This is a genomic window from Rhizobacter sp. OV335 (genome assembly GCF_900142965.1).
Taxonomy (GTDB): Bacteria; Pseudomonadota; Gammaproteobacteria; order Burkholderiales; family Burkholderiaceae_C; genus Rhizobacter.
In genome coordinates, this window is record NZ_FRCQ01000038.1 from 1 (window position 1) to 53,739 (window position 53,739).

Below are 53,739 nucleotides of genomic sequence, written 5' to 3' on the forward strand. Positions count from 1 at the left end.
AGAACGAACCGTATGGTGTTGTATTCAAGCGCCTTTGCTTTGGTTACTTTCATTTGGCAAGGCAAATGAAAGTGACTCGCCCGCCGGGGCGAGACCCGGCTGCAGCCTCACGCAGTGACCAGACCCCTCATCCCCTGATGAACTTCACGACTTGAGCCCGAGTCCCGGGGTCATCATCGAACCCCCCATGCGTCGTGCTCGCGCTGACGGGCCCCGGCGACACCCACGTGGTGGTGTTCGGCAGTGTCGGCGCCACGTCGTCGAAGAACCGCTGCATCCCCAGGATCGGCGTGGTACTCCCCCCCTCGAACGACTCGCTGACGAGGTACAGCAGCGAGCGCCGGTACGGCCCGCAGGTGTGGTCCTGCTGCTCCGCCCGCTCGCTCAGGTGGAACTGCTGGTAGCGCTTGACGACGCCCGATTCCAGGTGCGGCCGCACGCAACGGTCGAAGGTGTCCACACGCACCGCCGGCGCCAGAAAACTCACCGATTCGAAGCGCATGCCCTCCTGCGCCAGCCGGTCGATCATCAGGCTCGCGACGATGCTGCCGGCCGAATGCCCGACGAAGTGCATGCGGATGCGCTTGTCGGCCACGCCGTGCTTGAAATGCCCGTACAGCAGCACCGCGCCGGCCTGCTCGTCGTCCGGCACGCCGGGCTTGTAGGCGCTCATCGCATCGGCGTTCTGCTTCATCTCGCCCCAGATGCGCGTGCCGGGGCGCGACAGCACGCGCTCCAGCCGCTCGTTCCACCAGGCGCCCATCGACGAACCGGCGGCCGTGCTGCGCGGCACGTCGCGGATCGCGTCGTCGATGCAGTTCAGCGCGCTGGTGAAGAAATCGGTCTCCCACATCAGGAAGATCGGGAAGATCTTCTGCTCGTACAGCATCGGGATCCACTGCGCCGCGATGTCGGCCGCCGCGGCTTCACCGACCAGCCCGCCGTGCGCGAAGATGCAGACGTCGACCACGTCGTCCTGCAGCCCCCATTGCTTGCGTGCCTGCGCGAGCTGCACGTCGACGATCGCGCGCACGTCGTCGGGCCGGGTGCGGAACACGCCGCTGTTGCTCAGCGCGCCGTTGTTGCCCATGTTGACGATGAACGGCGACAGCTCGCGGTTGCGCAACACCTCGCTCGCGGCGAGCGACACGCGGCCGGCCGCATCGGTGCGCAGGCTGATCGATTTCGAGATCGCGGTGTGGTCCTGCGTCACGACGCCGAGCTGCGCGACCCAGCAGTCCATCGCGTTGGCGATCCAGTCGTCATAACTCAGGATCGCGTAGCCGAACGAACCCCAGTCGGTGCCCCAGGAGTTCTGGATCAGGAAGCCGCGCTCGTTGTAGCCGACGATCGCGAACGCATGGCCCGAATGCCGCGCGTGGCCGCCCTTGACCGGGATCTCCCAGATCCCCTTGCGCGGCTCGGTGAACGAGGTCGGCCGCTTCTTCAGCGCCGTCAGCTCGATGCCGTCATCCCAGCCTGAATGGCAGCCGGCGCTCGCGTACAGGATGCCCACCTCGTTCAACGCGGCGTGCATGTCGGTGATCGCCTTGTGGTCAATGCGGTAGTAGGCACCGAGCGGGCGCTTGACGGCATCGAACCACCAGTCGTCGGCCAGGCTCTTGCTCGCCGCCGGCATCTCCAGCGCGGGGAACAGCGGCTCGCGGCAGGCGCCGTGCTTGAACCAGCCCTTCATCGCGCCGCGCAGGCTGGAGCCCTTGTCCTCGGACGAGCCCGGGTACTCGTCGTAGCGGCGCGCCATCGAGTACAGCATGTAGGGCGAGATAGCGGGCCTGCGCTCGCGGCCCGAGGCCAGCAGCAGGTGCTCCACCACCAGCGACAGCGCGAAGCCGGTGCAGGCCATCGTGTCGCCCTGGTACTTCACTGGCAGCCCATGCTTCGGGAACAGCGTCGGCGGTGGCGCGCTGCCGATGGCCGGGCGATAAGGCCGGTCGCGCACGTCGATCTCGTCGGGGCGCGCGACGCGCATGAAGCGCGAGTTCTTCGGCAACGGGTCGGCGGTGGGGCGCTTCGGCTTGGTTGCGGGCTTGGTGGCCATCAAAAACTCCCTCGGGCTACTTCTTGACCTCGTCGATCACCAGCAGCGTCGCGCCGTAGCTGCCATCGCACGGCGATTCGCCGGCCTCGCACACCGGCTTGCCGGCGAACGGGCTCTCGGCCGCGCTGCGGGCCGACCACAGCTGCTCGGCGAGCCCGAGGTCGATCTCGGGGATCTGGTCGCCGGCGTTCTTGACGCCGATGCCGGTCATGTCGCGCGGCCGGCGCGACACCATCGCGACGATATGGTCGGTGCCCGGCGGCCCGCCCGCGGTGATGTGCCAGCCGGCGCGCGGCAGCACGACCTCGCGGTTCAGCTCGATGCGGTTGTTCTTGTCGAGCTCGTTCGGGAACAGCAGGTAGAAGTGGGTCTTGTCGGTGCCGGCCAGGAACACGTACAGGTAGCCGGCCTCCGACGACTTGACGCGGAACTGCAGCCGGTCGCTGCCGATGCGCAACTGCGACTTGTCGGCCAGCGCGTTGACGCCGAGCACCGGGTCGGCGTGGCGCACGATGTCCTGCAGCGCGGTGACCAGGCCGAAGGGCACGGCAGGCGGCGGCGCAGGCGCCGCGACCGGTGCCGGCGAGGGTGCCGGTGCAGGTGTTGATGTGGCTGCCGATGCCGGCGTGGTCGCCACCACCGGCGCAGGCGCGGGTGCGCGCCCGGTGAACCACCAGCCCGCCCCCGCCAGCGCGACCAGCACCAGCCCGGCCAGCGCATACATGCCGGCCCGCGACGACGGCGTCGCCCGCGGATCCGGCATCAGCTCGGCCGGCCGCGTCGAGCGGCCCCCGGCGACGACCGTCGACGCACCCAGGTCCGGCGGCACCGGCAACCCGCCGCGCGTCGTGCTGCCCAGCAGCTGCGAGGTGTGTGCGTGGGTGCCATGCCCCAGCCCATGCCCGCCCGGCAGCAGCGCCCGCAGCGCCGCCATGTCCTGCGGCCGGTCGTCCGGCTTCACCGCCAGCCCCGCATCGATGGCCGCCAGGAACTGCGGCGAATACCGCCCCGCCCCGGCCTGCACCGCCGGCTGCAGGTCGTCGGTGACGAGCCGGCTGACCGACGCCAGCGGCGCGCGCCCGGTGATCGAGGCATACAGCACCGCGCACAGCGCGTACACGTCGGTCCACGGCCCCTGGCGCATCGCCTTCGATTCGGCGTACTGCTCCACCGGCGCGTAGCCGGCCTTCAGGATCACGGTCAGCGCCTGCGTCGCGTCGCCGATCACGCGGCGCGCCGCGCCGAAATCCAGCAGCACCGGCCGCATGCTCGCCGCGCCGCCGAACTGCGTGCTCTGCTGGTTCAGCAACAGGATGTTGTCGGGCGCGATGTCGCGGTGGTAGCAGCGCTGGTGGTGCATCAGCTCCAGCGCGTCGATCAGCGGGTGCGCCACGCTCAGCAGCAGCGCCTCGTCGGGCCGGCCGTGCTCGATCAGCCACTGCTTCAGCGTCGGGCCCTCGTAATACGGCATCACCATGTAGGCGGTGCCCTGCTGTTCCCAGAAGCGGTACACCTTGACGAGCGACGGGTGGTCGAACGCCGCCAGCAGCTGCGCCTCGTTGACGAAGCTGCGCAGCCCGAGCTCGAAGGTCTCGCGGTGGCGCGCCGAGCGCACCGACACCTCGCACTGCGGCCCGCGCGTCGCGAGCGTCGCCGGCATGTACTCCTTCAGCGCGACCACGCGGCCGAGCTGGGTGTCGCGCGCCAGGTAGACGATGCCGAAGCCGCCCTCGCCCACCAGCCCCTCGACCACGTACTCCTGCAGCCGGAAACCGTTCGGCAGCGAGTTGCCGCCATCGAGCGGGGCATCGGTCCTGACCACCGTGCGGTCGTCGTCCGGCGCCGAAGTCGATTCGCTCACCAGCGCCCCTCCAGCAGCTCCGAGAAGCAATCGGGCGGCGGCAGCCCCGGCGCGACCGACAGGCTGTCGTCGGGCGCCGACGCATGGTCCGGCCACCACAGGCTGTGGCCGGTGTAGCGGCGCATCGCCTCGGCCACCACCAGGCCATCGATCCATTGCGGCAGGCTGGCCGCGCCGGCATAGGTGTAGCGCAGCCGGCCCGGCATCGCGGTGGCAGCCGGCTCGACGCTGTGCCGCTCGGCCTGCCACGACGGCGCCCGCGCGAGCGCCGATTCGAAGTCTTCCACCGTCGCGCCGGCCCCCAGCGTGCCGAGTGCCGCGGCGCTCAGGTGCCGGTACCAACCGTCCAGCGCCTGGATGCCTTCGAGCGTCTCCGGCAGGTCGTGCGCGGTCTGCGCGACCACCAGCGGGAAGTAGCGGCCGACCTTGTCGACGCTCGGCATCAGCACGCCGGCCCACCACTCGCTGTCGATCACGCCCGGCGCCCACGCAAAGCGCCAGATCGGCCCGGTCAGGTACACGTCGAGGAACTGCGCACCGAGCCGCGTCTTGCTCGCATCCATGCCCTTCGACAGCCAGGCATCGCAGGCGTCGACGAAGGGCTGCGGCAGCCGGCGGCTCGCGAAATCGCCCAGCATCGCCAGCTTGCCGAACCAGCCCGGCGCCTGCGTGCCGACGCCGCTGATGAACTGGTCGATGCTGAAGTCGTGGCTCACAGCTTGCCCGGACATGAGAACTCTTGCAGCTCGGGCAGGCGGAACGGGTTTCGCACGCTGCTGGCGGTGACCAGGAACACCGCCTTGCGGTTGTCGATGTTGAAGGTCGCCTTGAAGCGCTCCGGCGCGCCGGCCGCCTCGATCTGCTGCTTGTCGAACAGCCGGAACAGCGCCCACGGGCCTTCCCGGGTGTCGCCCGACAGGCCGCTGGCCGACACCGGCGTCAGCGCCACCCGCACCTGCGTGCTGCCGCGCGGCCCCGGCCACTGGATCGAGGCCGGGATCTGCGGGCCGTGCGCGTACTTGACGAGCTGGCCGTCGACGTCGAGCGTGAACTGCGTGATCGACGAATCCATCTCCATCGGCTTGAAGTCGAGCCGCAGACCCGCCCCGGTGCCGCCGCCGCGGAAGAAGGTGTCGCGGATCACCGCCGCATGCTGGAACTGCAGCAGCGTCGAGCTGTCGGCGCCCATCGACGCGCCGTCGATCTTCTTGAAGCTCCACGGCCGCGTCGAGGTGTCGACGAAATTCACCAGGTTCTTCTGGAAGAACGCGTCGAACAGCCCGCCCGGCCCGAACACGCGGGTGAAGTCTTCCTGCGTCACGTCGCGGCTGCTGCCGCGCGCGAACGGGTAGCGCCCGCTGATGGCCTGGCGGCAGAACTCGCCGATCTCGGCATTGATCGAGTTGCCGATGTTGCTGCGCGTGATGTCGAGCGCCGCCTTGGTGCCGCTGACCGACAGCGTGTTCAGCAGCGAGCGGATCGGCTCCGGCAACCGCGCCGCCTCGGCCTTGACCTTGTTCGGCACGTCGGACGGCGGCGGCACGTTGCCGCCCTTCACCGCGGTGTCGGCGGCCGTCAACAGCGTGTAGACCTCGTTGATCAGCGCGATGGTCGACTCGATGGGCGCCGCCTTGCCGTCGGCCGCCAGCACCTGCTGGCGCAGCCCGATGAAGCGGTCGTCGACGATGCTCTCGATGCGCTGGCCCGGGCCGAGCGGCGTGGCCGGCGCCTGGTTGCCGAGCAGCCGCAGCAGCTCTTCGCGCGAGCGCTGGATCGCGTCGCGCGCCTTGGTCTCGACCTTCGACGCCACGTCCTTGCTGTCGCCGAGCGTGGTCTCGCGCGACATCGCCTTCAGCAGCGGCACCAGCGGGTTGTCGGGCGCCGACAGCACGCGCGACATCTGCACCGCCTGCGACAGGTTGGCCGTCGGCAGCATCTTCACGTCGGCGATGAACTCCTCCCACACCGTGACGTAGTCGGTCAGGTACAGGCGGCGCACCTCGTCGGCGAGCTGCTGCTGCACGTCGAGCGAGCGCAGCGCGTTCTGGCGGCCGCTGTCGTTGACGCCCAGCACCCAGCTCTCTTCATCGGCCAGCGTGCGCGCGACGCGCTCGACCTCGCGCTGGAAGCCCTTGTGGTAGCCGTCGTAGGTGAACAGCCCCGGCACGCCTTTGGTCAGCGGCTGGCCGCTCAGGCGGGTGAACACCAGGCCTGCACCGGCGCCGGCCGCCTTGGCCACCGTGAACTCCGGGATGTCGGCGCCGACGCCCTGGCGCTTCAGGCGCCGGTACACACGCTGGGTCAGCGGCGTCGCGATCAGGCGGGCGCGCGTCTGCGCGACCAGTTGCTTGTCTTCCGGCAGCGGCGACACCGCCTGGCCTTCGGCCAGCAGCGCGTCGAGGTGGGATTCGAGCTCGGCGCGCTGCTCGGTGGTCACCGAGCGCGGCAGGTTGGTCTCCCAGTCGGCCATCACGTAGAGCTTCAGCGCCGCGGGGTCGAAGCGCTCCGGGTCGTACAGCATCACGTAGGCCTTCAGCGCCTCGTACTGCAGCTCGGGGTTGTCGATGCCGGTCTTCAGTCGGTCCTCGATGCCGAGCGCGATGCGCGGCAGCACCGCGTCGGTCAGCATGCGGCGGTAGGCCTGCTGCGACGCGCCGTCGAGCTTGCGGCCCTGGTACAGCCCGAAGCCGTGGCTGAACGGCACCGAATCGCCGATGCCGGCCCGCGCCAGGTCGCGCGTGGCCTGCAGCGCCGGCAGCAGCACCAGCGTGTCGGGCGACGCGCGGTTCGGCGTCGACTGCACCAGCTTGCGCACCTCCTCGACGGTGGTGTCCACCTTCGCGATGTAGCGCTGGTTGTTGACGTAGCTGACGCCCCAGGCGAGCAGCACGCACACCGAGACGATGCCGAGCGCCGCATAGGCGGCGGTGATCATCCAGGCGCGGCTGCGCTCCCATTTCAGGTCGGTGCCGGCCAGTGCGGCTTCGCCGAACACCACCTCCTTCAGCAACCGCGACAGGAAGAAGCTCTTGCCGCTGGACTGCAGCGGCGGCAGCACCGTGCGCTCGAGCCGGTAGGTGCGCGCGATGCGGCCCAGCATGCGGTCGATCGGCGTGCCCTCTTGCGTGCCGCTGATGAAGTACACGCCGCGCAGCAGCGGGTGGGCCTCGAACTGCGACGGCGAGAAGACCTGGTCGATCCAGTCCTTCAGCAGCCCGCGCAGCGCCTCGAACTGCTGCGGGAAGCCGTAGATGCGGGCGCGGCGCTGCGGGTCGCGCTCGAGCTGCAGGCGGTCGATCAGGCCGTCGGTCAGGCGCTTCTCGAGCGCGTCGAACTCGGCCGGGAACACCGACAGGTCGGTGTGCTGCTGCTTGTCGAGCTTGAAGGTCATGCCCCACGGCGTCGCGCGGGTGTCCTTGTCGACCTCGCCCAGCGTCTCCATGAAGCCCGACAGCAGGTCGCACTTGGTGACCAGCAGGTAGATCGGGAAGCGCATGCCCAGGTGCTGGTGCAGCTCCTGCAGCCGCAGCCGCACGGTGGCGGCATGCTGTGCGCGCTCGCTGGCATTGGCGGTGAGCAGGTCGCTGACCGAGACGGTGATCAGCACGCCGTTCAGCGGCTGGCGCGGCCGGCTGCGCTTGAGCAGATCGAGGAAGCCCTCCCAGGCCTTGCTGTCGGTGTTCTTGTGGCTGTCCTGCGTGGTGTAGCGGCCGGCGGTGTCGATCAGCACCGCCTGGTCGGTGAACCACCAGTCGCAGTTGCGGGTGCCGCCGATGCCCTTCACCGAATGCTCGCCCATCGCGGCGGCCAAGGGGAAGTTCAAACCGGAGTTGACGAGCGCGGTCGTCTTGCCCGAGCCCGGCGCGCCGATGATCACGTACCACGGCAGCTCATACAGGTAGCGCTTGCCGAGCCGCGACGTGAGGCCGCTGAACGCGCCGGCCACGCCTGTCTTGCCGTTCTCGAACTTCGCGTTGCGCAGCGTCTGCAGCGCCTTCTGGAAGCGCTCGTTCAGCGTCTTCAGCTCGGCGTTGGCTGGGTCGTCGGTGGCAGCGCCGGCCACCGGCGTCAGCAGTTGGTCGACGACGCGCGCATTGGTCTTGCGCGCACGGAAGTACTGCCACAGCTTGCGCAGGATCACCAGGCCGACGATCAGGCCGATGAAGACCAGCCGCGCGGTCGAACTTTCAAGAGGTCTCCAGGTGCCGATCGCGATCAGCGGCCCGACGATCCAGATGACCAGGGACAGCGCGATCAGCCCGAGGATCAGCAGGAACCAGGGGTTGAGCAGGACACCGAGCAGCTTCTTCATGATCCGGTTCCGGGAGCCGAGGCCGCGGGCGTCGCGCCGCGCGGGATGAACAGGGTGATCTCGACACGCCGGTTCAGCGCGCGGTTGGCCGGCGTGTCGTTGGCGGCCACCGGCTCGCCATCGGCACGGCCTTCGGCCTTCACGCGGTCGCCGGTGACGCCGTAGCCCACCAGGATGTCGCGCACGGTCTTCGCACGCTCTTCGGACAGGTGCCAGTTCGACGGGAACTGCGCGGTGCGGATGCGCACGTTGTCGGTGTGGCCGGTCACCAGCACCGAGCCCGGCACCTGGGCCAGCGCCTCGGCGATGCGCTTCATCAGCGCCTCGCGATCGGTGGTGAGCGCCGCGCTGGCGGGCGGGAACAGCCCGTCGCCGCGGATGATCACGACGCTGCGGTCAACCTCGTCGCGCACCGTGACCAGCTCGGCCTTGATGTCGTTGACGAGGAATTGCGCGAGCCGCGGCTTCGGTGCCGGCAGCTTGACCGGCGGCGTCGGCGGGATCAGCCGCAGCTCTTGAATGCGGCCGTAGACCGGATCCGAATCGCCGCTCAGCCGCCACGACAGCCCGAGGTAGACCGACACGATGATCAGCATCACGACGGCGCTGGCCACCCACAGCGGCAGCCAGGTCAGCATCGAGCGGCGGGTCGCGGCCTCGCCGCGCCAGTTCTGCGCGAGCGGCTGTGCGTAGTCGCCGCGTTCCTTCTTGATGATCTGCGCGAGCCGCTCGCGCACCGCCTCGAGCTGCGCGCGGCCGCCGTCGACGACGCGGTAGCGGCCCTCGAAGCCCAGGCACAGCGCGGCGTAGATCAGCTCCAGCAGGTCGCGGTTGCCGGACGGGTTCTCGGCCAGCTTGGCCATCAGCTGGAACACCTTCTCGCCGCCGCCGGTCTCGTTGTGGAACATCGCGAGCAGGCTGTGGCGGCCCCACTGGCCGGAGGCGCCCCACGGCATCGTCGCGGCCACCTCGTCGAGCAGCGTGCACAGGATGTAGCGCGCGGCCAGCACGCGCTCGGGCGTGATGCCGCGGGCGCGCGCCTGCGCCTCGAATTCGCGCAGGCCCTGCGCGATCGATTCGCGCAGCGCGGCCGGGTCGGCGAGCTGGGTCGACGCGCGGATCTGCGGCACCAGCGCGAGCAGCGGGTTCGCCAGCGCGACCAGCGGGTTCAGGCCGCTGTCGCTCGGGCCGATGTCGGCGGCCACGTCGGCACCGGCCGCCTGCTGCGGCGCGTGCTGCGGGCGCGACGGCATCGCGGTCGTGCGCCCGCCCGGCGTCGGCATGATGAAGGTGCGGCCGGTGTCGACTTCGGCAAACGGATCGTCGGGGGAAGAGGGGCTCATCGCGCTCACCACGTTCTTTCAGGACTCTGCAGACGCTTCGGTGCGCCGGTCAGCGCACCAGGGGGCACAGCGACGGACGCACGGATTCTTCGGGCGCCACGCCGGTGTCCTTGTCGGCATCGGCCTTGACCACCTCGAAGAAGCACGTGTTGGTCGCGCGCAGCCCCGTGTTGGCGAAGTAGCTCTGCCCGGCCACCGGAACGAAGCTCACCGCGGGCTGGCACGAGTAGCTGGCGTTGCCGTTGTCGATGTACACCCGCGAGCCGAGGCTGATGCGGTTGCCGGTCGGCACCTCGGCGGTTCGCACCCCGCCCGAGTCCCGGGTCCAGACCTGGTAGACCTTGCCGTCCAGGCAGAGTGCCGGCTCGCCGAAACCCATCCACTGCACCTTCGCGACGACCACCCCCGGCTGCGGCTTGTAGACCGGAAGCGCACAGCCGGACAGCAGCGAGGCAGCGCACGCGAGTGCGCAGGTCCATGTCCTGATCAGCGGCTTCATGAAGCGGCCTTGGGTGTCTTGGGGTGGACGAGGCTGTCCAGGTCGTCGAGCACCTGCTGCGTCGACTTCGATCCGTAACGCGGTTCGTCGAGCATCAGCAGCAGCGTGGCCGCATAGGGCTTGCCGCCGATCAGGCCGGTGTTGGGCCCGTCGGCGGGCCGATCGCGGGCCGCATCGACCAGACGCTCGTAGATGACGAAGTGCGGCTTGTGCTGCGCCCGCGCCAGTTCCGCGCAGCGGTACAGCCCGAACCGGCTGATCACGTCGGCCGTCACGTAGGCGTTGCCCGAGAAGTACACCCATTGCATCTTGCCCGGGGCCGACTTCTCGAAATAGCCACCGGTGTAGCCCTGCGAGCCGTAGCCCGTCGCGCAACCCGCCAACCCCAGGCACCAAGCGGCCGCCATCGCGGCCACGACTCCCCTCCTCATCGACACCAAGATCGCTCCTCCTGCTCCGGTTTGAATCGCTCTTCGACATGCCGTCCCCGATCAGCTGCGGATCGCCCAGAGTTCGAGCTCCAGGCCGGGGAAATCACCCGCGATGTGCATCGCGACGTGGCCGTTGACGGTGATCGCCTTCCACAGCTCGCCGCTGCGGTCGAGTTCGAAATAGAAATACCCCGCATGGAAGGGCAGCTGGCGCGGCGCCACCGGCAGCGAGCGCAGCCCGATGCCGGGCAGCTGCAGGTTCACCAGGTCGCGGATCTTGTCGACCGGGCCGATCTTGGTCTGCGCCGGGAAGCGCTGGCGCAGCTGCTCGCCCGGCACCTGCGCATTGACCGCCAGCACGAAGCTGCCGGTGCGCACCAGTTCGAGGTCGTTGACGACCGCGGTGCGCACGCCGTGCGTGCGGTCGACCAGCTCGATCTGCAGCGCGTTCTGCTCGAGCACCGCGGTCAGCATGCGGCGCAGCTCGGCGAACACCGGCGCGAAGCAGGCGTTCAGGTCGTCGTGGCGGTACGGCGGGAACTCGGGCGGGCGGCGCGTGCTGCTGGCCAGCGTGGCCAGGTCGCCGGCCAGGCGCAGGCAGTCGCGGTGCAGCTCTTTCGGGTGCGCGTTCGGCACCGCGGTGTGCTGGCTGAAGATCGGCTCGTTGCGGTTCAGCGTCTGCAGCATCAGGAAATCGGCCAGCTCGGAGACGCCGTGGCCCAGCTGCCCCATGCGGCCGGCCAGCGCCTGCGCGCGTTGCAGGATCAGCCCGTGCAGCAGCGACGCGCTGGCCGACAGCTGGGCGGTGGCCTCGATCGCCACCTGCGGCGGGATGTAGCTGCGCTCCAGCGTGACCTGGCCGTCGCTGCGGCGCTCGGCGACGAACGCGATGCCGAGCAGCGCATAGGCCTCGGTGGCCTCTTTCGCGCGCACGAAGCGCATGCGCAGCCGGCCGGTCTGGATGGTGGCCGGCTCGTCGCTCGCGTCGGTGTTGTCGCGCACGTTCTCTTCGGCAGCCTCGAAGCGGCACAGCTCGTCGGTGCCGCTGAAATCGACCTCGTTCAGGCCCTGGCGCTGCAGCGGCAGCGCGAGGTAGATCAGTTCGCCCTTGACGTCGGACGGCACCTCGATCGGCGGCGGCAGCGGGTCGAGCAGCGGCATCGAGAACGGCGTGCCGTCAGGCAGCAGGCCGGCGGCGCGCGTCAGGCCGAGCTTGCCGAGCGAGAGCAGCCCCTCGTCGATCTCGAGCTCGGAGAAGCCCCAGGCGAACGGCGTCACGCAGCGGGTGCGTGCGTCGACCAGGCGCTCGATGTAGCGGGTTTCCTGCTGGAAATGGTGGGGCTGCAGGAACATCCCCGAAGACCAGACGACCTTGGCGCGCCAGCTCATGGAGGGATCCGTCCGGTCAGGGCTGGGTGCGGGTGGCCTGCACCGCGATGTCGTCCAGGCTGACGGCGACGACGTTGGTGCGGTTCGCGGCGACCGGGATCACGGCGCGCCAGCGGGCGCGTTCGAGTTCGCGGAACGCGACCATCACGCCGATGAACTTGGTCTCCGGCGACAGTTTCTTCTCGAGCGGGCGCTTTTCGCCGGGGCGCAGCACGAACTCTTCGCGCGACACCAGGTCGGGACCGAGCACCTGTTGCTCGCGCTCGAACAGCGAGACGAAATCGGCCGACTCGAACTGCGCGTTGGCCTTCAGTTCGAAGACGCGCACGACGACCGGGGAGGCGCGCTTGCGGGCATCGGGGTTGGTCTGGGCACCGGCGGTGACCTCGCCCTTGAGCGTGGCGGGACCGGCGAACGGGTTGTACTTCTCGACGGTGGTGCAACCTGCGACGAGGCCGAAGACGGCCAGCGCGGCGGTGATGAACAGATGGCGCATGGGGACGGCGGGTCTGGTGAGGGGTGGGGACGCCGGTCCGCAACGCGGCATCCGGCCCCGTTCACGGTCTGGCGTCCGCAGGATAGCGGTCGCTCTCACCAGTCAGTCGTGACTTAGGTAATGAGCGCGGGGCCGGGCGCGGCAAGCCGGTTGACGAAGGTCAGTTGGACGGCGCCCGGGCGGCGCCTAGGCTCGCGCCATGCAACGCTTCGAACCTTTGCCGACCCTGCGCCTGTCGGCCGCGCTGGCCGTGCTGGCGCTGGCCGCCTGTGCCTCGCAGGCGCCGCCGGGTGGCTCGGGGCCGTCCGCCGCCGCGGCGGGCGGTGCAGCAGCGGCCGGCGGCCCCGCGCCGCTGGCCAATGCGAGCGTCGCGCCGGGCGTCGCGACACCGAAATCGGGGGTGGCGCGGGTCGCGGCACCGAGCGAGGTGCGCACCCGCAACGCCGTCTTCAAGCTCGCCAACTTCGACGAGCTGCCGGGCTGGCAGCAGGACGACCTGCGCGCCGGCTGGGGTGCGTTCCGCAATTCGTGCGAGGTGCTGCAGAAGCGCGACGAATGGCGCGAGATCTGCGACGCGTCACGGCGCGTGCCGGCCGGCGACACCGCAGCCGGAACGACGGCAATACGCGGCTTCTTCGAGAGCCGCTTCTCGCTGCTGCGCATCCTGAACACCGACGCGAGCCGCGAGGGCGACATCACCGGCTACTTCGAGCCGCTGCTCGAAGGCCAGCGCCAGCGCAGCGCCGTCTACAACGTGCCGGTGCTGGGCGTGCCGCGCGACCTGTACACGATCGACTGGTCGCGGGTGCCGAAGGCGCAGCGCCGCGGCGTGATCGCGGTGCGGCCGGACGGCAACCAGCTGGTGGTGCTGCCGGCGCCGCAGGCCGGCAGCTACGCGATGGACCTGCGCCGCTTCGAGCTGGACGACCGTGACCGCCGGCTGCGGGCGCGGCTGGCCGGCAGCGGGTCCGGCGCGCGCGCCGAGCCTTACTACACCCGTGCCGAGCTGGAGGCGCTGAACCTGCCGCAGGACATCGGCGCGCCGGTGATCGCGTGGGTCAACGACGGTCTGGCGCTGTATGCGATGCAGGTGCAGGGCTCGGGGCGCATCCGCCTGCCCGACGGCAGCATCCTGCGGGTGCAGTACGCCGAGCAGAACGGGCATCCGTTCAAGCCGCTGCGGGTCGCGGCGGTGAAGAGCACGAAGCTCGTCACGCGCGGGACCGGTGCGGTGGCGGAGCAGCCGCAGGAGTTCGTGCTGGAGGACGACGCGGCGGCTGGTGCGGTTTCGGATGAAGCGCCGGTCGTCACGCGCGGCGGCAAGGCGGTGCCGGCAGCGCCGCCGCGCGGTGGCGCAACGGACAGCCTGGTCGACCAGTTGCTGGGCGGTGCCAAGCCGGCCGCGAGCGCGTCGGCCAAGCCGCCGGCGCGGGTCGCGCAAGGCCGTCTGGTCTCCGATCCCAGCTACGTGTTCTTCAAGCCGGTGGCTGACCGGCCGGCCAGCGAAGGGCCGCAAGGCGCGCTGGGCGTGCCGCTGACGGCAGGTCGATCGGTGGCGGTCGACCCGCGGGTGACGCCGCTCGGCTACCCGGTGTTCCTCAGCGCGCCGGCGCCGTCGGGCTCGGCGATCCAGGTGCAGCGCCTGGTGTTCGCGCAGGACACCGGCGGCGCGATCCGCGGCGCGGTGCGTGCCGACTACTTTTGGGGCTTCGGCTCGGAGGCCGGGCAGAACGCCCGCAGCACGAAGCACCGCGGGCAGATGTGGGTGCTGCTGCCGACGGCCGAGGCGAAGCGGCTGTCGAGCAGCCGGATCGTCACGCGTGGCGGGGCGATCGCATCGGACGCCGAGCCGGGACAGTGCCTGGTGGCGGATGGGGATTTCTGCTCGGAGGCGGACTGAGGCGCAGCAAAGGCGCGGGTGGGACACATGCCCGTTCGCCCTGAGCCTGTCGAAGGGGCCGCTCGCAGTCACCAGGGCTTCGACAAGCTCAGCCCGAACGGGGCCTCAACCGTTCGCCCTGAGCAGGGACCGAGCTTGTCGATGGCCCGTCCGTCGAAGGGTTGTGCCCGAAGCGCGCATGGCCTTCGACAGGCTCAGGGCGAACGGTGTTTCTTTGCAACTGCCGAGCCCCATCCCCTCACCCGCCGCGACGCGCAGAAGCAGCCACACCGCGAGACGGCATCCACTCCAGCAGCGCCGCCACCAGATCCTGCGGATCGATCGGCTTGCTGACATGCGCGTTCATGCCCGCAGCGAAGCACTCCTGCCGATCCTCGTCCATCGCCGCCGCCGTCATCGCGATGATCGGCAACTCGGCGCCCTGCGGCAGCTGGCGGATCACGCGCGTCGCCTGCGGGCCGTCCATCTCCGGCATCTGCATGTCCATCAACACCAGGTCGAAGGGCGCCTTGCGCACCCACTCCACCGCCTCCAGGCCGTCGTTCGCGACCGTCACCTCCAGCTCGCCAAGCGCCAGGAACGCAAGCGCCACCTGCTGGTTCACGATGTTGTCCTCGACCAGCAGCACGCGCGCGCCGCGCAGCGGCTTCAGCTGCTCGGCATAGCCGGCGGTGCGCGACACCGCCGGCGTGCTCGGCGCCTGGTCGCCGCGCTGCAGGCGTACCACCGTGTCGAACAGCCGCGACGGCGTGACCGGCTTGCTCAGCACGCCCGTCAGCGGCAGCCCGCCCAGCGCCTCGCTGACCCGCTCCAGCGTGTGCGGCGTCGCCATCGCGACGATCGCCAGCTCCGGTGCGCCGCGCTCGGCCATCAGGCGCCGCGCCTGGTGCACGAAATCGAGATCCGCCGACCGCCAGTCCAGCAACAGCAGCTCGTACGGCGATTGCCCCTCGGCACGCTTGAGCTTGTGCAGCGCGTCGGCAGCGAACGCCGCGCTGCCCACCTGGAAGCGCCAGCTCTGCAGCACCTGCTGCAACACCACGCGCGCGGTCGGCTGGTTGTCCAGCACCAGCGTGCGCATGCCGCGGATCGCATGCAGGTCGATGCGCTCCGCAGCTTCGCGCGCCAGGCCGAAGCGCGCGTTGAAGCTGAACAGGCTGCCCTCGCCCGGCGTGCTGCGGACCTCGATCATGCCGCCCATCAGCTCGACCAGCCGCTTGCAGATCGCGAGACCCAGCCCGGTGCCGCCGTAGCGGCGCGCGGTGCTGCGCTCGGCCTGGCTGAACACCTGGAACAGCTGCCCCGCCTGCTCGGGCGTCAGGCCGATGCCGGTGTCGCGCACGCCGAAGCGCAGCTCCACCCCCGTGTCGTCGCGCGACAGCAGCGCCGCGCTGACGACGATCTCGCCGCGCGACGTGAACTTGATCGCATTGCCGACCAGGTTGTTCAACACCTGCGTCAGCCGCAGCGAATCGCCCAGCAGGCGCTGCGGGATCGCCTCGTCGATCTCGAACACCAGCTCCAGCCCGGCCTCCTCGATCTTGACGGCGAACAGGTTGCCGACGTTCTCGATCGTCTCCTCAGGGCTGAACTCCTCGCTCTCCAGCACCACCCGGCCGGCCTCGGCCTTCGAGTAGTCGAGGATGTCGTTGAGCAATGAGAGCAGCGCCTTCGACGAGGTCTGCACCTTGGCGAGGTGGCCGCGCTGCTGCTCGTCGAGCCGGCCGTCGAGCACCAGCTGGGTCAGGCCGATGATGGCGTTCATCGGCGTGCGGATCTCGTGGCTCATGCTCGCGAGGAACAAACTTTTTGCCGCATCGGCCGCCTGCGCCTGGTCGCGCGCCTGAGCCAGCTCGCGGCCGCGCCGGCGCTCGTCGGCATGCGCCTGCGCGAGGCGCACGTACATCATCCCGTTCTCGAGCAGCAGCTCATACAGCACCACGCTGCAGGTCAGCAGCCCGTACAGCCGGCCGGCATAGAAGCCGAGGTCGTAGCGGCCGCCGTTCAGCATCGCCGACAACGCGGTGTCGAACAGCCAGGCGCACAGCGCGACCATCAGCCAGCGGTCGAGCACCGACTGGCGGCGCTGCTTCCACAACAGGCCCAGCGTCAGCACCGTGACGACGCAGATGACCCCGACCATGCCGCGCAACAGCGGCGTCGATTGCGAGCCCTGCATCACCGCCGGCAGCAGCGGTGCGCCGACGGTCGCCAGCGCGATCAACGCCAACGCCAGCGCGACGGTGAACAGCGGCACAGCGAACGGCCCCTGCCGTTCGACGCGCGGCGTTTGCGACCCGCGCGCAGGCCACGCATAGGCCAGCACGAACAGCGGAAAGCCGAGGTGCCAGAACAGGTAGATCCACGCGGTGCTGTGCGGCCCCGCGCCCAGCAGGCCCTCCGGCGTGAACAGCCCCGGAAAGCTCATCGCATGGCCGACCACCAGCAGGGCCGCGAACAGGTAGCCGCTCGCCAGCACCGCCAGCGGCCGTGCGCGCAGCACGCGCGACTGGCCGAACAGCAGCACGGCCGTGATCAGGTCGTTGACGACGACTGCTGTCTCGTAGAGCGCGATGAAGCTGGGGAATGGCGCCAGCTTGACCTTTGCAAACGGTGCCAAGGCCATGAACAGCAACGCGGACACCGCGATGATGGCCGTGGCGCGCCGGCGTTGCGCCGGGCTCGCCGCCTGGTCCGGCAGGAACGCCGGGCCGTCGTCGTCGTCGGATACGGCCGCTGAATCGTGCCCGATGACCGGCACGGCGGCGTCATGAGTTCTCCCCACGCCACCTCCCTGATCGGCCGGCATGCCGGCCTGTGCGTGTGTTTGCTTGAGCGCCTCACCGTTATGCCCGGAAGTCGCGGACCGCGCAACAAATGAAACCCGAAGCGAAGCGCCGCTGAAGCACGCCGGCCGCAAACTCGTGGCCGTGATCACAGAACGAGCGAGGCCCCCATGAGCGACTCCCTGTTCCTGCCGCGTGAACTCTTCACGGCGACGTCGGTGCCGGTGCCGGTGACATCGACGCGCCAGGCGCCACCGACCGATTCGGTGCTCGACGACCTGCGCCGCATCACGACGCCGGTCGCCACCTTCGGCAGCGGGCAAAAGAACCGCCGGCGGAAACCGCGCGACCCGAACGCGCCGAAGGTCGATCTGTGGCTGGACCTGGCCGCCTGATCCCGGCCTGGTTCAGGCCTGCAGCGCCGCGCGCAGATAGACGCGCAGCATCTCCTTCAGCTCCACGAGCGCGGCGCGCGTGCCCGGCGCCGCCTCGGTGTTCAGCGTGACCGCCGCCTTCATCACCTGCTGAACCGCCACCGCCACCGCGGCGAGCCGGGCCTTCGTGAGCCCGGGCGCGTGCGGCGCGAGGATCTCGGCCAGTTGCACGCGCATCGCCTGGCGCACCGCCTGCACCTGCGCGGCCGGCGCACCCGGCGAATCGACCAGCCGCGCGAACGACGGGTGGGCCGCGCGGAACTCGATCAGCGCGACCACCAGCCGCGCGCTCAGTTCATCGACATCCCAGCCCGCACTGGCCCCGGCCATCGCCGCGAGCCGCTCCTGCAACTCGCCCGCCTGCAGCGCGATCACGCCCTGCGCCACGCCGGGCTTGGTCGGGAAGAACTGGTAGAGCGAGCCGATCGACGACTCGGCGCGCGCGGCGATCTCGGTCATCGTCGCCGCGTCGTAGCCCTTCTCGGCGAACACCTGGGCGGCGGCACCGAGCAGCACCTCGACACGCTGGTGCCCGCGCTGGCGGCGCACACGCTCGACGGGCGCGGCTTCGCCCTCGTCGGGCAGGCTGGACTTTTGTGAGGATTTCCTCATAGAATTAGTTTTGCGAGGAAACCCTCACATATCAGGCCCTGAAGGATCCCATGCTATCTCTTGACTCCAAACCTCTCGACCCCGCCCGCACCGCACTCGTGCTGATCGACCTGCAGCAAGGCATCGTCGGCTTCGGCCGTGCGCCGCACGACAGTGCCACGGTGCTCGCGAACGCCGCGGCGCTGGCCGAGCGCTTCCACGCATCGAACGCGCTGGTGGTGCGCGTGAAGGTCGGCTGGAACGCCGACTTCCCCGACCTGCTGACGCAGCGCACCGACCAGCCGGCGCCGCTGCCGCCCGGCGAGCTGCCGGTGCACTGGTGGGACGACCCCGAAGCGCTGCCGAGCGCGCCCGGCGATTTGCAGATCGTCAAGCGCCAGTGGAATGCCTTCCACGGCACCGAGCTCGACCTGCAGCTGCGCCGGCGCGGCATCACGACGCTGGTGCTGGGTGGCATCGTCACGCACATCGGCGTCGAAGGCACGGCGCGTGCGGCCTGGGAGCTCGGCTACCAGCTGGTGATCGCCGAGGACGCCTGCAGCGCGCCGCTCGCCGAGCCGCACCTCGCGTCGATGCAGTACGTGATGCCGCGGCTCGGCCATGTGCGCCGCACGGCGCAGCTGTTGGAGACACCGACCGACACGGTCTGACATTCGACGCGCCGTCATACTGTCGGCCATGTCCGCTTCCCGTGTCGTCTGGCGCGCCCTGCTCGCGCTGCTGCTGGTGTTCAGCCAGCAGCAGGCGGTGCTGCACGTGCTGGGGCATGCGCTGGACCACCAGCGGCAATCGCTGGCGGCGACCTCGTCCCACGCGAGTTCGGCCCAAGCGACTGACATCGACGCGCTGTGCGCGCAGTGCCTGGCCTTCGCCCAGCTCGACCACCCGGCCACGCCGCAGGTGGCGACACCCACCGGCTCGTCGGCCCGCTTCGAACTGGCTGCGGCCGCACCGGTCACCGCGCGGGATGCGCGCTTCGAGCCGGCCTACCTGAGCCGCGCCCCTCCCCTTTCGACGCTGTCCTGACCCGAACCCCCGCTCACCCTGAGCCCGAGAGGTCCTCGAAGGGACCCGGCAGTTGCAAAGAAACCCGTTCACCCTGAGCTTGTCGAAGGGTGGGACTGAGCTTGTCGAAGGCCTTGCGCGCTTCGGGCACAACCCTTCGACGGACGGGCCTTCGACAGGCTCAGTCCCTGCTCAGGGCGAACGGGACTCGTCGCCATTCGCCCCCACCGGATACACGCGTCATGAAGATTCATTCCCTGCTGCCAGCCTGCATTGCGCTGGCTTCCACCTTTGCCGTCGTTCACGCCCAGGCCCACGAGCCCGGCGCCCATGTGCACGGCGTCGCTGAATTGCGCATCGTCATCGACGGCCCGCAACTGCAGATCAGCCTAGAGAGCCCGCTCGACAACCTGCTCGGCTTCGAACACGTGCCGCGCACCGACGTGCAACGCACGACAGTGCGCCAGATGGCGCGCACGCTGCGCGACACCGCCAGCGTGTTCACGCCAACCGCCGCGGCGCATTGCCACGTGACGACGGTGCGGCTCGCGTCATCGGCCGCGCTCGGCGAATCCATCGAGACAACGCCGGCCGATGGCGACGGCCACGCCGACCTCGATGCCGACTTCAGCTGGACCTGCGACGCCCCGCAGGCGCTGACCGGCGTCGACATCGACCTGATGCGCCACTTCCCCGGCCTGCGCCGGCTCAAGGTGCAGGTCGCCGCGCCGTCGGGCCAGCGCGCACTCGACCTGCTGCCGGGACGCCGGAGCGTCGCATGGTGAGCGCCGCGCCGATCCTGCAGGTGCAGCACCTGCGCTTCCGCTGGAAGCCCTCGCTGCCGCCCTGCCTCGACATCGATGACTTCAGCGTGCTGCTCGGCGAACGCGTCTTCCTGCACGGCCCGAGCGGCAGCGGCAAGAGCACGCTGCTCGGCCTGCTCGGCGGCGTGCTGGTACCGGACAGCGGCCGTGTGACCGCGCTCGGCCAGGTCGTGTCGGCACTGCCCGGCGCGGCGCGCGACCGCTTCCGCGTCGACCACGTCGGCTTCGTGTTCCAGCAATTCAACCTGGTGCCCTACCTGAGCGTGCTCGACAACGTGCTGCTGCCGTGCCGCTTCTCGGCGCTGCGCGCGCAGCGGGCGCTGTCAGCCTCCGATGGCGACCTGGCCCACGAGGCACGCCGGCTGCTGGAAGCACTCGACCTGCCGCGCGCGCTGCTCGCGCGGCCGGCCACGCAGCTCTCGGTCGGCCAGCAGCAGCGCGTGGCCGCGGCGCGCGCGCTGCTCGGGCGGCCCGAGATCGTGATCGCCGACGAGCCGACTTCGGCGCTCGACGCGGCCACGCAGCAGCGCTTCATCGAGCTGCTGCTGCGCGAGTGCGCGGCCGCGCAGGCGACGCTGCTGTTCGTCAGCCATGACAGGAGGCTGGCCGCGCACTTCACGCGCGAGGTGGCTCTGGCCGAGCTGAACCGCGCCGCGACGCTGCAGCAGGAGGCCGCATGAAGGCCTTGCTGAAGATCGCGTTCGCAAGCGCGTGGAACCGCCGCGCAACGCTCGGCCTGGCCATCGCCGCGATCGCGCTGTCGGTGACGATGCTGCTGGGCGTCGAGCGCAGCCGGCTCGCGGCGCGCGCGGCGTTCGCGCAATCGGTGTCCGGCACCGACCTGGTGGTGGGCGCCCGCACGAGCCCGGTGCAACTGATGCTGTACGCGGTGTTCCGGCTCGGCGAGGCGACCAACAACATCCGCTGGAGCAGCGCCGAGGCCTTGGCGAAACGGCCCGGTGTCGCGTGGACGATCCCGTTGTCGCTCGGTGATTCGCACCGGGGCTTCGCGGTGCTGGGCACAAGCACCGGCTACTTCGAGCACTTCCGCTACGGCTACCGCCGCCCTCTGGTGGTGGCCGAGGGCCGCGCGTTCAGCGGCACGGTCGATGGCGTGTTCGAAGCGGTGGTCGGTGCCGAGGTCGCACGCTCGCTGCAGTACGCGATCGGCCAGCGCATCACGCTGAGCCACGGCAGCGGCGGAGAAGGATTGACCGAGCATGCCGACAAGCCGTTCACCATCGTCGGCATCCTCGCGCCGACCGGCACGCCGGTGGACCGCACGGTGCACATCAGCCTGCAGGCGATCGAGGCGATCCACCTCGACTGGCAGGGTGGCGCGCCGATCCCGGGCCTGGTGATCGCGCCCGATGTGGTGCGCAAGTTCGACCTGACACCGAAGACGATCACCGCGGTGCTGGTCGGGCTGGACCAGCGCGGCGCGGTGTTCCGGGCGCAGCGCGAGATCAACGAGTTCGACGGCGAACCGCTGCTCGCGGTGCTGCCCGGCGTCGCGCTCGACCAGTTGTGGCAGGTGGTCGGCATCGTCGAGCGCACGCTGCTCGCGGTGTCGGCACTGGTGCTGGTGGTCGGGCTGGCCGGGCTCGTGGCGGTGGTGCTCGCGAGCCTGAACGAGCGGCGGCGCGAGCTGGCGATCCTGCGCTCGGTGGGCGCGGGGCCGCGTCACATCGCGGCGCTGCTGGTGGCCGAGAGCGTCGGCGCGACCGTGCTCGGCACCGCGGCCGCGCTCGCGCTGCTGGCCGGCCTGTCGCTGCTGGCCGGGCCGTGGCTGCAGGGGCAGTTCGGCAGCGCGCCGGCGCCCGGCGTGTCGGGCGTGGGCGAATGGAAGCTGATCGGCCTGGTGCTCGCCGCCGGCCTGGTGGCGGGGGTGCTGCCGGCGTGGCGGGCCTGCCGTCTGTCGTTGTCGGACGGCTTGACGCCGCGCCTGTGATGAAAGGAATCCTGATGAAGACGATCTGGAGTGGCGTGCTCGCGGCCTTGCTGGCCTTGTGCGGCGCCTGCAGCGATGCGGCCGACGGCCCGAAGGTGCCCGACAGCCCGAAGACCGATGCGGCCGACTACCGCATCGGCGACAAGCTGGCCCCCGCGGTCGCGGCACGCGCCGCGAGCGCCGCGGTGGCCGGTGGCTACAAGCTGACGACCTGGGAGGACCTGACGCCGAAGGACTGGGACCCGATGAAGGACGTGCAGGCGCTGAGCTTCCGGATGTTCGGCGACGGCGACCCGCGCGCGCAGGCGGCGCTCGACCGGCTGAAGCGCGCCTGGAACAACGCGCCGACCAATGCCGCGATGGACCAGCAGCGCGTGCGCATCGCCGGCTTCGTGGTGCCGCTGGAAGGCGAGAGTGACCAGCTGCGCGAGTTCCTGCTGGTGCCCTACTTCGGTGCCTGCATCCACGTGCCGCCGCCGCCGGCCAACCAGACCATCCACGTGAAGCTCGCGAAACCGCTGGCCGGCGTGCGCACGATGGACGCGCTGTGGGTCAGCGGCACGATCCACGCGGCCTTCAGCGACACGGCGCTCGGGACCTCGGGCTACCGGATGGAGGGGGATGTGACCGAGGCATATCGACGCAGTCGGTGAGTTGTGGGTGAGGGGCCATCGGCCGGCGCCGCAGCTGGTCCCTGCTTTCCGGCAGTTGGTCGCAAGCCGCTGGGCGTGCGAGGGGCGGACTCCTAGAGTCCACTCCATCGCAGCCCCCTTGCTGCCCACCACGCCACACCAGGAGCCCACCATGACCAGCCGCCTCTCCGCCGTCGCCTTTGCCTTCGCCCTGTTCGCCACCGCCTCGCTCGGCTTCGCCGCGCAAGCCCACACCGCGGCCCGCGCCAAGGCCGGCGCCGAAGCCCGCCTGCCGGTGGTCCAGATGCCGGCCGTGACGGTGATCGGCAAGCGCGTGCCGGCCGTCGACGCCTGAGTCGAGCCCCACTGCACCCATTCTTCCCCGCCTGACGCCATCTCCCATGTGATCTCCGGCTTCAGGCGTTTTTCTTCTGAAGCCTGCATCGGCAAAGCCTCTGCAATGCACGACACCACTTTTTAAACGTTATTTATCCAGCCATTGCGAAATTCCTCAAATATGGCCAGGTGAACTGGATCATTCCGAAGCTCCACTTCAGGATCTAGCACCCCCACCCCAAAGGCATACAAAATATCGTACTTTTCCTCGAACTCGAGATTGCTATTTGCAATTTCGCGCGCCACATCCAGCACCTGCAGATGGTTCCGACTCAGAGCCGAATTCATGCGGCCTTTTAAATTTTCAAATTCATTCAAAACCCTGACACCACTCACGACTGGACCCACCTCAGACCCGTGATTCGACGTGGGAACCAAATTTGTCACAGTAGATTTCAATTTATCGAATTCTGTGGCGACCAATTGATTCGCCGCCTTGGCCCCAGCCACATAAAATCTCCTCATCCCCTCAAGAACAGATAATTTCTCGTTGACCTCCATGTCGCTTGCGACAACATTCCTTGCTATGCCAATCACCGTCATTGGATCAGAGCCGTCGACAGCCTCACTCATTTTTCTCAATGCACTCGAGCCCTCAGAGCTGAGGATGGGGATATTATCATCTGACAGCTCGTCATTTAACCACTCGTCATTTGACCACTCGCTTTCAGATTTTCCACAGAATCGCGCCAGCAAGTTCCTCATGTCATCGCGCTGCACCCCCGTAGAATGCTCCTTGACAACCCACAATAACTCACTGATACCGTGAAACTGCGACGTGGAAAGTCTTTCCAACAATGGCTGATCCGCGCTCAACTGCATCGCGTCACATACGTCGCAGAAAATATCTTTCCTGTCAGAGGAATTTTTCTTGTACACATCCCACAGCGAGTGCAGCCAATTCACGACCAGATCAACAGCTTCGGGACTTGACGAGATGCTTCTCATGTCAGCCCCCAACTCCAACAAAGCTTGCAAATCGCCGCAATCTATTGATGCGTTGAATTTCTCTTCCACCATAGCAACGTCGATGCGGATATCCACAATACGGGTCGATGAAGAGTGTATTGCGCGTAAATTCTGGCCAAGTCCATTCATGGGATTCCAGTCCTTGCTTAGGTTTGCATGAGAACTGTTAGTAACTTCTGACGCGAGAACGTCTCGGCGTTCTGACGTACCGGGCATGACGTTTCATGGCAAACATCGGTGACAGCTGGGTCAACGCCGCGCCCCCTGCACCTGATTCGGCCCCGCGATAGGATCCACGCCTTCTCCCGTACCCACACCGCGATGGACAGCCTCGACCTGCAAGTCCTCACCCAGGCCCGCCAGTGGCGCGCCGACGGCCACGCCGTCTGGCTCGTCACCGTGCTCGAGACCTGGGGCTCGGCGCCGCGCCCGCCCGGCGCGCTGCTCGCGATGCGCGACGACGGGCTGGTCGTCGGCTCGGTCTCCGGCGGCTGCGTCGAAGACGACCTGATCGAGCGCGTGCGCACCGGCGAGCGCGTCGCCCGGCCGCAACTCATCACCTATGGCGTCACGAAGGAAGAAGCGGCCCGCTTCGGCCTGCCCTGCGGCGGCAACCTGCGGCTGGTGCAGGAGCCGCTGCAGGACACCGCCTGGGTCGACGAGATCCTGACGCGCACGCAGCGGCATGAGCTCGTCGCCCGCCTGCTCGACCTCGACACCGGTGCCGTGCAGATCGAGGCCGCTTCCCGCGGTGACGGCTTCGCGTTCGACGGCCGCCGGCTGCGCGCGCTGTTCGGCCCGCGCTGGCGGCTGCTGGTGATCGGCGCCGGGCAACTCTCGCGCGTGCTGGCGCAGATGGCGCTGGCGCTCGATTTCGAAGTCACCTGCTGCGACCCGCGCGAGGAATACCACCTCACCTGGGACGTGCCCGGCACGCAGTTCAGCAAGGCGATGCCCGACGACCTCGCGCTCGAGATGCAGCTCGACCCGCACAGCGCCGTGGTGGCCGTCACGCACGACCCCAAGCTTGACGACATGGTGCTGCTCGAAGCGCTCAAATCGCCCGCGTTCTACGTCGGCGCGCTCGGTTCGCGCAGCAACACCGCGAAACGCCGCGAGCGGCTCGCGATGTTCGACCTGTCGCCCGCCGAGATCGACCGCCTGCATGGCCCGATCGGGCTGAACCTGGGCGGCAATTCGCCGGCCGAGATCGCGGTGTCGATCCTGGCCGAGATCATCGCGGTGCGGCATGGCGTGGGCGTGACCCAGAAGAAGCCGGTAGCCGCCAGCGCCACGCTGCCCGCCTGACCGGAGCGCTGCCGCCTTGATCCCCTGGCTGCGCGACGCCCGCACCCCGCTGCCCGACACGCGCCTGGCCCTGCCTGCCGGCTCGGACGCCCCGGGCCTGCTCGCGGCGGGCGGCGAGCTGACGCCCGAGCGGCTCACCGAGGCCTACAGCCACGGCATCTTCCCGTGGTACAGCGAAGGCCAGCCGGTGCTGTGGTGGTCGCCCGATCCGCGCATGGTGCTGCCGGTCGACGAGTTCAAGCTGTCGCGCTCGCTGCGCCAGACGCTTCGCCGCTTCGCGCGCGACCCGGCCTGCGAGCTGCGCATCGACAGCGACTTCGCCGCGGTGATCGGCGCCTGCGCCGGCACGCCGCGCGAGGGCCAGGACGGCACCTGGATCCTGCCGGAGATGGTGCAGGCCTACCGCCGCTGGCATGCGCTCGGCACGGTGCACAGCGTCGAGACCTGGATCCACGGGCGGCTCGTCGGCGGCCTGTACGGCGTGTGCCTCGGGCGCATGTTCTTCGGCGAATCGATGTTCTCGCACGTCACCGACGCGTCGAAGATCGCGGTGGCAGGGCTGGTCGCGTTCTGCCGGGCCCACGGCATCACGCTGATCGACTGCCAGCAGCGCACCGGGCACCTCGCATCGCTCGGGGCGCGCGAGATTCCGCGCGAACAATTCGAAACCGGTTTGCCCCCCAGACTCAGGGAGCCCCCGGTGCGCGAATGGTCCTATGATCGTTCGATGTGGGCGCTGCTGGATCCTGGCGCCCCCGTGCAGGACCGTCCGTGACCCATCCGAAAGAGCTACCGCTCGCCTCGCTGCAGTTCTATGCCACCGCGCCGTACCCGTGCAGCTACCTGGGCGGACGGATGGCGCGTTCGCAGGTCGCGACCCCCAGCCACCTGATCCACGCCGATGCCTACTCCGGCCTGGTGGCCAACGGCTTCCGGCGCAGCGGCATGTTCACCTACCGGCCGTTCTGCGACGGCTGCCGCGCCTGCGTGCCGCTGCGGGTGCCGGTGGCCGGCTTCGAGCCGACGCGCAGCCAGCGCCGCGCGTGGAAGCAGCACCAGGGGCTGCAGGCCCGCGTGCTGCGGCTGTGCTTCGTGCCGGAGCACTACCAGCTCTACCTGCGCTACCAGGCCGGCCGCCACAGCGGCGGCGGCATGGACAACGACAGCATCGACCAGTACACCCAGTTCCTGCTGCAAAGCCGCGTCAACTCGCGCCTGGTCGAGTTCCGCGAGCCGTCGGAAGACGGGCTGGGCGCGCTGAAGATGGTGTCGATCCTCGACATCCTGAACGACGGGCTGTCGGCGGTGTACACCTTCTACGAGCCCGAGCCGCGCACCAGCTACGGCATCTACAACGTGATGTGGCAGATCGAGCAGACGAGGCTCTTGAAGCTGCGCCACGTCTACCTCGGCTACTGGATCGGCGAGAGCGACAAGATGGCCTACAAGGCCGACTTCCGGCCGCACGAGGTGCTGGTCGACGGCGAGTGGCGCGACGCGCCCCGCGAGTGACGCTCAGGCGCCCAGGCGGCTGAGCACCTCGTCGGCCAGCGCGAGGCTGGCCGTCAGCCCCGGCGATTCGATCCCGAACAGGTTCACCAGCCCCGGCACGCCATGCTCGGCCGGGCCGTCGATGCGGAAATCAGCGGCCGGCTCGCCCGGGCCGACGAGCTTCGGCCGCACGCCGCTGTAGGCCGGCTGCAGCGCGCCGTCGGGCAGCGCCGGCCAGTAGCGGCGCACTTCGGCGTAGAAGGCGTCGGCGCGCGAGGGGTCCACCGTGTAGTCGATCGGGTCTTGCGTGTCGTCAGCCAGCCAGTGCACGTCCGGGCCGAAACGCGCTTGCCCGCCCAGGTCCAGCGTCAGGTGCACGCCCAGGCCGGCGCGCTGCGGCAACGGGTAGATCAGGCGCGAGAACGGCGCGCGGCCGGCCAGCGAGAAATAGTTGCCCTTGCAGAAGCGGCCCGTCGGTCGGGCGGATGACGGCAGGCCGGCGGTCGACTGCGCGAGTGCAGGTGCCCACAGCCCTGTGGCGTTGACGACGATGCGGGCCGCCAACGCCATCGGCTGATCGCCACCGACCTCGATGACGTGCTCGCCTGGAAATGCGCGCACCGCCTGCGCCGGCGAGGCCAGCGCCACCATGCCGCCGTGCCGCTCCAGGTCGCCCTGCAGCGCCAGCATCAGCCCGTGGCTGTCGATGAGGCCGGTCGACGGCGACCACAGCGCCGCCAGGCAGGTGAGCGCCGGCTCCATCGCCCGCGCCTGCGCCGCATCGAGCAGCACGAGGTCGTCGACGCCGTTCGCCGCGGCCTGCGCCTGCAAGGCCTGCAGCCCGGGCAGTTGCTCCGCGTCGGTCGCCACCAGCAGCTTGCCGCAGCGGCGGTGCGCCACGCCGTGCGATTCGCAGAACGCGTAGAGCTGACGCTTGCCGTTGACGCACAACCGCGCCTTCAGCGAGCCCGCCGGGTAGTAGAGCCCCGCGTGGATCACCTCGCTGTTGCGCGAGCTGATGCCGGTGCCGATGGCGATCTCGCGTTCGAGCACCAGCGTCTCGAGCCCCCGCATCGCGAGCGCACGCGCCACCGCCAGCCCGACGACCCCGGCCCCCACCACGACTGCTTCGACACGGTCCATGCGGCATTGTCGCCAGACCGTGGCAATGCCGCGGTGAAGCTCAGTGCGGACCGCGCGCCGGCGTCACGTCCACCAGGTGGCGCAGCTGCCGCTGCAAACGGATCTCGCCCGGCCGCTGCAGTTCGTCGCACAGGTCTTCCAGCTGCGACTTCAGCCGGCCGAAGGCCTGCGGCGCCATCAGGCACTGCAGCCCGTGCGGGCACTCCAGGCCGTCGGTGAGGCAGTCGGCCTTGTCGGCGCAGCCCAGCCGCTCGTCGGCGATGAAGCGGCGGATCAGTGCCATCGCGCCGTCGACATCGCTGGCCAGCACCGCGTGCCGCAGTTGCAGGGCCATCTCGAGCCCACTGAAAACAGCGGAGTCGTCCGTGCTTGCGACGGTCGTTGCCATTGATGCACTCATGCGCGCTCCAGGTCGGAAACACGCTGAGTGGCAGGTCGGGGCGTTCCAGTTCCCTGGCCCGCCCCCCGAAGGATCAGACGTAGCGGTTCAGCAGGTTCTCCATCGCCTCCTGGCGGCCGGACTTCGGCTGCACGTCGGTGTTGCGGTCCAGCACGCGCTGGGCCACCGCGTCCAGCGTCAGCTCGCCCTTGATCACCTGCTGGCCGAACGCACCGCGCCAGCCGGCGTAGCGCTGCTGCACCGCCGATTCGAGCCGGCCTTCCTGGATCATCCGCTCGGCTGCCAGCAGCGCGCGGGCGCACAGGTCCATCGCACCGACGTGGCCGTGGAACAGGTCTTCGGCATCGATCGACTGGCGCCGCACCTTGGCGTCGAAGTTCAGGCCGCCGCTGGTGAAGCCGCCGGCGCGCTGGATGTGGAACATCGCGAGCGCCATCTCCGGCAGGTTGTTCGGGAACTGGTCGGTGTCCCAGCCGCACTGCATGTCGCCGCGGTTCATGTCGACCGAACCGAAGATGCCGAGCGCCGCCGCGGTGGCGATCTCGTGCTCGAAGCTGTGGCCCGACAGCGTGGCGTGGTTGGCCTCGATGTTGACCTTCACGTCGTTCTCGAGGCCATAGGTCTTCAGGAAGCCGTAGACGGTGGCGACGTCGAAGTCGTACTGGTGCTTGGTCGGCTCGCGCGGCTTCGGCTCGATCAGGATCGGGCCCTTCAGCCCGATCTTGTGCTTGTGGTCGACCGCCATCGCGAGCAGCCGGCCCATCTGCTGCAGCTCCGATTTCAGGTCGGTGTTCAGCAAGGTCTCGTAGCCCTCGCGGCCGCCCCACATCACGTAGTTGGCACCGCCCAGCCGCACGGTGGCGTCCATCGCCTCCTTGACCTGCAGCGCCGCCATCGCGAACACCTCGGGGTCGGGGTTGGTCGCCGCGCCCGACATGAAGCGCCGGTGCGAGAACAGGTTGGCCGTGCCCCACAGCAGCTTCACGCCGGTGGCCTGCTGCTTCTCGCCGAGCAGGTCGACGGTGCGGCGCAGCCATTCGACGCTTTCACGCGGCGTGCTGCCTTCGGCGACCACGTCGCGGTCGTGGAAGCAGTAGTACGGGATGCCGAGCTTGCTGAAGAAATCGAACGCGACGTCGGCCTTCACGCGCGCCTGCTCGAGCGGATCGGCGATCTGGTGCCACGGGCGTTGGAAGCTGTCGCCACCGAACGGATCGCGGCCGTCCCACACGAAGCTGTGCCAGTAGCAGGCAGCGAAGCGCAGCTGCTCTTCCATCCGCTTGCCGAGCACGACGCGGTCCTTGTCGTACCAATGGAAGGCGAGCGGGTTGTCGCTCTCCGGGCCTTCGTACTTGATCGGCGCGATGCCTTTGAAGAATTCGGTCATGGCTATGTCTCCTGGTGAGGGTCAGGCTGCGGCAAAGGCGGCACGCAGCGTCGGGTACAGCGTCTTGAAACGGTCGTGGCGGGCCAGCAGCGCATCGCGGCGCGCGGCGGGCTCGGGCAGGTATTCGGTGTTCAGCTCGGGCGCGAGGCACACGTCGGCTTCGCTGCCGCCGGTGGCCAGCCACGCGAGGCGTGCAGCGCCCAGCGCGCCGCCGGCCTCGCCGCCGTGCACGGTGCGCACCGGCACGCCGTACAGCGTGGCGAACAGCTGCGCCCACAGCGGGCTGCGCGAGCCGCCGCCGACGATCGTCAGCGGGCCCACTTCGGTGCCGGCCGCCTGCAGCGCATGCAGCCCGTCGAGCATGCCGAAGGCCACGCCTTCGAGCACCGACCAGCCGAGGTGCGCCGGCGTCGTGTCGTGCGACAGGCCAAAGAACACGCCGCGCGCCTTCGCGTCGTTGTGCGGCGTGCGCTCGCCGCCGAGGTAGGGCAGGAACAGCGGCGCGGCGGCCTGGCCGGCCGCGTCGAGCGCGCCGACATCCTTCAGCAGCGCGCCCTCATCGGCCGCGCCGACCAGCTGGGTGACCCAGCTCAGGCAGCTGGCGGCCGACAGCATCACGCTCATCTGGTGCCAGCGGTTCGGCACCGCATGGCAGAACGCATGCACGGCGGAGGCCGGGTTCGCGCGGAAGCGATCGGTCACGACGAACAGCACGCCGCTGGTGCCGAGCGAGATGAAGCCCTCGCCCGGCCGCACCGCGCCTATGCCGACCGCGCTGGCCGCGTTGTCGCCGCCCCCGCCGGCCACCGGAATGCCGCGCGGCAGGCCCCAGGCATCGGCGAGCGTGTCGCGCAACTGCCCCGACACCGCACTGCCCTCGACGAGCCGCGGCATGCGCTGCTCGCTCAGGTTGCTGACCGCCAGCAGCTCGCGCGACCAACGGCGCTGCGCCACGTCGAGCCACAGCGTGCCGGCCGCGTCCGACATCTCGCTGACCTTCTCGCCGGTGAGCTTCAGGCGCAGCCAGTCCTTGGGCAGCAGCACGCAGCGCGTGCGCTCGAACAGCGTGGGTTCATGGCGCTGCACCCACAGCAGCTTGGGCGACGTGAAGCCGGGCATCGCGAGGTTGCCGGCGATCTCGGGCAGCGCCGGCAGGCGGCGCTGCAGCTCCAGGCATTCGGCCGCGGAGCGCACGTCGTTCCACAGGATGGCCGGGCGCAGCACTTCGTCGTCGGCATCGAGCAGCGTCGCGCCGTGCATCTGGCCCGACAGGCCGATGCCGCGCACCCGCGCGAACTCGGCCGGCGCCTGCGCGCGCAGCGCGGCCACCGCGGTTTCGGTGGCGGCCCACCAGTGCGCCGGGTCCTGCTCGGACCAACCCGGCTGCGGACGCGACACCGTGAGCCGCGCACCGGCGGTGGCGATGATGCGGTGGTCGTCCTGCAGCAGCAGGACCTTGACTTCCGAGGTGCCGAGGTCGATTCCGAGGTACATGGCAAGCGGCGGCGCAAAGCCGTGAGGAGCAACGCCCGCCACTTTAGTTCATCGGACAAACAAAATACACCACTCGCTTTCCCGAAGGCGGATCGGGGCGGGTCGGTGGCGACAATGCGCCGCATGACACTCACCGGCGACCAGCACCTTGTCAAACGCATCAACCGCATGGCGCTGGTGCGCCTGCTGCGCGAGGAGCCCGGGCTGTCGCGGGCCGATCTGTCCACGCACAGCGGGCTGACCAAGTCGACCATCAGCATCCTCGCGAAGGAGTTGATCGACGAGGGCTGGCTGCTGGAAGAAGAAGCCCAGCACACCGGCAGCCTGGGGCGGCGGCCGAAGCCGCTGCGGCTGAACAGCCAGCGGCTGGCGCTGATCGGTGCCGAGCTCGGCATCGACGCGATCCAGACCGCCGCCGTCACGATCAATGGCGAGGTGATCGAGTCGCAGCGCACGCCGCTGCGCTCGCTCGAGCCGCAGCAGGCCTGCCATCAGCTGATAGCGCAGGTGCTGTCGCTCGCGGCCGAGGTCAAGGAGCGCCACTACCGGCTGATGGGCATCGGCGTCGGGCTGCCCGGCGCGGTGGACGAGCGGGCCGGCGTGCTGAAGTTCGCGCCCAACATCGGCTGGCGCGACGTGGAGCTGGGCAAGCGGCTGTCGGGCGAGGCGGCGGCCGCGGGCCTGGACGTGCCGATCTACTACCAGAACGAGGCCGACCTGGCGGCGATCGGCGAGTTCGAATTCGGCGAGGGGCCGGCCGACGATCCGCTGATCTTCCTGAGCTGCGGCATCGGCGTTGGCGCGGGGATCGTGCTGAACGACCGGCTGTTCAGCGGCGCGAGCGGGCTGGCCGGCGAGATCGGGCACACCATCCTGCAGATGGGCGGGCCGATGTGTTCCTGCGGGCGGCGCGGCTGCGCCGAGGCCTTGATCGGGGCGCGGCACATCGCGACGCCCGAGGATGCGGCGCGCGCCGGGGCCTACCTCGGCGTGCTGATCCAGAACGTGTGGATGACCTTCAACCCGACGGTGATCGTGCTCGGCGGCGAGACGGTCGAACGCGGTGCCGAGTTCCTCGACCCGGCGCTGTCGGCGGTGCAGCAGTTCGCGGCGGAAGCGGGGATCGCGCCGCCGCAGATCCGCATCGCGCGGTATGGGTCACTGGCGACGGCCGTGGGCGGCGCCGCGTATGTCTTGCACTGCATGCTCAGGCCGATCTACGGCTGAGCGCAGACGCTCAAGCGTGCAGCTTGTCCCAATAGGACGCTGCCTTGCCGACCCAGCTGCAGTAGTGCGGGTCGTTCAGCGCATAGAACGGAATCCCGCGCGAGACGAATTTCTCGACCTCGTTGCCCAGCGAACGGTCGCCGGCCGGCAGCCGCTCGACCTCGACCTCCAGCGCGTGCAGTGCGATCGCGCGCTGCATCGGGTTCGGTGCCATCAGGTGGCGGCGCAGGGTCTGCGAGTCGACGACAGAGGTTTCGAGGTCCATTCAAGGCTCCAACAACATTCGGAAGAGGTTCGTGCAAGTTCGGCCGTTTTGCAGCCGGCTTGAGGAACCCCATGTGCTCAAGTGCGCAGAAGTCTTCCATGCGCGCCTGTTACGTGACCGTGTTGCGGGTAACAGCGTGTTGAAGTGCGCGCGGGTGCGACGCAGTTCACGCTCGGGCATCCCCCACATTGGGGATGGGCGCGCTGTCACGCGTTCGATGTATCGTCGCGCCCTCGCAGTAACCAACGGCTTTTCCGAAGTGACCACCATCCGCCTTCGCCATGCCGCCCTCGCCGGCCTGATCTCCCTCCTCGCCTTCGCCACCACGAACGCGTTCGCGCAGGTGCGCGGCATCGGCGCTTCGTTCCCGTCGAAGGTCTACGAGCGCTGGGCCAAGACGTATGAGCAGCAGAACGCCGGTGCCGCCGTGAGCTACAAGGCGACCGGCTCGGGCGACGGCGTCAAGCAGATCAGCGCGCACGCGGTCGACTTCGGCGGCAGCGACACGCCCTTGCCTGCCGACGAGCTGACCAAGCGCAAGCTGGTGCAGGTGCCGATGCTGATCGGCGGCATCGTGCCGGTGGTGAAGCTGCCGGGCATCGGCGCGAACCGGCTGCAGTTGTCCGGCGAGCTGCTGGCCGACATCATGGCCGCGCGCATCGCGAAGTGGAACGATGCGCGCATCGCGGCGCAGAACCCGGGCATTGCGTTGCCGGCGCTGCGCATCCAGCGCATCGTGCGCGCGGACCGCTCGGGCACCACCGAGGGCTTCACGCGCTACCTGTCGGAGGTGTCACCCGCCTTCAAGACCGAGATCGGCGCGAGCCAGGCGCCGAAGTGGCCGGGCCAGGTCACCACGGCCGAGGGCAACGACGGCATGGTGAAGGCGCTCGACGGTGCCGAGGGTGGCATCGCCTACGTCAGCTACGACCGCGTCGTGAAGGACGAGCTCGCGGCGGTGCGGCTGGTCAACGGCTCGGGCGTCGCGGTGGCCGCGTCGGAAGCGGGCTTTCGCGCGGCGATCCTCGACAGCGATGTCTCGCGCAGCGGCAACGACCTCGCGTCGCTGATGAACCGGCCGGCCAGCGGCGCGTGGCCGATCACGCAGACCAGCTTCGTGCTGTTCGACGCCGAACCGGCCGATGCCGACCGCGCCGCGCAAGGCATGCGCTTCCTCTACTGGTGCCTGATGCATGGCGACGACCTGACACGCGGCACCGGCTTCGCGCCGCTGCCGGTGAACCTGCAGGCCCGGTTGACGGCGCGCTTCGCCGGTGTTCGAGCGAAGGATGGCCGTGCGCCGCAGTACATGAATTTCTAGTCGCGTCGCGTCGCGTTGCGTTGCGCGTCGCGCGGGGGGTGAGGGGATGGGCTGGCGGCTCATGCCGGGGCGGTCGGCCCGGGGGCCGACTCCACGAAGAAGCTCGGCTTTGGGGATGCATCGGCAAACTCCCTCCACTCACTTCGTTCGTTGTGGTCAAACAGTGCCGATGAGTAAGTCCACGAAGCGCGCTGGCGCACACCACCCCCAAAGCCGATCTTCTCCGTCGCCCCAGAAATCGCCCCCAGCCCATCCCCTCACCCCCCGCGCGAAACACCAGCGCTCTTGTTGGGGGGAAAAGATTGAAGTGACCGACGAACGGGCGGGCGCTCGCATGCTTGTCGATCACTTCAGTCTTTTCCCCCAAACACAGGGGGGCGGTGCCCAAAGGCGCGTGGGGGGAGGCCGTGGAGCGCCAATCAGGGCGGGTCGCCGGAGCTGGCTGATTTCATGGCCCGCGTGCGCAGCACGCTTCGTGAACTGACTGTCGCCGACTGTTTGACCACAACGAACGAAGTGAGTGGCGGGAGTTTCGGCGACGGGCCATGAAATCAGACAGCGGAGGGAAGTCCTCGCCCCCGCCAGGGGCGAGGACCGACCCGACCGGCGCGCCACGGCCTCCCCCCACGCGCCTTTGCGACGCAGAGCTCAGTACACCTCCGGCACGATCATCTCGTCAGGCACCGGCTGCCGGAAGTAATCGTCGTGCCGCACCCGCTGCGGCAACTCGATCGGCGCATGCGCCACCTCGCCATACGGCAGTTGCCCCAGCAGATGCGCGATGCAATTGAGCCGCGCCTTCTTCTTGTCGACCGCCTGCACCACCCACCACGGCGCCTCGGGAATGTGCGTGCGCTCCAGCATGATCTCCTTGGCCTTGGTGTAGTCCTCCCAGCGGCGGCGCGACTCCAGGTCCATCGGGCTCAGCTTCCACTGCTTCAGCGGATCATGGATGCGGCCCAGGAAGCGCAGGTGCTGCTCCTCGTCGGTGATCGAGAACCAGTACTTCAGCAGCACGATGCCCGAACGCACCAGCATCTTCTCGAACTCGGGCACGGTGCGGAAGAACTCCTCGTACTCGTCGTCGCTGCAGAAGCCCATCACCCGCTCGACGCCGGCGCGGTTGTACCAGCTGCGGTCGAACAGCACGATCTCGCCGGCCGCCGGCAGGTGCGTCGCATAGCGCTGGAAATACCACTGCGTGCGCTCGCGGTCGTTCGGGGCCGGCAGCGCCGCGACGCGGCACACCCGCGGGTTCAGCCGCTGCGTGATGCGCTTGATCACGCCACCCTTGCCGGCCGCATCGCGCCCCTCGAACAGGATCACCACCTTCTGGCGCGTGCCGACCACCCAATCCTGCAGCTTCACCAGCTCGCCCTGCAGCCGGAACAGCTCGCGGAAGTAGCTGCGGCGCGCTTCACGATCGGACGGCGTGCCGTCGGGGTCGCGGTCCTCGATCTCCAGCTCGAGCTCCTCGTCGTAGCTGTCCATCAGGTCGCGGTGGATGCGCTGCATCCACTCGTCTTGCTCGGGGTTCACGCTCATGGTGTGTACGGTGCAACACCCACATGACGGGGGCGTGACAGAAAACCGTCACGCGGCTGTCACGGTGCAGTCGGACGATCCCGCCATGAACACCACCACCGCCGGATCTCTGCCGCCGTCGCCATCACGCCCCTCGCTGGACCGCAAGCCCGGCCCGCTGACGGCGATCCTGTTCATCGGCCTGCTCGCCGCCGGCCTGCTGTTCACCGGCTACAGCCTGGTCGGCGACATCAGCGAGGCCGGCGCGATCGTCACCACCTGGCTGCCCTTCCTGCTGCTGGGCGTGGCGCTGCTGATCGCGCTCGGCTTCGAGTTCGTCAACGGCTTCCACGACACCGCGAACGCGGTCGCGACCGTCATCTACACCCACTCGATGCCGCCGAACATCGCGGTGATCTGGTCCGGCTTCTTCAACTTCCTCGGCGTGCTGGTGTCCAGCGGCGCCGTCGCCTTCGGCATCATCTCGCTGCTGCCGGTCGAGCTGATCCTGCAGGTCGGCTCGGGCGCCGGCTTCGCGATGGTGTTCGCGCTGCTGATCGCCGCGATCGTCTGGAACCTCGGCACCTGGTGGCTCGGCCTGCCGGCCTCGTCGTCGCACACGCTGATCGGCTCGATCATCGGCGTGGGCATCGCCAACGCGCTGATGCACGGCCGCGACGGCACCAGCGGCGTCGACTGGGCACAGGCCACCAAGGTCGGCTACTCGCTGCTGTTGTCGCCGCTGGTGGGCTTCGGCTGCGCGGCGCTGCTGCTGCTCGCGCTGCGCGCCTTCGTGAAGAACCGCGCGCTCTACGAAGAGCCAAAAGGCAACAAGCCGCCGCCGTGGTGGATCCGCAGCCTGCTGGTGCTGACCTGCACCGGCGTGTCGTTCGCGCACGGCTCGAACGACGGCCAGAAGGGCATGGGGCTGATCATGCTGATCCTGGTCGGCACGGTGCCGATGGCCTATGCGCTGAACCGCGCGATGCCGGTCGACCAGGTCACCCAGTTCGTCGCGATGGCGCAGGCCACGCAAAGCTCGCTGGTGCGAGGCCATGCGGTTGCCACGCCGGCCGATCCGCGCAAGGTGCTGTCCGACTACGTGCGCACCAAGGCGCTGACGCCTGAGGTCGTACCGGCCCTCGCCGAGATGGCCGGCAGCATCGGCCGCCAAGTCAAGCAGCACGGCTCGCTGGCGCGCGTGCCTGCCGAGGTGGTCGCGAATGTGCGTAACGATATGTACATCGCATCGGAGGCGATCCGCTTCCTCGACAAGGCCGACGGCACCGGTTTCGACGCCGATGCGCGCGCCAACCTGAAGGCCTTCAAGAAGCAGATCGACGACGCGACCAAGTTCATCCCGTTGTGGGTCAAGGTGGCGGTCGCGATCGCGCTCGGCCTGGGCACGATGGTCGGCTGGAAGCGCATCGTGGTCACCGTCGGCGAGAAGATCGGCAAGACCCATCTCACCTATGCGCAAGGGGCGTCGGCCGAGCTGGTGGCGATGCTCACGATCGGCGCGGCCGACGTGTACGGCCTGCCGGTCTCGACCACGCACGTGCTGTCGTCGGGCGTGGCCGGCACGATGGCGGCCAACCGCTCGGGCCTGCAGATGTCGACCATCCGCAACCTGCTGATGGCCTGGGTGCTGACGCTGCCGGCGGCGATCCTGCTGTCCGGCTCGCTGTACTGGCTGTTCACGCATCTCTTCTGACACGCGTTCCGACACGCACACACCCCTTCGGGCGACCCGGCGAAGGGCGGATTCGCCCAAACGGGTGGTTTGCCTCGCGCACGCTCAGCGCATACGATGCGCGCTTGCTTGAGCGTCGATGAGGCATCCCCTGCGATGAATTCTGTTCTGCACCCTGGCGCTGAATCCACCGTGCCTGCCGTGTCCACCCACCCGAAGATCCTGATCGTCGACGATCACGCGCTGCTGCGCGTGGGCATCGTCACCAGCCTGTCGGCCATCGAAGGCACGCCGCTCGAGCTGCTCGAGGCGAGCACGCTGCACGACGCGATCGAGACCTACCGCGCCCACCCCGACACCACGCTGGTGCTGCTCGACCTGAACATGCCCGACTGCAAGGGGCTGCAGGGCCTGAAGCAATTCCTCGAGGTCTATCCGCAGGCGCGCGTCGCGGTCATCAGCGGCACGCAGGATGAGTTCGTGATCGGCCAGGTGCGCGCGCTCGGCGCGGTCGGCTACGTCACCAAGGGCCAGGCGCCCGGCTCGATGTGCGACATCGTGCTCTCGCTGCTGTCGGCCACCCCCGGCCCGGCCAACGGCCATGCCGGCCACCACGGCAACAGCGGCCGCTTCCCGCGTTTCCCGACCTCGTCCAGCTACGACCGCGTCGCCGAACTCGGCCCGCGCCACCTCGAGATCCTCGAGCTGGTGCTGTCCGGCTGCTCCAACCAGGAGATCAGCACCGCCACCGGCCTGTCGCTCGGCACCATCAAGAACTACGTGTCGACGATCCTGCTCGCGCTCGACGTCAAGTCGCGCTCGCACCTGATCAGCCTGTTCCGTTGAACGCGCGGCCGCCCGTGGTGTTCCGCATCGCGCCGTCGGCGACGCACGACGCGCATGACGAAGGCCAGGAACGCCGCCGCGAGCGCACCGGCGCCTCGCAGTTGGAGCGACTGTTCCGCCATGCCTATCGATCGATCGCGGTGTCGTTCGGCGTCGCGCTGCTCGGCTGGGGCGTCTTCGCGCTGCTGACCGACGACGCCCGCGTGCTGTGGTGGTCGGCCGCGATGCACAGCGTGCAGGGGCTGCAGCTGCTGCTGGCCTGGCGCTTCCGCCGCCAGGGCCGCGCGGCACTCGCCGAGCCGCAGCAGTGGCTGCGGCGCTACCTGGCCGTGCTGGCGCTGTCGGCGGCGGTGTGGGGCGCGTCGGCCTGGTGGCTGCTGCCGAGCACCAACTGGACGGCCACCTCATGGCTGATCGGCGTGCTGCTGGCGGTGGCCGCCGCCGGCGCGCACCTCGCGACACCGTACCGGCCGGCCATCTACTGCTGGCTGCCGCCGGTGCTGGTGCCGCTGATCGCCGTGCTGCTGCGCGAGGGCCTGCCGCTGTCGCTGACCCTCGGCTCGCTGGTGGCGGTGACGGGCCTCGCGATCGGCGTGTTCGCGCTGTCGCGCCACCGGCTGCTGATGCGCGAGCTGCAGACCAAGCTCGACAACGACGCGCTGGTGCGCGCGCTGCGCCAGCAGGTGTTCCTGGTGGAGCGGGCCAATCGCGAGAAGAGCCGCTTCCTCGCGTCGGCCAGCCACGACCTGCGGCAACCGATGCATGCGCTCGGCCTGTTCGCCGCGACGCTGCAGAAGCAGCTCGGCAGCTCGCCGCTGCAGCCGATGGTGACGAACATGATCCGCTCGATCGACGCGCTGGAGCAGAGCTTCACGTCGATGCTCGACATCTCGAAGCTCGATGCCGGCGTGATCGAGCCGAACCTGCAGTCGTTCCCGATCCGCGACCTGTTCCGGGTGCTGCACATGCACTGCAGCGGACAGGCCGAGGAACTGGGGCTGTCGCTGCGCTTCAAGCCGGGCGGCAAGATCGTCACCAGCGACCCGCATTTGCTGGAGCGCGTGCTGAGCAACCTGATCCACAACGCGATCCGCTACACCAACGAGGGCGGGCTGGTGGTGGTGGCGCGCAACCGGCGGCACCACGTGAGCATCGAGGTGTGGGACACCGGCATCGGCATGGCCGAAGACGAGCTGCCGAAGGTCTTCGACGAGTTCTACCAGGTGGGCAACCCGGGGCGCGACCGCACGCGCGGGCTGGGCATGGGCCTCGCGATCGTCAAGCGGCTGGTGGTGCTGATGGGGCACCGGCTGGAGGTGGCCTCGACGCCGGGGCGCGGCACGGTGTTCCGCATCCTGATCAAGCAGACCGAGCTGGTCGAGATGGACAACATGGTGATCGCCGCCGACACGGTGCCGGCCGAGGTCGATGCGAACCGCACGGTGCTGCTGATCGACGACGAGGAGATCATCCGCGACGGCATGCGCGAGCTGCTGCAGACCTGGGGCTACCACGTGCTGACGGCCGGCACCATCCTCGAGGCCTGCACCGAGGTGCGACGCCATGCCGGCGTGATCGACGTGGTGGTGTCCGACCTGCGGCTCGCGAACGACGAAGACGGCATCGCGGCAATCGAACGCGTGCGCGAGTTCTACGGCGCCCCACTGCCGGCGCTGCTGATCACCGGCGACACCTCGCCGGAGCAGGTGAAGCGGGTGCACGACAGCGGGCACCAGGTGCTGTTCAAGCCGGTGCGGACGCGGGAGTTGTATGCGGTGTTGAGGGCGGTGCCTTAGGCGGGCGGCGCGACCTCGGGATGGCGCTCTGGTCTCACCAACCCAGGATGTCATTCAACTCATCGCTGATTTGCGCCGCAGGTGACGCAGCGGCTCCCCCAATGTCGTACGGCTGTCCATCCGGCCAGAGCAACTGCCCCTGCAGTTTGCCAGCCAGGCACGAATCGACGAACAAGATGGCGTTCTGAATCGCGTTGAGTGGATCGATCCCATGAACCTCTGTAGGCAGCAACAACAGCCCTTCGACCGCCACCGGGCACGCCGCTTCAAGGTTTTGCTCGGTCCAGTAGGGGCGGCCCAGCTTGATCTCCGCCCGCGTCGTCTCGCCCGCAGAGGTGTCGAACAGCAGCAAGGAGCGCTGCGCGATCAGGTCAGTCATCGCGCTCTTTTTCATCGCCGTCGCTTGATGTCGTCGAGCGAGCCAGATTCTCAGTTGACCGCCTTGCGTTCTTCCTCGCCTGAATGGCCCGTGACTCCTGCAGCAGGATCGATCCGTTGGGATCGAAGGGCGAACCATCCAGCGCCTTCAACTTGCCGCCGCCTATCGACTCCAGGTTCACCAGGAAAGACTGCAGAAACTCGCGACCGGCGAGCAATGCCTCCATCTCATCGGCACCGGTGATCTCGGTCGTCAGATCGGGGTCGTCGCAGGTCAGGACCAGGCACCCCGCTTCGCCTTTTGCCTCTTCGGCTTTCGCATCGGCATACGGTGCGCTGATGGCCACATGGATCGGCATTTCATAGCCATCCGGCCCGACGAATATCAAGTCGCGGGACGCCAGGGAAACAAATCGAGCGGCTGATGTCATGGTTGGTAGAAATACGCCTCACCACCGGGCCACTGCACTGCCATCGTTTCGGGCAGAGCCTCCAACTCGGACTCCGCAAACTTCATCGCACACTGCATCGCGCTCAAGGAATCGGAACCATGGATGTCGATCGCGTCGGACATCAACCCGCGAATCAGCACCGAGCACGCGGCCTCTTCATCGGATCCCGTCGGACGTGGAAAACCAATTTCGATGCGGATGTCCTTTGGGCGAGCAGCCGATGCGGCGTCAACCAACCACAGGTCCCGTTTGATGATCGTCGCGAACATCCTGTCGGCCACAGCCTGGATGCAGTCGACACAGACAGGCTTCCTCTGCGCAGGGTAAACGCGCTGCGGCAAGAATCGGCGATCAAGCAGCCGCTCGCAGAGCGCGCAATGCCCTGCTTCTTCGGGAGACAGCTCCGATCCTGTCTTCGCACAACGGAAGGGAACGATGGTCATGGCGGGCTCATCAGTCGTCGTAGCCTTCGGGCTTGGCCGCCGGATTCTTCGCGTACAGCGGATTGAGAACATCCAACACGAGCATTCCCATCACTCGTCCGATCGCGCTTCTATAGGCAGTGAATTCAGCCTCAGGGCAGCGATCCATCGCCAAGCGGACCGATTCGTCCAAGCGATCAACGATGTCGTTCAGTTCATTGCTGAGTTGCTTGGCGATCGAAGTTTTCATGCACATCATCCTTGCCCCGAGTTGGAGTGCTCGCGAGCGCCGAGTCTCTCGAAGGCACACCGCTTCAACTTTCCAGGTCTGGAAACTGCCGATAGAGCTGCGCATTGACATGCATTTCGATCGACCCAATGGCCAGCCCGACGCCCTTCTTCACCTGCTCGAACTCGTGGGCAGGAATCTCGCCCTTGACGATGTCCAGAATCGAAGTCAATTCCTCGACCGCGGCGAGTGCTTTCTCCTTGATCCTGGCTGCTAGATCTCTGTTCATCGTCTCTCCTTCAATCGGGTAGCAAACCGGAATGCCCACTGTCAAACATACAACGGCGAAAGCAACGGCGATAGTCTGATGACTGGAGATCTCTCGGGCAAGTGTCCAGCAGATGCTTGCAATTCTCAAAGCATGCGGCGGCATCCCTTTCGTACTTGTCGCGTGGCGAATCACCATCGTCAGGTTGTGTCGGCCAACTAGGTCCGATCTTCGGCTGTATTCCCCACCAAATCGCACCGAGACGCGGACCGAGCGACGCACCGAAAAAGAAGCGTCCATCGGGATCGATGTGAATCAGCGGGTTGCCATCACCGTACGTGTACGTCGACAGACTCCCCCCCGCCAACCCGATCGGATCACTCTGCGTGTAGTCCCCGCCCTCCCTTCGGTAGTAGCGGTTCCAGTTGTAGAACAGCCCCGACTCCTCATCCGCATACTGTCCCGGGAAGCGCAGGTTGAAGGTGAAGTCGCCCAGCCCTGCCGGGTTGGTCAGCGGCGCGGTGGTGCCGAAGGGCTCGGCCATCCAGCTCCAGCGCTGGCGGCCTTCGCGGTCGACCACCACGCGCGGCGTGTTCAGGTGATCGGCGTGGATGAAGTAGGCGAGCGGTGCGCCCGTCGAGTCCGCGGGGTCCGGCACGAACACCGCGACCGGCACGTTGTCCAGCCAGACGTATTCGCGGACGGCCCGGCCTTGCCGGTCGTACTCGCCGAGCAACTGCCCCTGCAGGTCGTACACGAAGATCACCGTGCTCTGCGGCCCCGCGCTCGTGAACTTGCGGATGCGCCGCCGCTCGGTGTCGTAGCTGTAGCGCGCCGTCACCCCGCCTCGCGCGAGCACCGCCAGTTGGCCCGGCAGGTCGTAGCTCGCGGTGTAGCCCGCGCTGTCGCTGGTCGTGTTGCCCGCGTTGTCATACCCGAAGCTGCGCGCCGGGTTGGTCATCGCGGTGAGCCGGTTGCTGGTCGCCTCGGTCACGTAGGTGCTGGGTACCCCGCTCAGGCTCAGCTCGGTGCGATTGCCGTTCGGATCGTGGGCGATCGCCCAGCTGGTCGTCGCGGTGACCACGTTCGTGAGCCGGCTGTTCGCGTCGTGGCCGAAGTTCTGGTCGAGCGCCGGACGCGGCGTGCCATCCAGCGCCAGGTGCGTGAACGAAACGATCCGGTCCGCCTCGTCGTAGCGGATGTCGCGGAAGACATCACCTATCCGCAGCCGCACGATGCGGCCGTCCAGGTCGGTCACACGCTCGTGCGCCTGCGCACCGCCTGCCATCCCCCACTGCCAGCCTTCGACCGGGCCGAAAGGCTGGTACTTCACCTGGTCGAGCAGCGGCATCTCGGCGCTGCCCGCGCCCCTGGCCAGCGCGATCGACGCGATCCGCGAGCCGTTCCAGCGGATCACGAGCCGGCGGCCCGACGGGTAGGTGATGCCGGTCAGCCGCCCGAGCGTGTACTCGTAACCGACCACGGTCGTGACCGCTGCACTGTTGGCGCCGCTCGTCGGACTCACGCGCTGCGTGCCCGCGACGAGCTCGCCCCATGCGTTGTAGGCGTACTGCGTCGACCCGCCGGGAAAGATCGTCGAGGTCAGGCGCCCGATGCCAAAGCTGAAGCCCGGCCCGGTCTCGCCGTGGTTCCAGACCAGCAATGCGGAAGCCTGTCCTTCCTGGACGTACTGGATGGCGTTCAGCCTGCCCGCCTGGTCGTACGCGATTCGCGAGTTCACGCCCCGGCTGTCGATGCGCGTCGACACGCGCCCCGCCTCGTCGACGGCCAGATCGGTGATGCCGGTGTCGGGGCTGATCACCTGCATGCCGCCGCCCGCCTTCTCCGGATAGCGCGTGACCAGCCGGCGCGGGTCGGTCACCTGCGTGAGGCGGTCGCGGCCGTCATGTTCCAGCTCGGTGAGCCCACCCGCAGGATCGACATGCGCCTTGATGCGGTTGAGCGGGTCATAGGCCAGCCGCGTCTCCAGGTTCAGCGTGCCGGCACCCCGGACCACCTTCGTGACCTGTCCCTCGGCATCGTATTCATGGCGCGTCACCGACCTGGGCGAGACCGGCGGAGGCGGCAGCGTCTGCGCCTCGGCCGCCAGGCCCAGCATCGCACCGACCGCGGCGAGGTACTGCACCGGCCGCCTCATGGCGCCGTCTCCCGGCCCTCGCTCTGCTGCACCCGCCCGAGCGCGTCGACGATGCGCTCCAGCGTGCGCCGCAACGTCCCGCCCGGGTCCTGCACCTTCTCGCGGACCTTGATGCTGGCCATGTCCAGCAGGTAATCGATGCGGTGGCCCTGCTCGTCGTAGACCGCGACCTTGCGATGCGCATCGTCGTAGTCCCAGCCGACCCAGCTGCCATCGGGCAAGGTCAGCCGCTTCAGCTGGCCCGCGGCATCGTAGGTGTAGCGCGTGATGCGTCCCGCCACGTCGCGCGACAGCAATCGCTGCCGCAGGTCGTAGGTCTGCAGCGTGGGGACCCCGTTCGGATCGACGCTCTCCAGCAACTGGCCCAGGCGGTTGTAGCGCAGGTAGCGCGTGACGCGCCCGTCGCTGGTGGTCTCGCTCTGCAGGTCACCCACCATGTGATCGGCGGTCTTGTCCTCGTAGTAGGTCCACGTGGTCGTGGTGTGGTCCGGCGCCGTGGCGGTGAGCTTCTGCCCGCGCGCGTTGTAGGTCCAGCTCCAGACCTTGGCGCCGGGTGGGTCGCCTGCCATGGCGTTTACCGTCACGGCGAGCGAAGCGATGACGGCGAGCCGCCTGATGATGTCCAGCATGAGTCCCCCTGATCTGTGTTGCGCTTGACGCGCCGCAGTCTTCCGAGGGGATGTGCAGGAAATGTGGAGATCACCCTGGTGGTGGTGTGTTCGCTATGCGAGCGCGTGGTCGTGCGGCCAGCGGGATTGAAGGCGGCGCCTTGATCAGGAACGATCTCAACGCTGCAGCACGGGCTCCGGTCCGCTTTGATGGATCTGCGTCGCCACCGCGGTGATCAAGGACTCGGCGTCCTCACAAAGGCTGCCCACGTTCTTGAGCTTCTCCCACTCCTCCATCATGGCCTCCAAGGCATCGCTCAGCCCGGTCGATGGTTCAGGCGCTTCACCGAGCGACTCCAGCACCACGTAGGCAAGCTCCGATGCCCTTCTGCGATCCTGACCATGCAGCAGCATGCAATTGACGAGGATGGAAACCACCGAGATCTTGAGATCCTCAACACACAGGTAGCCCTTCAATGTCGACGGGTCGGCAACATCGCTCGCGAACTCCTTGAGTTGGCTTGAGAAGTCGGTGGCTCGGCCGTCGTCGACCGCCTGCAGAAAAATGTCTGCATTGCGGACCAGTGCAAGCACCGCCACCTTGCGCGACGACACGGACGACCAGTCCGGTGCACCGCGCCTCCCGGCGGCGGCCAGCACGTGACCCGTGAGGTCCGACCAAAGGCGCGACAACGCCTCCGTGCGCTTCTCCTTCGAACCCAGTTTGGCGATCTTGCCGGCTTGGCGGCCGAGGCTCTCCACGAGTTTCAACACGTCTTGCTGCGAGGCCACCGGCGCGGGGTAGGTGATGCGCTCGGGCGTCGGGGCAATGCTGACCCGCTTGCTGGCAGGAAGGCCCTCCTCGTGGCGGGAAGGCAGTGCGCGCTTGACACCGGTGTAGGCCCTCAGCTTCTCGGCGTTGACCCGCGGACCAATCGGGAGTCGATCCTTCTGGCGGTTGCCGGGTTGCCTGTGCAGTGCGCCGCTTCGCCCCGTCGCGCCGGTCGTGTACGTCATGAAATTCCAATCCTTCGTGTAGTGATCGCCCTCTGTAACAACGGGATTCGGAAAGTTCATCCGCCCCCCTAGAAACCTCGGCGACTCACCTTGGTCACTTTGTCGCCGCCCCCCCGCCTCCTAGCATCCGCCGGCGATTGCGCTCACGCGCGGCCCGCGGCATGCGCGGTGCCGGCATGCATCGAAAGGCATACCTTGTGTTGACTTCTTCAGTTCGTGCTGGCTGCGTGGCGATGGCCTGCTCCCTGCTCCTGGCCACCGGCGCCCACGCCCAGTCGGCCGCCACCGCCGACGGCCTCGCCCCGGCCAACACCCAGGCCCGCGACGCCCTCGCCCGCCAGCGCGACGCCGAAAGCCTCTTCTCGGTCAGCGCCGAAGGCAAGGCGCTCTATGAACGCGATGTCGTCAAGCTCGACGGCTACGGCTACTGCGGCCGCTCGATCGCGCTCGCCGAGCAAGGCGAGTTCCGCCAGAGCATCCGCGCCGCCAGCAAGGCGCTGCACCTCGGCCAGGCCGACGACAACGACGACCTGAAGTCGCTCGCGCAACGCGACCTCGCGATCGCCTACAACTACGCCGGCCTGCTCGACGAGGCCGAGCGCTTCGCCAATGGCTCGCTCGCGCTGACGCCGAAAAACCCGCAGCAGGCCCACGCGCCGTCGCTGAAGGTGCTCGGCGACATCGCGGTGCGCCGCGCCCGCTACGGCGACGCCGCCGGCTACTACGGCCGCAGCATCGCGCTCGCGAGCGACCGCTTCCGCCCGCTGGTGCAGGTCTCGCTCGCCAACGCCTTCACCGCCGCCGGCCGCGCGCCCGAGGCGCTGAAGCAACTCGACCAGGTCCCCGTGCGCGAGGCCGACAAGCTCGGCCCGTTCTACAAGCGCAGCCGCGCCAACGCGCTGCTCGGCAGCGCGCAGCCGAACGAGGCACTGGCTCTTTTCAAGCAGGTTCTCGCTGACCCCGGCACCGGCGATGCCGCCTACCACCGGCTGTGGGCCTCCGAAGGCATCGCCCGCGTCGAAGCCGCCCGCGGCGACAAGGCCGCGGCGCTGGCCGCCTACCTCGACACCGTGCAGCAGGCCGAGCGCCTGCGCAGCAAGTTCACCAGCGACGAATTCAAGACGGGCCTGTTCGGCGACATCCAGCAGGTCTTCAACGCCGCGCTGAACCTGAGCCTGGATGCGCACAACTACGAGGCGGCGTGGACGCTCTCCGAGGCCTCGCGCTCGCGCCAGCTGCTCGATTCGATCCGCGACCGCGCGAGCGACACGCTGGCCCAGGAGCGCGTGTCGCTGGCCGAGCTGCAGCGCTCGCTCGGCGCCGGCGACGCGGTGCTGCAGTTCCACGTGCTCGACGACCGCAGCATCGTCTGGCTGGTCGCCCGCAGCGGGCTGTCGGCCGCGGTGATCCCGCAGGGCCAGGCCTCGCTCGCGAAACAGGTCGAAGGTTTCCGCAGCAGCGTCATCGAACGCCGCCGCGACACCACCTCGCTGGCGCAGCAGCTCTACAAGTCGCTGCTGTCGGGCGTCGACCTCGGTGACACCCGCCGCCTGTTCGTCGTGCCGCACGGTCCGCTGCACTACCTGCCGTTCCAGGCGCTGCACGACGGCCGCGGTTTCCTGATCGAGCGCAGCGCGCTGGCGGTGTGGCCATCGGCGGCCGTCGGCTCGAAGCTGCTGGCGCGCGGCAATGCGCAGGCTTCGTCGCTGCTCGGCTTCGGCAACCCGTCCACCGACCGCGACGTGCCGCCGCTGCCCGGCGCCGAGCGCGAGGTGCAGAAGGTGGCCCGGCAGTTCGGCCGCAGCGAGGTCTTCGTGCAGCAAGAAGCCACCAAGCAGCGCTTCAAGGAAGGCGCCGCGTCGGCGAGCGTCGTGCACATCGCCGCGCACGCCGAGCTCGACGAGGTCGACCCGCTGTTCTCGCGCGTGCTGCTGGCGTCCACGCCGAACGAGCCCGGGTTGCTGGAGGCACGCGACATCTACAACCTGAAGCTCGACGGCGTGCGCCTGATGACGCTGTCGGCCTGCGAGAGCGGACTCGGCAAGGTGTCGCGCGGCGACGAGATCGTCGGCTTCACGCATTCGATCCTGTCGGCCGGCGCGAACAGCATCGTCGCGTCGCTGTGGCCGGTGGCCGATGAGTCGACCGACCTGCTGATGACCCGCCTGTACCGCGAACTGGCCGGCGGCCGCGACCTGATGGGCGCGATGCAGCAGGCCGAGTTGGAGGTGCAGAAAAACCGCCGCTTCGCGCACCCGTTCTTCTGGGCGCCCTTCAACGTGATCGGCAACGGCCGCCTTCAGGTGTTCAACGCGGTGGCCGCGCGATGAGAACGAGCATGACCCCCCTCACCCTTCGCACGCTGCCGATGGCCCTGGCCCTGGCATTCCCGCTGGTGTCGCACGGCCAAACCGAAGCCCCCGCGCTGCGCAATGCGCCGCAGGCCGCCGAGGCCGCCTCGGCACCGCGCGCCGCCACCGCGAAGCCGGTCGTCAAGTTCACGATCAGCTCGGTGCGCTTCACGCCCACCAAGGCGGTGCCCGAATCCGAGCTGCAGCAGGTCGTCAAGCCCTGGCTGAACCGCGAGATCGCCGCCACCGACCTGGCGGTGGTCGCGGTCGCGCTGCGCCGCTTCTACGAGGAACGCGGCTACGGCCTGGTCGGCGTCGGCTTCCCGTCGCAGGACCTCGCGCAGGGCGTGCTGCAGATCGCGATCGTCGAGCCGCGCATCGTCCGCGTGACGGTCGAAAGCCCCGACAAGCCGCCGATCGCGCCGCAGAAGATCAGCGCCGTGCTGGCGCGCAACGGCATCGCGAAGGACGAGCCGCTCGACGTGCTGGCCCTCGACCGCGCGATGTACACGCTGAACGACTGGCCCGGCGTCGCCGCCAAGTCGACGCTGCTGCCCACCGGCGACGAAGGCCAGTACGCGATCGCGGTGCAGACCGAGGCGCGGCGCGGCTGGGATGCGAGCGTCGATGCCGACAACTACGGCTCCGAAACGACCGGCCGCTACCGCGCCGGCGCGCTGCTGCGCTGGAACAACCCGACCGGCTCGGGCGACAACCTCGACCTGCGCGCCTCGGTCTCCAGCGGCAAGGGCACGCTGGTCGGCCGGCTCGGCTACGAGATCCCGCTCGGCTCGAGCGCCTGGCGGCTGGGTGCCGGCATCTCGCGCGTCGAGTACGAGCTGGGCCAGGATTTCGCCGGGGCCGGCGCGGTCGGCTCGGCCAACGTCGCCGACGTGTCGCTGTCGTACCCCTTCATCCGCACGCGCGACCGCAACCTGGTCGGCCGCTTCGCAGTGACGAGCAAGAAGCTGGTCGACGAGTTCGGCGACACCACCGAGAAGAAGGTGCGCGGCGGCGAGTTCGGCCTGTCGTTCGAGAACCGCGACGCCTTCGCCGGTGGCGGCTTCACCGGCGGCAACCTCGCGCTGCAATTCGGCAAGCTCGACATCGAGAGCGAGTTCTATCGCAACTACGACGCCGGCCTCGGCGACCGCGCGACGCAGGGCAGCTTCCGCAAGCTCGGCGTGCAGGTGAACCGGCTGCAGGCGGTCGTGCCGCGCGTGTCGCTGTTCGTCGGGCTGGTCGGCCAGTTCGCGAGCAAGAACCTCGACAACGCCGAGAAGATGACGCTCGGCGGCGCGCGCGGCGTGCGCGCCTACCCGTCGGCCGAAGGCTCGTCGGACGAGGCCGCGGTGCTGAACACCGAGCTGCGCCTGTGGATCGACGCGCAGTGGACCGGCTTCCTGTTCTACGACACCGGCCACGGCAAGCGCTTCAAGCGACCCGCCGACGACGGCGTGTCGAACACGCTGAACCTGCACGGCGCGGGCCTGGGCGTGCAGTACACCAACGCCGAGCTCTTCACGCTGAAGGCCGCCGTCGCGCGGCGCGGCGACGAGCCCGTCACCTCCGAAGCCGACGACAAGCGCACCCGCTTCCTGGTCGAGCTGCAGCACGCATTCTGAGGACCATCGCCATGGCAACCCGCAATCGCTCTCTTGCACCGTCCCGTCAATTCCAGCCGCGCCTGCTGCCGATCGCGCTGGCGGCGGCCATGGCGCTCGGCGGCCAAGCCTTGGCCGCGCCGCCCGTCACGCAGCTGCCGGTCGTCAAGCCCGGCGGCGCGCAGATCAACGCCACCGTCGGCACCGCCACCGGTGGCGCGAACCCGACGCTCGCCGTCACGCAGAACGCCAGCGCCACCAACCGCGCGCTGGTCGAGTGGGAGAGCTTCAGCGTCGGCAGCAGCGCGAAGGTCAACTTCACGCAGCCGAACGCGCAGAGCATTTTGATCAACCGCGTGACCGGCAATGCGAACGGCATCGCGGCCAGCGAGATCTACGGCGGCATCAGCGCCAACGGCCGCGTGTTCCTCGTCAACCCGACCGGCATCGTGTTCGGGCCGAGCGCGCAGGTGAACGTCGGCTCGCTGGTGGCGACCACGCTCGACCTGTCGGCCGACATGACGGCCAACAACTACACCGGCTTCATCAACGGCGGCAACATCAACTTCGAGAGCACGGTGGCGCCGGGCGGCACGCGCAGCGTGCAAGTGTTCGAGTCCGACAACCCGCTGGTGCCGCAGATCCAGGCCGGCGAAGGCGGTTCGATCCTGCTGATCGGGCGCGACGGCGTCGAGCAGTCGGGCACGATCAGCGCACCGCGTGGCTCGATCACGCTGACCTCGAGCGCGACCGCGACGCTGACGCCGGTCACGACCAGCGGCTACATCGAGATCGCATCGGACACGCCGGCCCTGCGCAGCACCGGCGTGCTGCTGGGCAGCGGCTCGCAGACGCTGGCCAGCGGTGGCGCGATCCGCATCGGCGCGGCCGCTGAAGAAGGCGGTACGCGCAGCGAGACGATCACGGTCCAGGGCCTCGTCAGCACCGACAGCACGACCGGCGCCGGCGGCACGATCGACATCGATGCCGGCAGCGATGCCGCGTCGAAACTGGTCCTGACCGGCGCGACGCTCGGCGCGAGCAGCATGGTTGGAAAGGGCGGGCGCATCACGCTCGGCGGGCGCGACATCGCGCTGGACGACACCGGCCCGGTCTCGGTGGCCGCCGACGGCGCGACCGGCGGCGGCAGCATCGCGGTCGGCGGCACCGGCACCGGCTCGCTGGTGGTCGCCGGCAACGCCGTCGTCAGCGCCGATGCCACCGGCAGCGGCGACGGCGGATCGATCGCGATGCAGGCAATGCTGAACCGCATGGTGTCGTCCTCGCCGATCGGCCTGCCGCGCACCGAATTCGGCGTGCTCGAGATGTACGGCACGCTGCATGCTCGCGGCGGCATCGACGGCGGCAGCGGCGGCAGCATCGAGACCTCGGGCCTCGCGATGACGACCAGCCTGACCGACAGCACCACCGGCCTGATCGGTGCCGGCACGGTCGATGCGCGCGCCCGCGCCGCGAGCGGCAAGGCCGGCACCTGGACGCTGGACCCGTTCGACGTGACGATCTCGACCACCGGGCCCACCACGACCGACGGCGCGTTCAACCCGACCGGACCGGGCGCCAACATCCGTGCAGCCGACATCTCGGCCGCGCTGGACGGCGGCACCAGCGTGACGATCTCGACCGGCCAGGCCGGCTCCGGCAGCGCAACGGGCAACATCACGGTGGAGGCCGGTACCGCGATCGTGCGCAGTGCCGGCACCGGTGCCACCAGCCTGACGCTGCAGGCGCATGACAGCATCGCGATCGGCATCGGCAGCTCGATCACGGTGAAGGGTGCCGGCCCGATGGACATCAACCTGCTGAGCGATCTCGACGGCAACGGCAGCGGCAACATCAGCATCAGCGGCGCGACGCTGGCGACCGGCGGCGGCAGCCTGCTGCTGAGCGGCGGCGCGACGCCGGCCACCGGCTTCGCGCGCGGCAACGGGCAGATCGCCGGCGTCGATCTGAACACCAGCAGCATCGACACGCGCGGCAGCACGGGGGCCGGCAACGTGACGATCCGCGGCGCCGGCGGCCCGGGCACCTTCGAGTCCGGCGTCGTGATCTTGGGCACCGACATCACCGCGAACAACATCGGCGTGTTGGGCACCGCGGGTGCCGGCTTGGGCGTGCAGATCAGCGAGAGCACGCTGACCAGCGTGGCCGGCACGGTCGACCTGCGCGGCATCGCGACCCGGATCTCGAATGCCGGCGGCCAGGCGATCGGGCTGGACATCGGCTCGCTGAGCATCTCGGCCGGCACCGGCTCGGTGCTGCTGGCCGGGCGTGCCGACGATGCCGGCTTCGCGCTGACCGCAACCAACCCGGCGGTCGGGCTGCGCTACAGCTCGTTGTCGTTCGCCGGCGACGAAAACTCGACCGCCACGATCACGCTGGCCGGCCAGGCGGCGAATGCGACCGGCGGCACCGGCGTGCAGTACCACGTCGGCGAGAGCAACGTCATACCGGCCTCGACCGGTGCCAACGTGGTGATCGGCGGCGAGAGCGGCGGCGGCACCGCGCTCGACCTCGGCACGTTGTTCAACCCGTTCGTCCTCACGACCGGGTCGGTGAACTTCCGGCCGCTGGGGGTCGATGCGAACGGCGGCCTGACCGAGCAGAGCGACATCGCGATCCGGATCGGCGCCGGCAACAGCGGCGGCGTGCCGGGCAACGAGTTCCATGTGGACGCGAGCTGGCTGCAGCCGGCCGGCGAAAACAATGGCGGCATGACGGCGGGCAAGGGCATCGTCGTCGGCTCGGCCGGCCACGTCGGGCAGATCACGCTGGATGACGGCGTGCTGACGAACCACGACAGCGTTTCGCTGACGCTGCAGAACCAGGGCAACGGCTCGGCCGGCATCGTGCTGGGCGGGCAGAACTCGGTCGGCACGCTCGGGCTGATGAGCAGCGGTACGGTCACGCAGACCGGCGCGATCACCGTGCAGACGCTGGTGATCCAGGGCAGCGGCGGCAGCACGGTGACGCTGTCGAACGCGCAGAACCAGATCGGCACGCTGGCCTTCGATCCGCCGGGGGCGCTGACGGTGGTGACCGCCGGCAACCTGGTGGTCGATGCGGCGAGCGCGGCGTCGTTCGACGCGGCCGGTGCCGGCTTCTCGACACTCGCGATCACCGACAGCCAGGGCGGTGCATCGGCGCTGCTGCAGGCAGCCGGCACCATCACGCTGAACCGGTCGATCTCGATGGACAACGAGATTGGCCGGCTCGACATCGTGTCGCCGACACAGGTGATCTTCGGCACCGGCGCGACGCTGTCGGCCGGCACACGCTGGAGCGTGTGGGCGCCGGCGGTGACGGGCCTCGCGGCCGATTCGGGTGCGATCCGCTACTACGGCTGCGCGTTCGGCGACACCGGGACCTGCTCGGTGTCGGGCATCGCGTTGCCGCAGACCGGGCAGCAGGTGCTGCTGCCGACGCAACCGACGATCAACGTCGCGGCGACGCCGGCGAACGGGCCGGCGGGCGCGATCCCGCCGCTGACGTACACGGTGACCGGCCTGGTCAACGGCGACACCACCGCGACCGCGCTGACCGGTGCGCTCGCGACGGCGGCGACTCCTACCAGCCCGGAAGGCAGCTATGCGATCACGCAGGGCACGCTGACCTCACCGACCGGCTACGTGATCACGTTCCAGGGCGCGAACCTGGTACTCGGCGCGGTGCCGATGCCGATCGGCAACCTCGACATCCTGGGCGTGACGCGTGAGGCGCTGCAGTCGCGCTTCCAGTCGCAGTTCGAATCGGGTGTGTATGGCCGCAACCTGGCGCAGCCCTACATCTGCACGGCGGCGTCGCTGATCCGCGGCTTGTCGTCGGACGACAAGCAGGCTGATCCGCTGGCGGCGGAGTGGGGGAAGGTGCGGAACCAGCCGCAGCTGTCAGGGTGCCTCGACGTCAGTGACGGAGGGTCTTGCTCGGCCTTCTGATGGGGGCGCTTAGCGGCGGGTGAGGGGATGGGCTGGGGGCTCATGCTGGGGCGGTCGGCCCAGGGGGCCGACTCCACGAAGAAGCTCGGCTTTGGGGATGCATCGGCAAACTCCCGCCACTCACTTCGTTCGTTGTGGTCAAACAGTGCCGATGAGTATGTTCACGAAGCGCGCTGGCGCGCGCCATCCCCAAAGCCGAGCTTCTTCGTCGCCCCAGAAATCGCCCCCACCCCATCCCCTCACCCGCCGCTAAGCACCAGCCGCTCTGGTTGGGGGAAAAGACTGAAGTGATCGACGGGCACGCGGGCGCATGCGCGCTTCGTCATTCACTTGTTCGCTTGTCACCCCCGAAGGAGCACGGCGGTGGCACAAAGGCGCGGGTGGGGAGGCTGTGGAGCGCCAATAAGGAAGGGGCGCCGGAGCTGGCTGGTTTCATGGCCCGCGTGCGCAGCACGCTTCGTGAACTGACTGTCGCCGACTGTTTGACCACAACGAACGAAGTGAG

The 53,739-nt window shown here is 68.9% G+C and carries 47 protein-coding genes; 21 read left to right on the top strand and 26 right to left on the bottom strand.

Annotation, left to right across the window (positions count from 1 at the left end):
• Nucleotides 1–127: 127 nt before the first annotated feature.
• The 9 genes from BUE42_RS27940 to tssJ form a co-directional block, all read right to left on the bottom strand.
• Nucleotides 128–2,059 (bottom strand): C1 family peptidase, encoded by a 1,932-nt coding sequence (locus tag BUE42_RS27940; protein ID WP_073468563.1) that lies wholly within the window; start codon nt 2,057–2,059, stop codon nt 128–130.
• A 16-nt stretch (nt 2,060–2,075) separates the two neighbouring features.
• On the bottom strand, nt 2,076–3,920 hold the full coding sequence (locus BUE42_RS27945) for a serine/threonine-protein kinase (RefSeq protein ID WP_073468564.1): 1,845 nt from the start codon (nt 3,918–3,920) through the stop codon (nt 2,076–2,078).
• On the bottom strand, nt 3,917–4,651 hold the full coding sequence (gene tagF / locus BUE42_RS27950; RefSeq protein WP_083614669.1) for a type VI secretion system-associated protein TagF: 735 nt from the start codon (nt 4,649–4,651) through the stop codon (nt 3,917–3,919). Before tagF ends, BUE42_RS27945 begins: the two co-directional genes overlap by 4 nt.
• A complete protein-coding gene (tssM, locus tag BUE42_RS27955) occupies nt 4,633–8,232 on the bottom strand; it encodes a type VI secretion system membrane subunit TssM (RefSeq protein ID WP_235002658.1) in 3,600 nt (1,199 codons plus the stop codon). The genes tagF and tssM overlap by 19 nt, the downstream gene beginning before the upstream one ends.
• Entirely contained in the window at nt 8,229–9,575 is a 1,347-nt protein-coding gene (locus BUE42_RS27960; RefSeq protein ID WP_073468566.1) for a DotU family type VI secretion system protein, read from the bottom strand. The genes tssM and BUE42_RS27960 overlap by 4 nt, the downstream gene beginning before the upstream one ends.
• A 49-nt stretch (nt 9,576–9,624) precedes the next feature.
• A complete protein-coding gene (locus BUE42_RS27965) occupies nt 9,625–10,074 on the bottom strand; it encodes a hypothetical protein (protein WP_073468567.1) in 450 nt (149 codons plus the stop codon).
• Complete coding sequence (locus tag BUE42_RS27970; RefSeq protein ID WP_143171807.1) at nt 10,071–10,490, bottom strand: CC0125/CC1285 family lipoprotein; 420 nt, start codon at nt 10,488–10,490, stop codon at nt 10,071–10,073. The genes BUE42_RS27965 and BUE42_RS27970 overlap by 4 nt, the downstream gene beginning before the upstream one ends.
• 75 nt (nt 10,491–10,565) lie before the next feature.
• Nucleotides 10,566–11,894: a type VI secretion system baseplate subunit TssK gene (gene tssK / locus BUE42_RS27975; protein ID WP_073468569.1), complete on the bottom strand. Its 1,329-nt coding sequence runs from the start codon at nt 11,892–11,894 to the stop codon at nt 10,566–10,568.
• A 16-nt stretch (nt 11,895–11,910) separates the two neighbouring features.
• A complete protein-coding gene (tssJ, locus tag BUE42_RS27980) occupies nt 11,911–12,390 on the bottom strand; it encodes a type VI secretion system lipoprotein TssJ (protein WP_073468570.1) in 480 nt (159 codons plus the stop codon).
• A 199-nt stretch (nt 12,391–12,589) separates the two neighbouring features.
• On the opposite strand from tssJ, the gene BUE42_RS33965 reads away from it, so the two are divergent.
• Nucleotides 12,590–14,290 (top strand): murein transglycosylase A, encoded by a 1,701-nt coding sequence (locus BUE42_RS33965; RefSeq protein WP_073468571.1) that lies wholly within the window; start codon nt 12,590–12,592, stop codon nt 14,288–14,290.
• A 238-nt stretch (nt 14,291–14,528) separates the two neighbouring features.
• Here the strand turns inward: BUE42_RS33965 and BUE42_RS27990 are convergent, their stop codons facing one another.
• A complete protein-coding gene (locus BUE42_RS27990; protein WP_159445508.1) occupies nt 14,529–17,075 on the bottom strand; it encodes a response regulator in 2,547 nt (848 codons plus the stop codon).
• A 171-nt stretch (nt 17,076–17,246) separates the two neighbouring features.
• Between BUE42_RS27990 and BUE42_RS27995 the strand changes: the two genes are divergently transcribed.
• The gene (locus BUE42_RS27995) at nt 17,247–17,471 is read left to right on the top strand and encodes a hypothetical protein (RefSeq protein WP_073468573.1); all 225 of its coding nucleotides are present in this window, start codon (nt 17,247–17,249) and stop codon (nt 17,469–17,471) included.
• A 12-nt stretch (nt 17,472–17,483) separates the two neighbouring features.
• Here BUE42_RS27995 and BUE42_RS32730 read toward each other — a convergent pair whose 3' ends face one another.
• Nucleotides 17,484–18,122, bottom strand: coding sequence for a TetR/AcrR family transcriptional regulator (locus BUE42_RS32730; protein ID WP_073468574.1), 639 nt, complete (start codon nt 18,120–18,122; stop codon nt 17,484–17,486).
• 50 nt (nt 18,123–18,172) lie between these two features.
• Here BUE42_RS32730 and BUE42_RS28005 point away from each other — a divergent pair, with 50 nt between their 5' ends.
• The 7 genes from BUE42_RS28005 to BUE42_RS28035 all read left to right on the top strand — a co-directional run bounded on the left by BUE42_RS28005 (nt 18,173) and on the right by BUE42_RS28035 (nt 22,889).
• Complete coding sequence (locus tag BUE42_RS28005) at nt 18,173–18,772, top strand: hydrolase (protein ID WP_073468575.1); 600 nt, start codon at nt 18,173–18,175, stop codon at nt 18,770–18,772.
• Nucleotides 18,773–18,800: 28 nt separating this feature from the next.
• Nucleotides 18,801–19,148 (top strand): hypothetical protein, encoded by a 348-nt coding sequence (locus BUE42_RS28010; protein ID WP_073468576.1) that lies wholly within the window; start codon nt 18,801–18,803, stop codon nt 19,146–19,148.
• Nucleotides 19,149–19,369: 221 nt separating this feature from the next.
• Nucleotides 19,370–19,912: a DUF2796 domain-containing protein gene (locus BUE42_RS28015; RefSeq protein WP_073468577.1), complete on the top strand. Its 543-nt coding sequence runs from the start codon at nt 19,370–19,372 to the stop codon at nt 19,910–19,912.
• Nucleotides 19,906–20,631, top strand: a complete 726-nt coding sequence (locus BUE42_RS28020; protein ID WP_073468578.1) for an ATP-binding cassette domain-containing protein — start codon at nt 19,906–19,908, stop codon at nt 20,629–20,631. Before BUE42_RS28015 ends, BUE42_RS28020 begins: the two co-directional genes overlap by 7 nt.
• Nucleotides 20,628–21,902, top strand: coding sequence for an ABC transporter permease (locus tag BUE42_RS28025; protein WP_073468579.1), 1,275 nt, complete (start codon nt 20,628–20,630; stop codon nt 21,900–21,902). The genes BUE42_RS28020 and BUE42_RS28025 overlap by 4 nt, the downstream gene beginning before the upstream one ends.
• Before the next feature lie 14 nt (nt 21,903–21,916).
• Nucleotides 21,917–22,555, top strand: a complete 639-nt coding sequence (locus BUE42_RS28030) for a DUF3299 domain-containing protein (RefSeq protein WP_073468602.1) — start codon at nt 21,917–21,919, stop codon at nt 22,553–22,555.
• Between the two features lie 151 nt (nt 22,556–22,706).
• Nucleotides 22,707–22,889 (top strand): hypothetical protein, encoded by a 183-nt coding sequence (locus BUE42_RS28035; protein WP_073468580.1) that lies wholly within the window; start codon nt 22,707–22,709, stop codon nt 22,887–22,889.
• Between the two features lie 122 nt (nt 22,890–23,011).
• Here BUE42_RS28035 and BUE42_RS32735 read toward each other — a convergent pair whose 3' ends face one another.
• Nucleotides 23,012–24,028, bottom strand: coding sequence for a hypothetical protein (locus BUE42_RS32735; RefSeq protein ID WP_143171808.1), 1,017 nt, complete (start codon nt 24,026–24,028; stop codon nt 23,012–23,014).
• 192 nt (nt 24,029–24,220) lie between these two features.
• Between BUE42_RS32735 and BUE42_RS28040 the strand changes: the two genes are divergently transcribed.
• The 3 genes from BUE42_RS28040 to BUE42_RS28050 are packed head-to-tail and all read left to right on the top strand — an operon-like array spanning nt 24,221 to nt 26,719.
• A complete protein-coding gene (locus BUE42_RS28040) occupies nt 24,221–25,207 on the top strand; it encodes an XdhC family protein (RefSeq protein ID WP_073468581.1) in 987 nt (328 codons plus the stop codon).
• 16 nt (nt 25,208–25,223) lie between these two features.
• A complete protein-coding gene (gene aat / locus BUE42_RS28045) occupies nt 25,224–25,982 on the top strand; it encodes a leucyl/phenylalanyl-tRNA--protein transferase (RefSeq protein WP_073468582.1) in 759 nt (252 codons plus the stop codon).
• On the top strand, nt 25,979–26,719 hold the full coding sequence (locus BUE42_RS28050; protein WP_073468583.1) for an arginyltransferase: 741 nt from the start codon (nt 25,979–25,981) through the stop codon (nt 26,717–26,719). The genes aat and BUE42_RS28050 overlap by 4 nt, the downstream gene beginning before the upstream one ends.
• Nucleotides 26,720–26,722: 3 nt before the next feature.
• Here the strand turns inward: BUE42_RS28050 and BUE42_RS28055 are convergent, their stop codons facing one another.
• The 4 genes from BUE42_RS28055 to xylB form a co-directional block, all read right to left on the bottom strand.
• Nucleotides 26,723–27,841: an NAD(P)/FAD-dependent oxidoreductase gene (locus BUE42_RS28055; RefSeq protein ID WP_073468584.1), complete on the bottom strand. Its 1,119-nt coding sequence runs from the start codon at nt 27,839–27,841 to the stop codon at nt 26,723–26,725.
• 40 nt (nt 27,842–27,881) lie between these two features.
• The gene (locus BUE42_RS28060) at nt 27,882–28,175 is read right to left on the bottom strand and encodes a hypothetical protein (protein ID WP_073468585.1); all 294 of its coding nucleotides are present in this window, start codon (nt 28,173–28,175) and stop codon (nt 27,882–27,884) included.
• Nucleotides 28,176–28,314: 139 nt separating this feature from the next.
• Nucleotides 28,315–29,628 (bottom strand): xylose isomerase, encoded by a 1,314-nt coding sequence (xylA, locus tag BUE42_RS28065; RefSeq protein ID WP_073468586.1) that lies wholly within the window; start codon nt 29,626–29,628, stop codon nt 28,315–28,317.
• Between the two features lie 21 nt (nt 29,629–29,649).
• Nucleotides 29,650–31,122 carry a xylulokinase gene (xylB, locus tag BUE42_RS28070; protein ID WP_073468587.1) on the bottom strand — a complete coding sequence of 491 codons (1,473 nt, stop codon included), beginning with the start codon at nt 31,120–31,122 and terminating at the stop codon, nt 29,650–29,652.
• Between the two features lie 123 nt (nt 31,123–31,245).
• Here xylB and BUE42_RS28075 point away from each other — a divergent pair, with 123 nt between their 5' ends.
• Nucleotides 31,246–32,349: an ROK family transcriptional regulator gene (locus BUE42_RS28075; RefSeq protein ID WP_073468603.1), complete on the top strand. Its 1,104-nt coding sequence runs from the start codon at nt 31,246–31,248 to the stop codon at nt 32,347–32,349.
• Nucleotides 32,350–32,359: 10 nt separating this feature from the next.
• Here the strand turns inward: BUE42_RS28075 and BUE42_RS28080 are convergent, their stop codons facing one another.
• Nucleotides 32,360–32,614 carry a hypothetical protein gene (locus BUE42_RS28080; protein WP_047506047.1) on the bottom strand — a complete coding sequence of 85 codons (255 nt, stop codon included), beginning with the start codon at nt 32,612–32,614 and terminating at the stop codon, nt 32,360–32,362.
• A 259-nt stretch (nt 32,615–32,873) separates the two neighbouring features.
• Between BUE42_RS28080 and pstS the strand changes: the two genes are divergently transcribed.
• Entirely contained in the window at nt 32,874–33,935 is a 1,062-nt protein-coding gene (gene pstS / locus BUE42_RS28085) for a phosphate ABC transporter substrate-binding protein PstS (RefSeq protein WP_073468588.1), read from the top strand.
• A gap of 648 nt (nt 33,936–34,583) precedes the next feature.
• Here pstS and ppk2 read toward each other — a convergent pair.
• A complete protein-coding gene (gene ppk2 / locus BUE42_RS28090) occupies nt 34,584–35,480 on the bottom strand; it encodes a polyphosphate kinase 2 (protein ID WP_073468589.1) in 897 nt (298 codons plus the stop codon).
• An 85-nt stretch (nt 35,481–35,565) separates the two neighbouring features.
• Between ppk2 and BUE42_RS28095 the strand changes: the two genes are divergently transcribed.
• The 3 genes from BUE42_RS28095 to BUE42_RS28105 all read left to right on the top strand — a co-directional run bounded on the left by BUE42_RS28095 (nt 35,566) and on the right by BUE42_RS28105 (nt 39,794).
• Nucleotides 35,566–37,173 carry an inorganic phosphate transporter gene (locus BUE42_RS28095; RefSeq protein ID WP_073468590.1) on the top strand — a complete coding sequence of 536 codons (1,608 nt, stop codon included), beginning with the start codon at nt 35,566–35,568 and terminating at the stop codon, nt 37,171–37,173.
• Between the two features lie 171 nt (nt 37,174–37,344).
• Nucleotides 37,345–37,998 carry a response regulator transcription factor gene (locus BUE42_RS28100; protein ID WP_200799049.1) on the top strand — a complete coding sequence of 218 codons (654 nt, stop codon included), beginning with the start codon at nt 37,345–37,347 and terminating at the stop codon, nt 37,996–37,998.
• Nucleotides 37,995–39,794 carry a hybrid sensor histidine kinase/response regulator gene (locus BUE42_RS28105; protein ID WP_143171809.1) on the top strand — a complete coding sequence of 600 codons (1,800 nt, stop codon included), beginning with the start codon at nt 37,995–37,997 and terminating at the stop codon, nt 39,792–39,794. The genes BUE42_RS28100 and BUE42_RS28105 overlap by 4 nt, the downstream gene beginning before the upstream one ends.
• A 34-nt stretch (nt 39,795–39,828) precedes the next feature.
• Here BUE42_RS28105 and BUE42_RS28110 read toward each other — a convergent pair whose 3' ends face one another.
• From BUE42_RS28110 to BUE42_RS28145, 8 genes are all read right to left on the bottom strand, one after another.
• Nucleotides 39,829–40,173 carry a hypothetical protein gene (locus BUE42_RS28110; RefSeq protein ID WP_073468591.1) on the bottom strand — a complete coding sequence of 115 codons (345 nt, stop codon included), beginning with the start codon at nt 40,171–40,173 and terminating at the stop codon, nt 39,829–39,831.
• Nucleotides 40,166–40,603 (bottom strand): hypothetical protein, encoded by a 438-nt coding sequence (locus tag BUE42_RS28115; protein ID WP_143171810.1) that lies wholly within the window; start codon nt 40,601–40,603, stop codon nt 40,166–40,168. Before BUE42_RS28115 ends, BUE42_RS28110 begins: the two co-directional genes overlap by 8 nt.
• Nucleotides 40,600–41,067, bottom strand: a complete 468-nt coding sequence (locus tag BUE42_RS28120; RefSeq protein WP_143171811.1) for a hypothetical protein — start codon at nt 41,065–41,067, stop codon at nt 40,600–40,602. Before BUE42_RS28120 ends, BUE42_RS28115 begins: the two co-directional genes overlap by 4 nt.
• A gap of 10 nt (nt 41,068–41,077) precedes the next feature.
• Nucleotides 41,078–41,296 carry a hypothetical protein gene (locus BUE42_RS32740; protein ID WP_143171812.1) on the bottom strand — a complete coding sequence of 73 codons (219 nt, stop codon included), beginning with the start codon at nt 41,294–41,296 and terminating at the stop codon, nt 41,078–41,080.
• A 64-nt stretch (nt 41,297–41,360) separates the two neighbouring features.
• The gene (locus BUE42_RS28130) at nt 41,361–41,564 is read right to left on the bottom strand and encodes a hypothetical protein (protein ID WP_073468594.1); all 204 of its coding nucleotides are present in this window, start codon (nt 41,562–41,564) and stop codon (nt 41,361–41,363) included.
• 10 nt (nt 41,565–41,574) lie between these two features.
• Nucleotides 41,575–43,689, bottom strand: coding sequence for an RHS repeat domain-containing protein (locus BUE42_RS28135; protein ID WP_073468595.1), 2,115 nt, complete (start codon nt 43,687–43,689; stop codon nt 41,575–41,577).
• 8 nt (nt 43,690–43,697) lie between these two features.
• On the bottom strand, nt 43,698–44,330 hold the full coding sequence (locus tag BUE42_RS28140; protein WP_073468596.1) for an RHS repeat protein: 633 nt from the start codon (nt 44,328–44,330) through the stop codon (nt 43,698–43,700).
• A gap of 156 nt (nt 44,331–44,486) precedes the next feature.
• Nucleotides 44,487–45,326: a hypothetical protein gene (locus BUE42_RS28145; RefSeq protein WP_073468597.1), complete on the bottom strand. Its 840-nt coding sequence runs from the start codon at nt 45,324–45,326 to the stop codon at nt 44,487–44,489.
• A 233-nt stretch (nt 45,327–45,559) separates the two neighbouring features.
• On the opposite strand from BUE42_RS28145, the gene BUE42_RS28150 reads away from it, so the two are divergent.
• From BUE42_RS28150 to BUE42_RS33970, 4 genes are all read left to right on the top strand, one after another.
• On the top strand, nt 45,560–47,656 hold the full coding sequence (locus tag BUE42_RS28150; protein ID WP_083614680.1) for a CHAT domain-containing protein: 2,097 nt from the start codon (nt 45,560–45,562) through the stop codon (nt 47,654–47,656).
• 8 nt (nt 47,657–47,664) lie between these two features.
• The gene (locus BUE42_RS28155) at nt 47,665–49,302 is read left to right on the top strand and encodes a ShlB/FhaC/HecB family hemolysin secretion/activation protein (RefSeq protein ID WP_073468599.1); all 1,638 of its coding nucleotides are present in this window, start codon (nt 47,665–47,667) and stop codon (nt 49,300–49,302) included.
• Nucleotides 49,303–49,313: 11 nt separating this feature from the next.
• Complete coding sequence (locus BUE42_RS28160) at nt 49,314–53,234, top strand: beta strand repeat-containing protein (protein ID WP_083614684.1); 3,921 nt, start codon at nt 49,314–49,316, stop codon at nt 53,232–53,234.
• 287 nt (nt 53,235–53,521) lie between these two features.
• Nucleotides 53,522–53,739: hypothetical protein (locus BUE42_RS33970; protein ID WP_235002660.1), on the top strand; the 218-nt coding region annotated here is incomplete at its 3' end.

Excerpts from the sequence above, each read along its gene's own strand:
- BUE42_RS27940 (WP_073468563.1), bottom strand. The coding sequence starts at position 2,059 with ATGGCCACCAAGCCCGCAACCAAGCCGAAGCGCCCCACCGCCGACCCG.
- tagF (WP_083614669.1), bottom strand. The coding sequence starts at position 4,651 with ATGTCCGGGCAAGCTGTGAGCCACGACTTCAGCATCGACCAGTTCATC.
- tssM (WP_235002658.1), bottom strand. The coding sequence starts at position 8,232 with ATGAAGAAGCTGCTCGGTGTCCTGCTCAACCCCTGGTTCCTGCTGATC.
- BUE42_RS27960 (WP_073468566.1), bottom strand. The coding sequence starts at position 9,575 with ATGAGCCCCTCTTCCCCCGACGATCCGTTTGCCGAAGTCGACACCGGC.
- BUE42_RS27965 (WP_073468567.1), bottom strand. The coding sequence starts at position 10,074 with ATGAAGCCGCTGATCAGGACATGGACCTGCGCACTCGCGTGCGCTGCC.
- tssK (WP_073468569.1), bottom strand. The coding sequence starts at position 11,894 with ATGAGCTGGCGCGCCAAGGTCGTCTGGTCTTCGGGGATGTTCCTGCAG.
- tssJ (WP_073468570.1), bottom strand. The coding sequence starts at position 12,390 with ATGCGCCATCTGTTCATCACCGCCGCGCTGGCCGTCTTCGGCCTCGTC.
- BUE42_RS33965 (WP_073468571.1), top strand. The coding sequence starts at position 12,590 with ATGCAACGCTTCGAACCTTTGCCGACCCTGCGCCTGTCGGCCGCGCTG.
- BUE42_RS27995 (WP_073468573.1), top strand. The coding sequence starts at position 17,247 with ATGAGCGACTCCCTGTTCCTGCCGCGTGAACTCTTCACGGCGACGTCG.
- BUE42_RS32730 (WP_073468574.1), bottom strand. The coding sequence starts at position 18,122 with ATGAGGAAATCCTCACAAAAGTCCAGCCTGCCCGACGAGGGCGAAGCC.
- BUE42_RS28005 (WP_073468575.1), top strand. The coding sequence starts at position 18,173 with ATGCTATCTCTTGACTCCAAACCTCTCGACCCCGCCCGCACCGCACTC.
- BUE42_RS28010 (WP_073468576.1), top strand. The coding sequence starts at position 18,801 with ATGTCCGCTTCCCGTGTCGTCTGGCGCGCCCTGCTCGCGCTGCTGCTG.
- BUE42_RS28015 (WP_073468577.1), top strand. The coding sequence starts at position 19,370 with ATGAAGATTCATTCCCTGCTGCCAGCCTGCATTGCGCTGGCTTCCACC.
- BUE42_RS28020 (WP_073468578.1), top strand. The coding sequence starts at position 19,906 with ATGGTGAGCGCCGCGCCGATCCTGCAGGTGCAGCACCTGCGCTTCCGC.
- BUE42_RS28025 (WP_073468579.1), top strand. The coding sequence starts at position 20,628 with ATGAAGGCCTTGCTGAAGATCGCGTTCGCAAGCGCGTGGAACCGCCGC.
- BUE42_RS28030 (WP_073468602.1), top strand. The coding sequence starts at position 21,917 with ATGAAGACGATCTGGAGTGGCGTGCTCGCGGCCTTGCTGGCCTTGTGC.
- BUE42_RS28035 (WP_073468580.1), top strand. The coding sequence starts at position 22,707 with ATGACCAGCCGCCTCTCCGCCGTCGCCTTTGCCTTCGCCCTGTTCGCC.
- BUE42_RS32735 (WP_143171808.1), bottom strand. The coding sequence starts at position 24,028 with ATGAATGGACTTGGCCAGAATTTACGCGCAATACACTCTTCATCGACC.
- BUE42_RS28040 (WP_073468581.1), top strand. The coding sequence starts at position 24,221 with ATGGACAGCCTCGACCTGCAAGTCCTCACCCAGGCCCGCCAGTGGCGC.
- BUE42_RS28055 (WP_073468584.1), bottom strand. The coding sequence starts at position 27,841 with ATGGACCGTGTCGAAGCAGTCGTGGTGGGGGCCGGGGTCGTCGGGCTG.
- BUE42_RS28060 (WP_073468585.1), bottom strand. The coding sequence starts at position 28,175 with ATGGCCCTGCAACTGCGGCACGCGGTGCTGGCCAGCGATGTCGACGGC.
- xylA (WP_073468586.1), bottom strand. The coding sequence starts at position 29,628 with ATGACCGAATTCTTCAAAGGCATCGCGCCGATCAAGTACGAAGGCCCG.
- xylB (WP_073468587.1), bottom strand. The coding sequence starts at position 31,122 with ATGTACCTCGGAATCGACCTCGGCACCTCGGAAGTCAAGGTCCTGCTG.
- BUE42_RS28075 (WP_073468603.1), top strand. The coding sequence starts at position 31,246 with ATGACACTCACCGGCGACCAGCACCTTGTCAAACGCATCAACCGCATG.
- BUE42_RS28080 (WP_047506047.1), bottom strand. The coding sequence starts at position 32,614 with ATGGACCTCGAAACCTCTGTCGTCGACTCGCAGACCCTGCGCCGCCAC.
- ppk2 (WP_073468589.1), bottom strand. The coding sequence starts at position 35,480 with ATGAGCGTGAACCCCGAGCAAGACGAGTGGATGCAGCGCATCCACCGC.
- BUE42_RS28095 (WP_073468590.1), top strand. The coding sequence starts at position 35,566 with ATGAACACCACCACCGCCGGATCTCTGCCGCCGTCGCCATCACGCCCC.
- BUE42_RS28110 (WP_073468591.1), bottom strand. The coding sequence starts at position 40,173 with ATGACTGACCTGATCGCGCAGCGCTCCTTGCTGCTGTTCGACACCTCT.
- BUE42_RS28115 (WP_143171810.1), bottom strand. The coding sequence starts at position 40,603 with ATGACATCAGCCGCTCGATTTGTTTCCCTGGCGTCCCGCGACTTGATA.
- BUE42_RS28120 (WP_143171811.1), bottom strand. The coding sequence starts at position 41,067 with ATGACCATCGTTCCCTTCCGTTGTGCGAAGACAGGATCGGAGCTGTCT.
- BUE42_RS32740 (WP_143171812.1), bottom strand. The coding sequence starts at position 41,296 with ATGAAAACTTCGATCGCCAAGCAACTCAGCAATGAACTGAACGACATC.
- BUE42_RS28130 (WP_073468594.1), bottom strand. The coding sequence starts at position 41,564 with ATGAACAGAGATCTAGCAGCCAGGATCAAGGAGAAAGCACTCGCCGCG.
- BUE42_RS28140 (WP_073468596.1), bottom strand. The coding sequence starts at position 44,330 with ATGCTGGACATCATCAGGCGGCTCGCCGTCATCGCTTCGCTCGCCGTG.
- BUE42_RS28145 (WP_073468597.1), bottom strand. The coding sequence starts at position 45,326 with ATGACGTACACGACCGGCGCGACGGGGCGAAGCGGCGCACTGCACAGG.
- BUE42_RS28150 (WP_083614680.1), top strand. The coding sequence starts at position 45,560 with ATGGCCTGCTCCCTGCTCCTGGCCACCGGCGCCCACGCCCAGTCGGCC.
- BUE42_RS28155 (WP_073468599.1), top strand. The coding sequence starts at position 47,665 with ATGACCCCCCTCACCCTTCGCACGCTGCCGATGGCCCTGGCCCTGGCA.
- BUE42_RS28160 (WP_083614684.1), top strand. The coding sequence starts at position 49,314 with ATGGCAACCCGCAATCGCTCTCTTGCACCGTCCCGTCAATTCCAGCCG.